The organism is Paraburkholderia unamae (assembly GCF_003268775.1).
GTDB lineage: Bacteria > Pseudomonadota > Gammaproteobacteria > Burkholderiales > Burkholderiaceae > Paraburkholderia > Paraburkholderia unamae.
On the sequence record NZ_QLSU01000020.1, the window covers coordinates 1 to 56102 of the forward strand.

Genomic DNA, 56102 nt, shown 5'->3' on the forward strand with positions numbered 1-56102 from the left:
TTGCCGAATGCGTTGATGATCTGGTTCAGGTCGCCACCAGCCTGGTTGAGCTGGTTTGCCCAGTAAATCAGGCCAGCCGGGTCAGCCGGACGGCCGTAGTAGGCGATGTAAGCCTGTTGTACCTGCGAGTAGTAATCTGCCGCTGCCATTAAGAGCTCCAATTGGTCTTCTGATTAACAACACATGTGTGCGCCCGCATATTCGCGGCATGGCCCGAAGATCGGCCACGCACAGGCCCCCGACTATCGAACGCCGTGGCATTGTCAGATGGACGCGAGGAGGTAGGGTGTGATGGTGCGCACAAAGCGTCACATTTCCAGCGCGCAGTGGACGCAACGTTGTCCGACCTGCTTAAAGCGCGGAAATTTACAGGCACGACAACCGAATTCGCGAGAATACAGATGTGTCGTGGCGACAATTCACGTGCGAATCATGTGAGACTGCAAGGGCATAGGGAGAATCACCGCCCTCTGGGAGGGGCCGGAGGCGTAATGCGCCACGCGGCAAGTTCGGACCGCTTCCTATTTGGCGTGGTGTGGGCCACCAACTCAACGACAATGAAGAATTGGTGGCTTTATTGCTCTTTTACTACATGGCTGCCCAGACCTTTGGGCAACTCATTCTATCTCCCATAAAGTCAACAACTTGTGACTTCAATCACAACTCGCAACTCATTTTCCTTCGAGCTGATCGTTTGCCTCGCGTTTTGCAGCGTACGGCCGGGAGGTTTTGGGTCAACGCTAATTGCGTTGCCTGCGCAGTCATACAGGAAGGCTCGCCACCGCCTTTACCCCCAAAGGGCTTACGACTAATTCCATGCTGTGGTCGTCCAGATCGAGGCCGCCCGGCCACGCCGCAGTGTCAAAGACGCGATAGCCCTGCTCAAGCAAATGCAGCATCTCACCGGGCCGGTGAATCCGGCGCGGATCGAGGCGCGGATACCCGAACCACGCATCCCTCCCGTTCGCAACGATCACCAGCCGCGCCAGATCGGCACAGGAGCGTTGGTAGTATGCGAGATTCGCGCCCTTGGGCGGCTCGAAGGCGTGGAGCGCGCCGACCTGCGCCGCCGACAGGAACAGCGGCGCGTACGCCGGACGCGAGCCGCCCAGCGAAAGCCCTTTGACGTTGAACACCGTGCCGCACGGCACGAGCACCGTTGCCCATGGCGCAAGCTTGATCCCGGTCGCGGTGCCCGAGTCGAGCGGGAGCAACGAAACGAGGCCGATGGCCTGCGGAATGACCGCATCGACCAGGCTCCTGGCGTTGGTGGCGTCGAGTTGCGCGACGGCCGCGCACAACTTGCCGTTGTCGCCGCAAAGGCCAACGAGGCAAAGATGTTCCGCTTCAACTGCACCTTGCACGCCCTTGCTCAAAGCCGAGGACTGCAAATTCGATGCAATTGTGACCACCGTCACAAGAAGACGCGAACCGTCCTGTAGAATCCGGCTCCTTCTGATCCCCGATAGCTCAGTCGGTAGAGCGCCGGACTGTTAATCCGTAGGTCCCTGGTTCGAGCCCAGGTCGGGGAGCCAGACATGCGGGAGTAGCTCAGTTGGTAGAGCGCAACCTTGCCAAGGTTGAGGTCGCGAGTTCGAGCCTCGTCTCCCGCTCCAGTCAGTATCCGCCCATGTGGCTCAGTGGTAGAGCACTCCCTTGGTAAGGGAGAGGTCGGCAGTTCGATCCTGCCCATGGGCACCACTCTCTTGCTGCCTCAGCATCCCGCTCAAGCCAGCCTTGACGCCCACTTGGCTTTGCCGAACTCAAAGGCAGCCGCCCCACACTTCTCTATCAACGCCCGGCATAAATATCGGCCCGCTTGCCGCAGAGGGTTTTGACCGACTGCGTGATGACGCTGTGAGCCGAGCGTATTTTGACGTGCAGAAACGCACAGCGAATTAGCGTCCCAATTTCATCGAGCCGCTCGCCAGGCGCCATCGGTCCGCTCTTATTTTGCAGCTTGCGCATGCATCCTCGGATGGCGGTCGTGTGGCGATACGCGATTCAAAGCGCGCAAGACGTGACGCCCGTCACAAATCGAAAAATAGCCGAAACGGATGCTAAAGATTAAAGGAGGCGCGCCGCTACCCTACCTGAATCGCCCGCTCGTCCCAGCTTTCTGATCACGCCGCTCCTCAACGTTGAGTAGATGCGCGAAGCTGGTTTCGCGTGCAATGGCCGGTCAAATAGCAAAATAACTCGGGGAGAAGAATGAGCGCCTATAACACACTGAATGCCGACGGAAGCGTTTCCTCGATTGAATATGCGATGGACGGCGTCTCGGTTTTCTCCAATAAGGCGCCAGCCGCCGATGTCCAGACGCTCGAATACTTCTTCGCGACCGAGGTCATCAACAACACGAATTTCCCGTACAGCTCGGCCGCGTCGGTCGCCGACCTGGTGTTCGCCGTGCGCGACGGACTGGTGACCGAAGCGCAAGTTCTGGCTTGGTCCGCCAGCAATAACATTCAGGTGAGCTATCCTGGCTCCACGGTGGTGGGTGCGACGCCGGCGAAGCTGACCGAATCGATGCTTACCGCACTGAACGATCCGCAGTTCACGTCGAACGGAGGCCTCCCGACACTGAGCCAGGCGGCCGCCGATGCCGCCGCCAATCCGGAGGCGACAGCCACTACGGCAGCGGCCATCGAGTCCGCAAACAGTGCTGGCTACGCCCTGGATTTCACAATCGGGACACTCCTCCCAGGCGGACAGGTTGTCGTGGCCGGGCCAACCGCCCAGATCAATGGCGTCGGCTCCGTCGCCCAGTTGGCGGAGTTGGGTGCGCAAGCAGAACTCAGCGCGATGACCAGCGCCCTTCCGGCGTCCGGCCCCGCGTCGATTAGCGGCGTCTCGTCGGCGACCGAAGCGATCCAGGCGGCCTACATCGCGTTCTATGGCCGCCCGGCGGACTCGGGCGGACTCGCGTACTGGGCCGGCGAACTGCAAGCCGCCGGAGGCAATCTGGATGCGGTCGTCAGTGCCTTCGGCAATTCGACGGAGTCGCAAGCGCTGTACGGCGGGCAGTCTGTCGAGCAGATGCTCACCGCCATCTATCAGCAAGAATTCAACCGTGCACCTGATGCCGCCGGAGAAGCGTACTGGGCGAGTCAAATCAGGAATGGCGCCATTTCCGCGGCCGGGGCGGCCCTGGCCATCCTGAACGGTGCGACGGGAAGTGACCAGGCGGTAATCAACGACAAGCTGGTCGTCGCCACTGCATTCACCAGTGCCCTCACGCAGGAAAGTTTCGCCGCCGGTCTGTACGGCGGCGACACCGCAGCCGCAAACGCCCGCCTGTATCTGTCGTCGGTCGATGGCAACACCGCACATGCTGTGCTGATGGCAGGCATCGCCCAGCAGGTGGCGCAAGGCATCCAGACCGAGGCAACGGTGGCAAACGCCATCACCGGCGTCGGGATTACGCTGATGGGTCAGCCCACGCAGACTGTCGTTGAGACGCATACCGTTGCCGCCTAGGCGCAGGTCGAACGACCTGCACGCCGGCAACACGTCAGCAACGCCTCGAGCGCAGCCACATTTCCTTGCGGAGTCCACCAATTTGCCGTCGCTGCCGCGGGCATAATACGCTTTTAGCGTCTGGTTGAGCGTTCAATGAAGATTTGCCTGAACATGATCGTCAAGAACGAAGCACCGGTCATCCGGCGGTGCCTCGATAGTCTCAAGCGGTGGGTCGACTATTGGGTCATCGTGGACACCGGCTCGAGCGACGGCACCCAGGCGCTTATCCGCGAATGCATGGCGGACGTTCCCGGCGAATTGCACGAGCGACCGTGGCGTGATTTCGCACACAATCGCAATGAGGCCATGGCGCTTGCAAAGCCGCATGGCGACTATCTTCTTTTCATCGACGCGGACGAAGTGCTGGAGCTGCCGCACGGTTACTCATGGCCAGCCCTGAGTGCCGATGGCTACCGATTCCGTTGCAGGCTCGGCGAGTGGAGCTACCAGCGTAACGCCCTTGTTGCTTCGAAACAGCCGTGGCATTGGGCAGGAGTCCTGCATGAATATCTGACCCAGAACCGCGACCATGCGTGGGTCGATCTGCCGGATGCCACAATCATGGTTTCCCGGGACGGCGCACGCGCGCGCGACGCGCGTACCTACGAGCGTGATATTGAGGTTCTGGAGAGAGCAATCCGCGACGAGCCGGAAAACGCACGTTATCGTTTCTATCTCGCCCAGAGCTATCGCGACGCCGGCCGAATCGCGGACAGCATTCGTACGTACCGCGAACGACACGCAATGGGGGGATGGGACGAAGAGTGCTGGTACAGCCTCTACCAGATCGGCGCGCTGACAGCAGCACTGGGCGCACCGCGAAGCGAAGTGGTCGAAGCCTATTTGAGCGCCTTCGAGGCGCGCCCGACGCGTGCCGAGCCTTTGCATGACCTTGCGCGATATCACCGCTTGCGCGGCGAATTTGCCCTGGCCCATCTGTTCGCCGCCCGAGCGGTATCGATGACGCGCCCCAATGACGCCCTCTTCGTCGACGACTCGATTTACCGTTGGCGATCTCTGGACGAATTGTCCGTGAGCGCGTGGTACGCCGGAGCCGTCGAGGAAGGCCGGGCAGCATTGAAGCGACTCCTCGCGGAGCGGCTTTACCCATCCGGGGAAGCTTCGCGCATGGAATCGAACAGAGCCTACTTTGGGTTGTAGGCCGCTGTTCCTCACAGGCACCGGGGTGTCAACTCGCGGACGGGAAGACGCCGGAAACGCAAATCATATAAGTCAGCCCGTTCGGCGTCACGCCCGAAAGATTTGGCAGAGCGAATGTCGTCACGCCATCTCCGCCATAGGTCGTGCCAAGTAGCGCAAACAACGCAGTGTAGCCGGTGATCGGAAGCAACTGCCCATTAGCCGGCAACCCGGGACTGTAATGTGCCGCCGTCAGCCATACCGTTCCGAGCGTACATTCCGTGCCCGTTGTCGACGTAGAAGCGCCGCCGGGACTTCCAAGGCCGGAGACCGTGCCGGTGGCGCCCGTTGCTCCTGCGGGCCCCGCTGCACCTTGCGGACCTGTGGCTCCAGTCGCTCCAGTCGCTCCCGTAGCTCCTATAGCCCCGGTGGCTCCTGTGGCTCCGCCGACGCCCTGAACCCCCTGAATTCCCTGCGGCCCTGTTGCTCCACTCGCTCCGGTCGCCCCGGTCGCTCCGGCTACACCGATCGGACCCGTTGCCCCCGTCGCTCCTGCTGCACCCGTCGCCCCTGTCGCCCCCGCCGCACCGGCCACACCTGCTGCGCCCGTCGCTCCAGCGGGCCCGGTGGCCCCTTGTGCGCCCGACCCACCGGCATCGCCGGACGCGCCTTGCGCGCCCGTCGCCCCCTGGGGCCCAGTGGCGCCCGTTGCGCCCGCGACTCCCGTGGCACCCGCCGTCCCTTGAGCCCCGGTCGCACCCGTCGTCCCCTGCGATCCGGTAGCGCCCGTTGCCCCTGTGGCACCAGCCGCTCCGGTCGCCCCCGTAGCCCCCGTCGAGCCGGCCGGCCCCGTTGCACCCGTCGTCCCGACGTTGCCCATGATGAGCTGTTGCGTCAGCGCACCAAGATTCGTCGAATTGTCGGAAAGTTGTGTATGCAACAATTCCAGTGCATCGTCGTACGCATTCCCCGATGTCGGCTGGAACGACTGATTCATCAGATTCAGCGAACTGGTGTCGATACCGAGACTCGCGAGCAGTTGTCGCGTATTGGACAACGCCGTCGGCAATTGCGAGCTTGCGGCACTGGCCGTGGCCGCCGAAAACGAATTGAAGAAGCTCTCCGTGTCCGTGCTGCCGGCCAGCGCCGCAGTCACGAGTTCGGTGAAAGGCGTAATGTCCGTCGTACCAGGCCCGGAGACAAAGGAATGCAAAACCTGCCCCGTGGAGGTCTGGACCCTCAAAACACACGGCAAGACAAGACCCGAGGTGCTGACCGACCACGCGCCGCTGGCCGACGTCGTCGTCGACGTGTCGCCCGACACGCATTTCAACGAGACCTCGGCATTCGCAACGGGAGCGCCGGTTGCGGCTACCCCGTTGATGGTTGCGGGCGCAATACTGCCCGACCCGCCGCCGGACCCGCCGCCACATCCGGCAAACAACGACGTCACGGCAATTGGAATCAAAACGGCTGAGATTTTCTTTTTCATTTTCTTTTCCACAGTGGCATTAACAAAGCACGTCGGTCACCGGGATCGCCTTGCACGCAGCAAGCCTCCGGACCGACATGGCGCGCATGCTGGTTCGTTCTTTTTTTTCTCTGGAAACTCAAGCCATATCGCCGTGAACTAGCGAATATTGCGAGGCAGACGCCCACCGGAAAATCGCTGAGTTTGTCTGGATGTAGGCGAATCGGGAGGCGCGGCGATCGCGATTATCAATCGATTGATACGACTAATGCTGTGACGAGCATCACAACTGCCGTTTTGCAGAGTGGTATGAAATCGACGCGCATGCACGCCATGCGTTTCAGAATGCGACGGCGCGAAAATGTGCAGACATGGACGCCTTCACAAGCATGCCGTGTCAACGATCCGCTCAACGGGCAACGCCCACCCATCACGCCCTCAATCACCCGCCTCGAAACGCAACCGATTGCAGGTAAAATCCGCCACGGAATTCAGGGGCGCGGATTGCGCTCCCTGTTTGGCCCACATTCAGCAGCCTCGCGCGCCTGACCTCGCCCGAGTGCCCACGGGCACAGAGCGACGTTCGGGACCACTCCGAACCGCGCAGCGCGCTGCTGACGGCCCTGAAAGATCACATCCAGAAACACCGGGAACGCGCTTGAGCTTCGAGGAATACTACAGTCGGCTGCAATTGCCGGTCACTGCATCGCCGGCAGAGATCAAGCGGGCCTACCGGCGTCTGCGGGCGCAGTATCACCCCGATCGCAACAAAGGCCGCGAGGCTGCGGTCGAACCGGTATTCAAGCGCATTCAGGAAGCGTTCGAGATTCTGACCGGCAGGCGCCAGGCGCCGGTGGCCAAGGCGGCGGCGCCATCGAACAGCAGCCGCACGCGCGAAGCTCCGCAGCGCGAGCGCCATGCCGGGCCGCCCATGCGCGGCGCAAACTGTCTGGTCGAGCTTTTCGTGCCGCTCGAAGTGGCGATCGAAGGCGGCGGCGTCGAAGCGCACTACCCCGTGAAAGGCCCCTGCGACGCCTGCCGGCAGACCGTCGGCAACGTCCATTGCGAGAAGTGTCTCGGCACCGGCTTGCGGAGCTGGCGCAAGTCCGAAATCGTCGCGATTCCGCGCGGTGCGTGGGACGGTCAGCGTCTCGTCGTCGAAGGCGGCGGTCACCCCGGCGTCAACGGCGGGCCGTCTGGTGACGCCATTTTCTCGGTCTCCATCGTCTGCGGCTCGGCCTTCACCCGCAACGGGCTCGATCTCGCCTGTGACATTCAGGTCGACTTCATGACGGCCATGCTGGGCGGCACCGTTGAAGCGAAGATCCTGGGCCGCACGCAGGAGGTGAAGATTCCGCCGAACGCGAATGCGGGCACGCCCATTCGTCTGCCCGGGCTAGGGTTATCGGAGCGCAACGGCGCACGGGGGAACCTCACATTGAACCTGGTGCTCACAATGCCGGGCGCCGCCTCGCATCTGACCGACACCGAACGCCAGCGGCTGCGCGACATATTCGCCGACGCGGAGCGTCGAGCAGCGCAAACGGCGCAAAAGCCACAAGCGCCGCTTGCAGGCTCGCGCGTCAAACGCTAATTCATTACGCGCCCTGCGAATCGATCCACGCGCGCGCAGCCTCGAAACCCGCTTCGGCGGCCGCGTGCTCGGTGGACCACAGGCGCGTGATATGCACGAGTTGCCAGTCCGCCACAACGGCATCGGCCTTCAACACGCGAAAGTGCGCTTTCACACCCGTGAGCACCTGGTCGACCGCGACTTCGATGTCGTAGTCCTTATAGCGCTCCTGGTAGTCGCCCATGTCGATGCCTTTCGGCTCCATGATCGCCTCCGCGTCGTGACTGTTGACGGTTCATCCTAGCACTTCCGCCATGCACGACGCGCGCGCCGCGTGCGTCAGAGACGCGCGATCGACACCTCCGTCGACTTCACCAGCGCAACCACTTCCGAGCCCACCTTGAGTTCGAGTTCGTCGATCGAGCGGGTGGTGATGACCGAGGTGACGATGCCGAACGTCGTGTCGACGTCGACCTCCGATACCACGGGCCCGCGAATGATCTCCTTGATCTTGCCGCGAAACTGGTTGCGAACGTTGATGGCGGTAATGCTCATTGCTTCGGCTCCGTGATATCGAATGAAAACGAGAGGATGACTGATGAAAGATTCAGGCCGTCACATCCAGCGGTGCTTCGTCGGCCGGATGTGCGCCGTTGCCAAGCACGCGTTGCAGCACGCGCTCCTCTAGCGCGGCAAAGCGTGCGTCGACGCGCGCACGCGGACGCTCGAGCGGCACCGTCTGATCGAGCGCGATACGCCCCGCCTCGACAAGCAGAATGCGGTCCCCGAGCGCGACGGCTTCGTGCACGTCGTGCGTGACGAGCAGCGCCGTGAAGCGATGTTCGCGCCACAGCCGCTCGATCAGCGCGTGCATCTCGATGCGCGTGAGCGCGTCGAGCGCGCCGAGCGGTTCGTCGAGCAACAGCAGGCTCGGCCGGTGCACGAGCGCACGGGCCAGCGCCACGCGCTGGCGCTGGCCGCCTGAGAGACGCGCGGGCCATTCGTCGGCGCGCGCAAGCAGGCCCACTTCGTTCAGCACCGCGCGCGCGTCCTCGCGCGCGCCGCGTCCCAGGCCGAGCATCACGTTCTGCAACACGGTTTTCCAGGGCAAGAGCCGCGCGTCCTGAAACATGATGCGCGTGTCGAGCGTGGCACCGCCCACTCCGCGCCGTTCCACGACGCCATCGTCGGCCGTTTCGAGCCCCGCGATCAAACGCAGCAGCGTGGACTTGCCGCAACCGCTACGTCCGACGATCGAAACGAAACTGCCGCGCTCGATCGCGAGATCGAAGCCGCTCAGCACTGCACGCTCGCCGTAGCGCTTGCTCACGCCGCGCAACGCCACCGAGGCGTCGCCCGCGTTCGGGTCCGTGCGCAGGGCCACGCCCTCTTGCGCGCCGCGAGCGTGGTCGTTGCGCTCGTTGCGTTCATTGCGATCGAACGGGCGCGCCCGTTCGAAGCCGCCGTATCCCGGCGCCAGTTGACTCGCGCTCATGCGTCGCCCTCCTCTTGATATGCGGGGTGCCAGCGGAGTGCCACGCGCTCCAGCCATTTCGCGAGCCAGTCGGCAAGCTTGCCGAGTGCCGCATAGAGCAGGATGCCGACCACCACCACATCGGTTTGCAGGAATTCGCGCGCGTTCATCGTCATGTAGCCGATGCCCGACTGCGCGGAGATCGTTTCGGCGACGATCAACGTCACCCACATCAGGCCGAGCGCGAAGCGCACGCCAACGAGAATCGACGGCAACGCCCCCGGCAAAATCACTTCGCGGTAGAGCGCGAAGCCCTTGAGTCCATAGCTGCGCGCCATCTCGACGAGATTGGCGTCCACCGAGCGGATGCCGTGAAAGGTGTTCACGTACACGGGGAAGAACACGCCCAGCGCCACGAGAAACACCTTCGCTTCCTCGCCGATACCGAACCAGAGGATCACGAGCGGAATCATCGCGAGCGCGGGAATGTTGCGCACCATCTGCACGGTCGAATCGAGCGCGGTTTCAATGGACTTGAAGAGTCCGGTGGCAAGTCCGAGCACGAGGCCGATGCCCCCGCCGATCGCGAAGCCCGAGAGCGCGCGCCAGGTGCTCACGCGCACGTCCTGCCACATTTCGCCCGACTCGATCAGCGACCACGCCGCACGCACCACGGCGAGCGGTTCGGGCAGCACGCGCGTGGAAAGCGCGCCGACCTTCGCCGCGACCTCCCAGACGAGAATGATGGCGAGCGGAACGAGCCAGGGCGCGAGGCGCTTCCACCCCGCGAGCGCCCATGCCCGCGCCGCACGCGGTGCATCACCGGCGCGGGCTGTGCGGCGCGCGGGCGCGGCCGTCACGGCGGATTGTGTCATCGTTGCATCCTCCACGATTCATGCGTCGTAGCCGAGCGTCGCATCAGCTCTGGCTCACCTTCGGCAGATAGTGATTGCCGACCACCTCGCCGAACGGCCCCGAAAGCGGGCCGCCCGCGCCCTTGCCCGAGCGACCCGGCAGCAGCGGAAACACGAGTTCCGCGAATCGGTAGGATTCCTCCAGATGCGGATAGCCCGACAAGATGAAGGTCTCAATGCCAAGGTCCGCATACTCCTGCATGCGCGCGGCCACCTGTTCCGGACTCCCGACCAGCGCCGTGCCCGCACCGCCGCGCACGAGGCCCACGCCCGCCCACAGGTTCGGATACACCTCGAGGTCTTGGCGCGTGCCGCGCTTGCCGCCATGCAGCGCGGCCATGCGGCGCTGTCCTTCCGAATCCATTTTGCCGAACGCCGCCTGGGCGCGCGCCACGGTCTCGTCATCGAGACGGCTGATCAACTGGTCGGCGGCGGCCCACGCTTCTTCCTCGGTCTCGCGCACGATCACATGCAGGCGGATGCCGAAGCGGATCGTGCGGCCATGCTCCGCCGCGCGCGCGCGAATGTCGGCGATCTTCTGCGCCACCGCTTCGGGCGGCTCGCCCCAGGTCAGGTAGGTGTCGATATGCTCACCGGCCATCGCATGCGCGGCGGGCGACGAGCCGCCGAACCACAGCGGCGGATGCGGTTGCTGCACCGGGGGATACAGCACCTTGCCGCCCACCGAGCGCAGGTGCCGCCCCTCGAAGTCGATCGCCTCGTTCGTATGCGTGGCGGCAAGCAGCTTGCGCCAGATGTGCAGGAATTCGTCGGTGATTTCGTAGCGCGTGTCGTGATCGACAAAGAGGCCGTCGCCTTCCAGTTCGGCCGTGTCGCCGCCCGTCACTACGTTGATGAGCAAACGCCCGTTCGAAAGCCGGTCGAAAGTGGCGGCCATGCGCGCGGACAGCGCGGGCGATGACAGGCCCGGACGGATCGCCACGAGAAACTTCAGGCGCCGCGTGGCGGCGATGAGGCTAGAGGCCACGACCCACGCGTCCTCGCACGAGCGCCCCGTGGGCAGCAGGACGCCCTCGTAGCCGAGCGTGTCGGCGGCGACGGCGATCTGCTGGAAGTACGCGAGATCCGCGGCGCGCGCGCCTTCCGCCGTGCCCAGATAGCGGCTGTCGCCGTGGGTCGGGATGAACCAGAACACATTCATGCGTTGCTCCTGCCTGCTATTCGAAATTCGAGAATCTGGAAAGGGTGAATGCCGCCATGCAACGGACGTGACGGCGCGCGAGCGCGCTACGCACGTGAGTGCGCCGCTCATGACAGAGTTGAAAGGAGTGACGGCAGACGGACTGCGCCAGCGCGTTCGCCCGGCGCTTCGCGGCGGCCGGCAACGGCGACGCCGTCTTCATGGGGAACCAGTCTAGGGACGGACCTCGCCCTTTAGAACGATTTTTTTGAGCTTAGGTTTTCCACTTTCGTGCTTTGCCCGACGCTTTAGCATACGGTGCGCCTCGCGCGCACCGCGCGCCGATATAATGGCGCTCGCACCCACAAAAACACCGGCACGGCGCGCAGGACGCGCGTTCAGGCCACGCAATCTCTCGCACCATCTCATGCAAAAACTGATTCTGCCGTTCGTATCCGGCTTTCTGGCGTCGCTGTTCTTTCGCGAAGCAACGCTCGCGCTCCTGCACGCCGCGCAGGTCGTGGACGCGGCCGGCTTCTCGACGGCCCCGTTCCAGCCGCTCGGACTGCCCGAGTTCCTCGTGAATGCGATCTGGAGCGCCATCTGGGCCGTGCTGATGACGTGGCTGCTGCGCGTCTCGCCGTCGCGGCCCGCGCCGTGGGTTCAGGCCTTCGTGTTCGGCGGCATCGTGCTCACCGCGGCCATGGTGTTCGTCGTCGACCCGCTGCGCGGCATCTGGCCGAGCGGCAACATGCTGCCGCGCCTTGCCACGGGTTTCGCATCGAATGCGATGTGGGGCTGGGGCGCGCTCGTTTTCATGCGCGCCTTCATGAGCGAAACCGAGGACGACTGATTCCTCTCAACTCTTGGCCCACGCGCCGCGCGTCATGCGCGGCGCATGCCTGACCTGCTTCTTCCCTGCTTCTTCCCGCCTTCCCCCGCCTTTCCCTCTCCTCTCCTCGCCTTGCCCCGCCGTCTCAGCCCGCCAGGTCGCGCAGCGGGTGCTCCGTCACGCTCCAGGGACTCTCAAACATCCGCTCGACATCGTCGCGGCGCACGTCCTCGATGCGGGCAAAACGCCAGCGCGGTTGATTGTCCTTGTCGATGATGCGCGCGCGGATGCCTTCCACCACGTCGCCCATGGCGAAGCTCGATCGCGTGAGATCGAGATCGCGCCGCAGGCAATCGGCCATCGTGCCTTCCGCGCGCGACACCACTTCGAGCGATACCGCCATCGAGAGCGGCGAGCGCTCGCGCAACACGCTCACGGTCCGGGCGGCCCACCCGGCCTCCGCGCCCTCTCCCGCGTCCGCGCGCTGTGCCGCTTCCAGCGACGCGAGCATGGCCGGCACGTCGGCCTGCGAAAAATGGCGGTCGATCCAGCCGCGCACGGCAGCCAGCGGCGAGCGCTCGGCAAGCTCGCGCGCGGCGTCGGCCGCCAGCGCCGCGCGGCGCACGGATGCCACCACCTCAGCGCCGCTCGCGAACCGCTCGCTTTCCAGCGCATCGAGCAACGCCGGCCATGCGGCTTCGTCGAGCAAGGTGTCGGCGAGGCCCGCATAGAGCGCGCTCGCCTGATCGAGCGTCTCGCCCGTCACCGCAAGGTAGCGGCCGATCGCGCCAGGCGTACGTGCGAGAAACCAGCCCATGCCCACGTCCGGAAAGAGGCCGATACGGGTCTCGGGCATCGCCATGCGCGTCGTCGCCCCCGCCAGCCGCAGCCCGCCCGTGCGATGCGCGCCCTGCGAAATCCCCATGCCGCCGCCCATCACCACGCCGTGCAGCAGTGCGATGTACGGCTTCGGGTAGGTAAAGATCGTGTGGTTGAGGCGGTACTCGTCGGTAAAGAACGTGTCGAGAGCGGCCTGATCGCCCGCGCGATACGACTCATAGAGAAAGCGGATGTCACCGCCCGCGCAGAACGCGCGCGCGTGGCGCGAGCGCACGATCACCGCGAGCACGCCGGAGTCGTTGCGCCATTGCTCCAGTGCGGCGAGCATGGTGCCGACCATGGCGGTGGTGAGCGCATTGAGCGCCTGCGGGCGCTCCAGTTCGATATAACCGATGCCGTTCGCCACGCGCGTGAGCACGTGCGGGTCGGCTTCGGCGGAGGGAGAGCTTGCGGTGGCTTCGTGTGACATGGCGATGGAGAAGACGCGACAGGGCTTATGAGGCTATCACGAGGCCACGCCCGGCGTTTGCGACGCCGGCAGCGCGGCTGATCCGCCTTGTGCGCCGAACCAGGCGTCGAGCGCGGCGTCGATCAACGGGCCCGGCGCCGAAGGCGCGAAGCCCGCGAGCGTGAGCATGACCACGCCATGCAGCGTCGCCCAGAGCGCCTGCGCGAGCGCCGTGCGATCGGCCGGCGCGCCGCTTGCCGGCGTCAGTTCGGCCAGTGTCGCGGCGAAGAGCGTCGCGCCGCAAACGTCTGCGACGCCCCCATCGGCTTCGCGTTCGACCTCGACTTCAGGCGCCGGCGGCACGCTTGCGGCGGCAGAGGCAGCAGCCGAGGCAGAAGCGCGAGCGCGTCGGGCGGGCGGCCCCACGTCGGGGGAGCGACGCTTGCGCGCCATGAAGATCAGCTCATACGTTTGCGCCTGATCGCAGCCAAACGCCACATACGCATGCGCGAGCGCATGAAGCCGCTCGCGCGCGTCGGCAATCTGCGCACAGGGCTCCAGATGCGTGAGCAGTTGCGCATAGCCTTCGCGGCCGAGCGCCTGCGCGATCTCATCGCGCCCTTCGAAATAGAGGTAGAGCGAAGCCGGCGAGTAACCAATCGCGTCGGCGATCTTGCGCATCGAGAGCGCGGCAAAGCCATCGCGCAGGACAATACGGCGGGCGGCGTCGAGCATGCGTTCGCGCTGGTCGTGACGCGTGCGGGCGCGTGCTTCACGTTCCTTGCCGCGTTCCTTGCGCTCACTGGTATTCATGACGTGACTGAGGGCAGCGGCAGACTAAACATCGGGCGACGCGAGTTGAACGCAATGACGGACACAACAGCGAACACCGTTAGGACCACAAACGGCCCGGCGGGAAATGGCCGCTCTTGAGCAGCACCGGCGAGCCGTTGCTCAGTTCGAGGTGCGCGCGCGCCACGGCCTCGATGCGCGGGCGTCCCGCGTCGAATGCCTCCATCCACGCGTCGCGATTCGCGGGCAGCGCGCCGAAATGATCTTCGAGCGCCTCCACGGAAATCGCGCACGGCACGGGTGTGCCGTCAACCAGCGCGGCAAAGACCACGGTCAGATTCGAGTCACGATAGAGCGGCGCATCGGCAGGAAAACGGATAATCATGACCAGCCCCAGTGGGGAAACTCAGCGGAAAGGCTCTGTCCCCTGTGCACGACGCGACGCACGGAGATAACCGCTCATATTACGCGCGATGCACAATGGCTGACACAAACGTGACCGCCCCGCCCACGCGCCGGACAATGCCGGGTGCGGCCGCACCCTTTTCCCTGGACACGAGACCGATGACTCCCAAGCTGAACGGCCGATACTTCACAGGAAACGAGGAGATTCCCGAACCGCGGGCCGCGAGCCAATGGTTCCGTTACGCGCAGGAGCACGACATCGACATCGCTCGCGCGATCAGCCTGTGGGAGGACGCGGCCACGCTCAACGGCGATAGCAGCCGCGAGGCGGTGGCGGCGGCGGGCATCCGCATCGTGCCGCCCGACTGCTGAGACGCACACCACCCGCACCGCCGGCTTTCAGTGCGCCTGCATCTTCGAAAACAGATTCAGCACGACCACGCCGGCCACGATCAAGCCGAGCCCGAGCACGGCCGGGAGGTCGGGCACCTGGCGATACAGCGCCATCGCAACGAGCGTGATGAGCACGATGCCCACGCCCGACCACACTGCATACACCACACCTACCGGCAAGCTGCGCAACGTGAGCGAAAGCCCATAGAACGCCACGCCGTAGCCCACCACGACAATCGCCGAGGGTGTGAGCCGCGTGAAGCCGTCCGAGGCGCGCAGCGCCGAGGTGGCGATCACTTCGGCCACGATCGAGATGGCGAGCCAGGTCCAGGGAGAAAGGCGCATCACGTCAGGCCTTCGCGAGCGCGAGCTGGCCATAGTCGACGTCGAGTTGCGCGCACAGCGCCTCGACGACGAGTTCGTGATCGGCGCGCTGCGGCAGGCCCGAAACCGTCACCGAACCGATGACGCCCGCGCCCGCCACGGCGAGCGGAAACGAGCCGCCATGCGGCGAGAACTCGGCGATGGACAGGCCGTGCTTCTCGGCGAGCGTCGAGCCGGTCTGCTGCATGCGCAGGCCGATCACATACGAGCTGCGGCGGAAATGCTCCACCACGCGCGACTTGCGGCGCACCCAGTCGGCGTTGTCGGGGGTGGCGCCGTCGAGCGCGCAGAAAAAAAGTGTTTGCCCGAAGGTGCGCACGTCGATGGCGACCGCGAGCGAGCGGGCGCGCGCGAGTTCGTGCAGATGCGAGCCGAGTTGCCAGGCGCGATCGGCGTCGAAACGGGGAAACACCAGCGCATGTTCCTGCGCGGCAATCGATTGCAGATCGAGGGCGATATCCATGGATGGAGCGATAGAGAAGCGCGAATGAAGCTAGCCGCGCGAATGGAAGGCAAGGCGCCGGCGCGCACGATGAACCCTGCGCCGACCGAGCCCCGATTCTATCCTGGCGGGTCGCGCAGCCGCCGCACGCGCGCTGTGCCATCAACAACGCGCCATCGCGCAATCCTTCTGCAACCGGGCGGAAAGGCAGTCGTCATTTAATTGTTGCGTTGCCGCGCGAACTGTCCTATAATCTTTTCTTCGACGGACGCGGGGTGGAGCAGTCTGGCAGCTCGTCGGGCTCATAACCCGAAGGTCGTAGGTTCAAATCCTACCCCCGCAACCAGCAGAATTCGAAAGGGTTACAGGTCAACGGCCTGTAACCCTTTTTCCGTTTACACGCGCAATTCGCTGCGCGATTCCCCCCGCCCTTGCCCTCTGCTTCGACCGCTTCCCGGCACGCGCCCGAGCGGTGATAAACTCGCATCACCCATCCCCCTATCGTGCCCATGAAATTCTGCTCGACTTGCGGTCAGGCGGTCAGCCTGCTCATTCCGCCCGGCGACAATCGCGAACGCTACGTCTGCTCGCACTGCGGCACCATCCACTACCAGAATCCGCGCAACGTGGTCGGCACGGTTCCCGTCTGGGAAGACAAGGTGCTGCTGTGCCGCCGCGCGATCGAGCCGCGCTACGGTTACTGGACACTGCCCGCCGGTTTCATGGAAATGGGCGAGACGACGGCCGAGGCCGCGGCGCGCGAAACGCTGGAAGAAGCCGGCGCGCGCGTCGAGGTACAAAACCTCTTTTCGCTCCTGAACGTGCCGCGCGTGCACCAGGTGCATCTGTTCTATCTCGCGCGTCTGCTCGACATCGACATCGAAGCCGGTGAGGAAAGCCTCGAAGTGCGGCTGTTCGAAGAGCACGAGATTCCGTGGGACGACATCGCGTTCCCCACGGTCGGGCAGACCCTGCGCTTTTTCTTCGCCGATCGCCAGTCGGGCAGCTACGGGCTGCACACCGGCGACGTCCTGCGCTCGCTGCGCGACGGCTGATTGCTCTACTGACTGCGCCCGCCACGATGGTCCCCTGGCTCTCGCCCGACGACCCTTTTCCCGCCGTCGAGCGCGCGCTCGGCGCGTCGAGCGGCGCGCCGGGTTTGCTCGCCGCGAGCGCGGATCTGCTGCCCTCGCGCCTGATCGAGGCTTACCGGCGCGGCATCTTCCCGTGGTACTCCGACGGCCAGCCGGTGCTCTGGTGGAGCCCCGACCCGCGCATGATCCTGCGCCCCGACGAGTTCAAGGTTTCGCCTTCTTTCAGAAAAACGCTCAAGCGCGTGCTGCGTGAAGACGCATGGGAAATTCGCGTCGACGACAACTTCGCCGCCGTCATGCGCGCCTGCGCGAACGCGCCCCGGCGCGGCCAGCGCGGCACCTGGATCACCGCCGACGTGATCGACGCCTACTCCGCCCTGCACCGCGTGGGCGACGCGCACAGCATCGAGGCCTGGCTCGACGGCGAGCGCGTGGGCGGGCTTTACGGCGTGTCGCTCGGCACGATGTTCTTCGGCGAATCGATGTTCGCCTCCGTCACGGACGCCTCGAAAATCGCGCTCGCGGCACTCATCGCGCATCTGCGCCGCCACGGCGTCGAGCTGATCGACTGCCAGCAGAACACCGCGCATCTCGCCTCGCTCGGCGGGCACGAAATCTCGCGCAAGGCGTTCATCGCTCACGTGCGCACGCACGTGAACGCCGCGCCCATTCCCTGGAAGTTCGACAAAGCCGTGCTCGCCGATCTGCTCGGCGGCCGGGGCGCGCCCGACGAGTTCTTGCCCGCTGCATAAACGGCGCTGCACGCCTGTTGACCGGCGGCGTGCACACGCGCGACAGGCCGTGCAATTCGATGGAAACATGTTCGGCGTCAATGTTAGACTGAAGTTAGAACCCGTCGCCGCCCCTGTTGGCATGCCGCGTGCACCGCGCCCGGCGACGATCCGAACTGCTACGAGAGCTGCCAACGTGACGCATCCAAACGAGCTGCCGCTTTCACCGCTTTCCGCGCTGCAATTCTATGCAACGGCGCCTTACCCCTGTAGCTATCTGGAGGGGCGTATCGCGCGTTCCCAGGTGGCCACGCCCAGCCATCTCATCAATTCCGACGTTTATACCGATCTCGTGAAGGCCGGCTTCCGGCGCTCGGGCGTGTTCACCTATCGGCCCTATTGCGACGGCTGCCGCGCCTGCGTGCCGGTGCGCGTACCCGTCGAGCGCTTCGTGCCCAACCGCACCCAGCGCCGCGCGTGGAAGCGCCATGGCGCACTCGTCGCGACGGTCGCGCCGCTGCACTACGACGAAGCCCACTACGCGCTCTACATGCGCTACCAGTCCGCGCGCCACGCAGGCGGCGGCATGGACCGCGACAGCCGCGACCAGTACGAGCAGTTCCTGCTGCAAAGCCGGATCAACTCGCGGCTCGTGGAATTTCGCGAGCCCGATCCGCAGCATCCCGACGAGCCCGGCCTGCTGCGCATGGTGAGCATGATCGACATCCTCGGCGACGGGCTCTCCTCGGTGTACACGTTCTTCGACCCCGACGCGACGCACACAAGCTACGGCACCTACAACATCCTCTGGCAAATCGAGCAGGCGCGCAGCCTTCAATTGCCTTACGTCTATCTTGGCTACTGGATTCGCGAGAGCCCGAAGATGGCGTACAAGGCGCGCTTCCAGCCGCTCGAAGGCCTGTTCGACGGCGCATGGGCCGCGCTCGCGCCCGAAGCCTGAGCGAAAGCCGGGCCGCAGCGGCTCACCCGGCGCATCGCCCTGGCCCGGCGTTACCGCTAAAATAGCGGGTTCCCATTTTCCGGCGCCCGCGCCTCCTTCCCGTGTTCAGCACCCTTTATCCGTTCGTCCGCGACCAGCTCTTTCGCATGGACGCCGAAGACGCCCACCATCTGTCGCTGCGCATGATCGGCGCCGCCGGCCGCACCGGCATGGCCGGCCTCATCGCGCCGCGCGTGCCCGACGCGCCGCGCACCGTCATGGGCCTCACCTTCCGCAATCCCGTGGGTCTCGCCGCGGGTCTCGACAAGGAAGGCGCCGCCATCGACGGTTTCGCCGCGCTCGGCTTCGGCTTCATCGAGGTGGGCACGGTGACGCCGCGCCCGCAGCCGGGCAATCCGCGTCCGCGCATTTTCCGGTTGCCGCAGGCGGGCGGCATCATCAACCGGATGGGGTTCAACAATCACGGCGTGGAGCAGTTCGTGAAGAACGTGCAGGCCGCGCGCTATCGCGGCATTCTAGGCCTGAACATCGGCAAGAACGCCGACACGCCGATCGAGCGCGCCGCCGACGACTACCTCTTCTGCCTCGAACGCGTCTATCCGTTCGCGAGCTACGTGACGATCAACATCTCGTCGCCGAATACGAAGAACCTGCGCCAGTTGCAAGGCGGCGGCGAACTCGACGCCCTGCTCGCGGCGCTCAAGAACAAGCAGCAGCGTCTGGCCGACATGCACGGCAAGCTCGTGCCGCTCGCGCTGAAGATCGCGCCCGACCTCGACGACGAGCAGATCAAGGAAATCGCCGACACGCTCCTGCGCCACAAGATCGAAGGCGTGATCGCGACCAACACCACGCTCTCGCGCGCCGCCGTGGAAGGCATGCCGAATGCGAACGAAACGGGCGGCCTTTCGGGGCGCCCCGTGTTCGAGGCATCGAACAACGTGATTCGCAAGCTGCGTGCCGAACTGGGCGACCAGGTGCCGATCATCGGCGTGGGCGGCATCTTCTCGGGCGACGACGCGCGCGCGAAGATCGCGGCGGGCGCCTCGCTCGTGCAGGTGTATACGGGCTTCATCTACCGCGGCCCGGCCCTCGTTGCCGAATGCGCGCGGGCGCTGGCCTCGGGACGTGCGTAAAGCTATAGTGGCAGGCTAGTCACGGCGCATCGGAGGCGCTGTGCACTAGCACAGTATTTGACACGACTGCGCGAAGCAGGAGAACAAGAGGACAACATGAAATCCGGTTTGCTGAAGAAACTCTTTGCACTCGCAATCGTCGGCGCATCGTTCGTCGCGGCGAGCGCCCACGCCGATGACCTGCTCGACCAGGCGAAAGCGCGCGGCACGCTGCGCATCGGCCTGGAAGGCACCTTCCCCCCGTTCAACTCGAAGGCGCCCAACGGCGAACTGGTCGGCTATGACGTCGACATCGCCCGTGCCGTGGCCGCGAAAATGGGCCTGAAGCCCGAGTTCGTCACGACCGAGTGGAGCGGCATCATCGCCGGCCTCCAGGCGGGCAAGTTCGACGTGATCGTCAACCAGGTGGGCGTGACCGACCAGCGCAAGGCCGTGCTCGACTTCTCGCCGGCGTACACGTATTCGGCCGCGCAGCTCATCCAGCGCAAGGACGACACGCGTGCGTTCAAGACACTCGATGACCTCAAGGGCAAGAAGCTGGGCGTCGGTCTCGGCACCAACTACATGGACATGGCGAAGTCGGTGCCGGGCATCGACGTGAAGACCTATCCGGGCGCGCCCGAGTATCTGCGCGACCTGGCCGCCGGGCGTCTGGACGCGGCGCTCAACGACCGCCTCATGCTCGCCTATCTGCTGAAGAACTCGCATTTGCCGCTGCGCACGGGCGCCATTGTCGGCAACGGCAATCCTTCGGCGATTCCGTTCAAGAAGGGCAATCCGAAGTTCGCCAAGGCGATCGACGACGCCATGACGCAGCTCGAAGCCGACGGCACGTTCACGAAGATCTCGGACAAGTGGTTCGGCATCGACGTGACCAAGCCGATCTCGCAGTGATCCCGCAATGATCCTGAGCGCCGCACAGCCCGGCTGACGCGAAGGGCGGCATCGCAGGATGCCGCCCTTCGCACATGGACGGCCCCATGCAAACCGCGCCACCTCACCTCGTTACCTACGCCCATGCCCATCTATACGCTCATCATCCAGTCGCTGCCGGTGCTCGCACAGGGCGCGGTGCTGACGGTCAAGTTCGCCGTGCTTTCGATGATCTTCGGGCTGATCGGCGGCGCCGTGCTCGCGCTCATGGGCATCAGCTCGAACCGCGCGCTCGTGTTCATCGCGCGCGTGTACGTGAGCCTGATGCGCGGCACGCCGCTGCTCGTGCAGATATTCGTCATTTACTACGGATTGCCGAGCATCGGCATCTCGCTCGATCCGACGCCGGCCGGCGTGATCGCGCTTTCGGCGAACGTGGCGGCGTATCTCTCGGAGAGCATGCGCGGCGCGATTCTCGGCATTCACAGCGGCCAGTGGCTCGCGGCGTATAGCCTCGGCCTCTCGCGACGCCAGACGCTGCGCTACGTGATCGCACCGCAGGCGCTGCGCATTGCCGTGCCGAGCCTTTCGAACAGCCTCATCAGTCTCATCAAGGACACGTCGCTCGTTTCGGTCATCACCGTGACGGAGCTCTTGCGCAGCGCGCAGGAGATCATCGCTTCGACGTATCAGCCGCTGCCGCTCTATCTCGCGGCGGCCGCCGTTTATTGGGTGCTGTGCCAGGTGCTCGAATGGGTGCAGCACTGGTACGAAAAGCGTCTCGCACTACCCTCGCGTCACTGAGCGCCTGCCGGGTCGATAACCGGCGAACGCACTCACAAGCGGCCCGCACATGCGGGCCGTTTCTTTTTCACTCGCAGGGAAAGCGCAGTCCGAGCGTTGCGCGCGCGGCGTCCGCCATCGCGAGCATGCGGCGCGACGTGTCGTGCGTCATTACCGGGCTCTCCAGCGCGCCCGCACGCAGCAACTCGCAAAAGTGCGCGGTCTCGTAGTTCAGGCCGCCGCCTTCGAACGGCTCGTCGAGTTCGACAACGCGGCCATCTGTGTAACGCACCGTCGCGCGCGCCGGATTCCACCAGTTGGCGTGAATCGTCACATTGCCTAGCGGACCCGCCAGCAATGCGTCGCCATAGCCGTGCAGATCGAGCCCGCAAAATAGCTGCGCAATACCGTGCTCGTGCTGGCAGTTCAGGCTCGCGAACGTGTCCACGCCGCTCGCGCCAAGACGCCCGACGGTCTGCACCTCGCGCGGCGCGCCGAGCCAGTCCACGGCGAGAAACATCTCATACACGCCGATGTCGAGGAGTGCCCCGCCCGCCTGCTCGAACGAAAATGAGGGATGGTCGGCCGGCACGTTCGCGACGGAACACCCGGCGCGCACGAGGCCGACCGGCCCGATCGGATCGGCGGCCAGATGGGCGCGCAATGCGCGATAGAGGGGATAGAACGGCGGCTTCATCGCCTCCATGAAGAGGCGCTGGGCGCGGCTCGCGGCATCGAGCACGCGTTCGAGCTGCGCGCCGTTGACCGTGGCCGGTTTTTCGCACAGCACGGGCAGACCGGCCTCGAGCGCGGCGATCGCGTAGTGCGCGTGACTGTCCTGCATCGTGGCGATATACACGGCGTCGATGCCGCTAGCGAAGAGCGCTTCGAGGCTCTCGCAAGCTTGCGCGCCGCAAGTGTCCGCAAGCGCCTGCGCGGTTTGCATGCGCCGCGACCAGACCGCCTCGACGCGTGCATGCGGCACGTGCGCGACGCCCTGTGCGAAGCGGTGCGCAATGCGCCCCGCGCCGACGATGCCCCAGCGTATCGTTTGTGTTTCGCTCATGTGATGCGTGCTCCGGCTGTGAGGTCCAGGGCGCGCCGCGCAGCACGCGGCAGGCCCAAAGACACGCACGATACCGGCACGCCACGCGCGCCGCAATGCGTCCGCATCAACGTCCGCATCGACATAGGCGCGGCGCCCGCCTGAAGCGGCGCGCCCCATGCACACGACGCGTCAGCGCTGCTCCAGCGCCTCGGGCGCGAGCGCCCGCATGAGTTCGTCGGCCGTGTACTCGATCATCGCCAGCGCCGCCGCTTCGGCCTCCTTGGGCGCGCGCCGCTCGATCGCGTCGACCACGCGTTCGTGCGCGGCCACGACATTCTGCCAGCCGCCGTCGCGAGCATTGAGGATCGGGTTGACGAGCGATAGCGCGCCGCGAATGATCGCCGCCATCTGCTGATAAAACTGATTGCCGCTCGCCGCGAGAATCCGCGTGTGCAGCAACGCGTCGGCGCTCTGGAAGTTCGGGTCGTCGGTGCTCGTCTGGCGCAGCGCCTCGAACGCCTCGCGTATGCCGGCAATATCCGCCGCGCTCGCGCGCGCGGCGGCGAGCGCGCATGCCGCCGGCTCGATCAGGCCGCGAAACTCGATCACGTCGCGCAAGAACGTCTTGTCGGGCTTCGCGCGAAAGCGCCAGTTCACGACGTCCTCGTCGATCATGCGCCAGTCGCGCATGGGCCGGATGCGTGTGCCGATTTTCGGCCGCACATCGAGCATGTGGCGCGCGAGCAGCATGGAGAGCGCCTCGCGCATCACCGTGCGGCTTACGTCGAACTCCTTCGAAAGGACATCCTGCGGCGGCAGCACGGCGCCGTACCGCTCCTCGACGATGCCTGAAATCAGCCCGTCCATCACCTTGCTGACGAGCGAGCGTTCCTTGTTCCCCAGTTCCATGACCCTTACCCCCCCGATGCGGCGTTATCGCCCTGTTAGCCGGTTACTGCGCGGGCCCTCGTGCGTCGTCGAACTTATGTGGTACGTTGCCATGCGAACTGCATAATTCGCCAGCCAGGATATCTCCTGACGTGAGGCTTGCTTCATAAACGTATCGTTCGTACTGACGCGTGCTGCGGCGGCCCTTGCGCGCTACGATTGCAGTGCTTTTTGCTGCTTTTGTAAGGCGACTGTATGTATCGCCCGCTTACTTCAACCGAACCCTCCGCTTCATTCGGCAGTCCCTGGCAGTGCATATGCAGCGATGGCGGCGTGGATGTTTCTTTCCCGCACGCTTTTCAGCGCGCGTTCACGCGCGCGCTTGCATCGATGCGTCCGCCTATCGTTGTATCCGGCCATACTGATCGTCGAAACGCACGATGTCGTCCTCGCCGAGATAGCCGCCCGACTGGACCTCGATGATCTCCAGCGCCGTCTTGCCCGGATTCTCCAGCCGGTGCTTCACGCCAAGCGGAATGTAAGTGGACTCGTTTTCCGAGAGCAGGAACACTTCGTCGCCGCGCGTCACGCGCGCCGTGCCGCGCACGACAGTCCAGTGCTCGGCGCGGTGATGATGCATTTGCAGCGAAAGGCAGCCGCCGGGCTTCACGACGATGCGCTTGACCTGGAAGCGCTCGCCGTGATCGAGCGAGTCGTAACAGCCCCATGGCCGCTCCACGCGGCGGTGGTGCTGCGCGATCTCGCTGCGCTGCTCCCTGAGCTTGCTCACCACCGCCTTCACGTCCTGCACGCGATCCTTGGCCGCGACGAGCACCGCGTCGGCCGTCTCGACCACCACCACGCCATGCACGCCCACGCACGCAACGAGCCGCCCGTCCGAATGCGCGAACGTGTCGGTCACGTCCTCGAAAATCACGGGCCCGCGCGCGACGTTGCCGCTCGCGTCCTTGTTCGACACTTGCCACACCGCGTCCCACGCACCGACATCGGACCAGCCCGCGACCATCGGCACGACCACGCCCGCAAGCCGCGCGTCCGACCCCACCGACTCCATCACGGCATAGTCGATCGAATCGGACGGGCACGCGGCCAGCGCCGCGGCATCGAGATGCACGGTGCCGTCGGCGTCGACGGCAGCCGACTCGAACGCCGCCGCGCACTGCGCCGCGATGGCGGGCCGGCAATACGCGATGGCGGCAAGCCACACCGATGCGCGCACCACGAAAATGCCGCTGTTCCAGAGGTAATCGCCGGAAGCGACGTAACGCGCGGCCAGCTCCGCGTCGGGCTTTTCCACGAAGCGCTCGATGCGGCGCGCACCGCTCGCGCCGAGCGCCACGCCCGCGCCGATATAGCCGTAACCGGTTTCCGCGCGCTGCGGCGGCACGCCCAGCGTGACAATCGCGCCGCGCGCCGCGTACGTGACCGCCTCTTCGAGCGCGGCGGCAAAGGCGGCGCGATCGGCGATCAGATGATCGGCGGGCATGGCGACCAGCACCGGGTCGCTGTCGCATGCGGCGCCTGCGCCTTCACGGGCGAGCGCCGACTCGCATTCGGCGCGCGCGGCAAGCGCGGCCACCGTCAACGCGGGCGCGGTATTGCGCGCGACCGGCTCCAGCACGACACGCGCCGCCATGCTGCTGCGGGCGAGCCGGTCGAGCGTCATGAGCCGCAACTCCTCGCTGCTCACCACAACGGGCGCCGCCTTGCGCACGGCCGCCCCCGCCTGCGCGTAGACGCCGTCGAGCCGCCGCACGGTCGCTTCGAGCAACGACTCGCCATCGAGCAGATCGATCAACTGTTTCGGACAATGCTCGCGAGATAACGGCCAGAGCCGCGTGCCCGAACCGCCGGCCAGCACGACAGGCTGAACGACGAGCGCGACTTCGCCTTCATTGGCTGCGGCGATCAAGCTCGCAGGCGTCACGACCTGGTTCATGCAGGGAACTCCCCGATCAATAGGAATCGTCACGGCATGGTCACGTTCAGTGGCGTCTCGCCCGAGGCTTCGCGCCTTCCGAACCACGTCTTGCGGTCCACGTTTTGCGGTCCATTTACGGACCTCATTGGAGCAAACCTGGCTGCGGCATTCTGTACGCATACCCACACTGATCGATGGCATGCCGCCCCACACTGCCGGTCACGGCGCGACGTTTCACAGCCGAACGCTTTTTCGCCGGCGCGGGACGCTCAATGACAGAAGTGAATCAAAATCGTCGCGTTTTTCCGGGCGCACTCCACGCCCTCGCAAGTCGCCGCTTATTGATGTTTCAGCGAGGAGCCATTTCTGAAACCCCGGCCCCACCGATAAATACATCAATAAAATCAATCAGTTAAATGTTGAAAAAATTCACTGCGCGCGGCGGGGGCACGCACCATGGCCGTACAAAACTGAAACAAAAATGCGGTGTTACGCCGCAGCGCGGCATGCGCGCCTCGCGCAGAGCCGCATGCACGCTTGCTCTGCCATCAACTGGCACACACCCTGCTATAGAAAGATCGCCACACAAGCGCAAACGCGGACAACCAAGATCGCGGACGCAAAGCGGGACTATGGGGCCGGCACGTCGAACACCAAAGCCGTACGGGAAACGGCAGACAACAACGAGTTCGACGAACGGAATCAAAAAACAGGAGGCGGCCAGCGCCGCCTCGCACGAGGACCAGTCATGTTAACCCTTCAATCCGATCTTCACGGCAACCATTTGCTGGGCGCCCTCCCGTCGCATGAATGGCAGGCTCTCGCCCCGCATCTCGAACTCGTTCATCTGCGCACCGAACAACTGCTGTGCGATTCCGGCCAGCGCATTCATCACGTGTACTTTCCGACGACCGCAATCATCTCCTTGCTCTCGACGATGGAAGACGGCAGCTCGGTCGAAATTGCCGCGGTGGGCCGCGAAGGCATGACGGGCGTGCCCGTGCTCACCGGCGGCGAAACGATGCCGAACCGCGTGCAGGTCCAGTGCGCGGGCTTCGCCTACCGCATGAGCGCGCCAAGCCTCAAGCAGCAGTTCGCGCGCTCGGATTTCCTGCGCCGCCTCATGCTGCTCTACATGCATGCGCTGCTCACCCAGGTCGCGCAGACGGCCGCCTGCAACCGTCACCATTCGCTTAGCAAGCAGTTGTGCCGCTGGCTGCTGATCGAAGTGGATCGCGTCGCGTCCAACGATCTCTCCGTCACGCAGCAACTGATCGCCGACATGCTCGGCGTGCGCCGCGAAGGCATTACCGAGGCGGCCGGCAAGCTGCACGACGAAGGCCTGATCCACCATAGCCGCGGCCATATTCGCGTGCTCGATCGCAAGGGGCTCGAAGCGCGCGCCTGCGAATGCTACGGGCTCGTGAGCCGCGAGTTCGAACGGCTGCTGCCGCGCTTGCGCCAGGCGGAAACGGTCGAATGACCTCACGCTCGCGGCCCGTGCCGCGAGCGCGTCTCTTGCGCAATCTCTGCAAGGCGTGCCCGTGGCGGCACGCTTTGGCGTTTGCTCCGCGCAAACAGGGCATCGGCCATTTCGCAGCGTTCGGTGACGGGATCGGACATCGCACAGGATAACGAATCAATTCTGGATCGATACGTCAGCAGGAGAAAACAGCGCGTGCGCTCCTGCATGACCGGATTCAATGGGCAGTCGACGTGCTCGCCTGGGCAAGCGGCAATGGCGGAAGCTTCTCGCGTTCGCGCACGAACGGATCGGTCGGCTCCTGAAGCCTCGGCGCCGGGCTCGTGTCCGCGTTGCGCAGTTGCACGGGCGAGCCGTCGTTCTTCGCGACCTTGCGGTTTTCGCCGCACGGGTGGTCGGTCATCGCGGCAGCCTCGCGGAAGTCGTCTTCCTGGCACATGATGTTGAAGGCAATGTCCTTGCGATCCATGCGCCATGCCACGGCGGCGTTCAGCCGCTTGTTGCAGTCCAGATCCTTGATGGTGCCCGCGGCCGTCGCGCCGACACCCACCACCGACACGGCCGCCGATATGCTGCCCCAGCAGGTTTCGGTCACCGAAGCCGTGAGGCCGGGCGCATAGACCGTGGGCGTGGTGCGCACGTCATAGGAGCCGTGATAGGTCACGTCCGAAGCGCCGCCGCTCGGGAGCACAACGGTGTTCGAGACGGTGCTCGTCTGGCTCGACGTGGAAGTGGTGCCCGACGTCATCGTCGGCGTGGTCTGAGCCCAGGCAGCACCTGCAAACAGCAACACCCCGGCAACGGCAATTTTTTGTTTAAGCTTGCTCATCGATATCTCCGTGAACGGAAAGGGGGCCGCGCCCCCCTTCCGACGCGCTAGTGAACGGCTGACGCGTTGCGCTTTACCAGCGCAGGCCGCCCGTGAGCGAACCCGCGCCGCCCGCGGCGAGGATGCCGACAGCGCCGTCGGCGTTGGCCGTGCCCGAGCCCTGTGCGCCAGCCGTCGACGAGAAGCCCGAACCGCCGTAGCTGCCGCTCGAACCGTTAAACGACGTGTTGATGACCGACGAGTTGAAGTTCTGCGAACCCGACTGCGTGGCGCTCGTGAAGCCCAGCGTGGACGAATTCTGGCTCGTGGTCGTCGTGCCGGTCTGGCCGACGGCGCCGTTGGCCACCTGGCCATACGTCTGCGTGTTGCCGGTTTGCGTGCCATAGCTCGAACCGAACGTGAGGCTGGCGTTCGAGAACGACTGGTTGCCTTGCGACACCGTCGCATCGATATGACCCGGCACCGACAGCGTCGAGTTGAAGTTGCCGTTGACCGACGACGTCGAGTTCGACGTCAGCGCCGTTGCGCCAAAGCCCACGCCACCCGCGCCCACCGCCGACGTGGTCGACGACGACGGTGCGCTCACCGAACCCGGACCGCCCGCGAAAGCGGCAGCCGAACCGAGGGAGAGCATGGCGGCGAGCGAAATGGCTTGAATCTTGTTCATGATTTTGGTCTTCCTGATAAAACAGGGGAACGTTGGATGAATACGCCCGCACACCCCCTGATAGCGCGGATGCATTTAACACGACTTCAATTGCAACGGAAAAAAGCCCGAATTAACGGCGCGCAAAAGCCCCGCGGACCGACCCGTTATTGAGTCGCCCGTCAAAATCGAATTACCCGATTTAAATTCGCGCGCCGATCGTCATTTTGCGCATTCGCGCAAAATGACCAATCAAACAGAATTGAAAGTCTGGGAACCGGAAGGGAATGCCCCGTGAAATTCTGCGTGCTTCACGGACCTCATTGAATAGCAGTCCGATACAAATCGCCTACCACCAGCTGTTGTCATTGCTTCCCCGTGTACCGCGCGGCACGCGCTATCTTTGATCAGGCGCGCCGGGAGACAGAAACACACGGGCCGACGCGCTCTCGCGCTCCGCCCTTCCCCTGTCCGGCTGCTTCCACGTCTCTTTTAGCGAACCACTTGCATAACGTCGCCGGACGGTGAATTTATATCTCAGATGGTAAGAGCATTGCTACGCCATTCACACGTTTTATGTGCGGTGCTCAACGTAAGGGAATGCCGGCGCCTTGAATTTCCGATTTCGCTTTCAGAAATTATTCAAAAGGGATTTGATGCGCAGATTGGATGCGATGGCAACCCACCACGGAAAATCGCGTTATTTTAATGATTAATGGCGGTATTCCGTTCGGCAGGCCACGCAGGCCCGCCGGAAAAAAGAGCGGCAGCGTACAGGCAAAATCGGCCAAAACCCGGCAAAGCCTGCTCGCCCGGTTTTGGCCGCGACAACTGCCGCTCGCGCGAGACCCGTCAGGCCTTGCGGTACTGAATGCGCTCTACGCCGGTTTCGCCGCCGAGCAGGCACAGGTCCGCGCCGCGTGCGGCGAACAGACCCACCGTGACCACGCCCGGCCACGCATTGACGTGCGCTTCGAGCGTGCGCGGGTCGCTGATGCGCAGGCCCTTCACGTCGAGGATCTCGTTGCCGTTGTCGGTGATAAAAGGCGAGCCGTCTTTCTGCACGCGCAGCACCGGCACGCCGCCGAGCGCGGTGACGCGGCGGCCAATGGCCGTGCGCGCCATCGGCACGACTTCGATGGGCAGCGGGAACTGGCCGAGCACCTCGACGCGCTTGCTCGCGTCGGCGATACAGACGAACACGTCCGAGACCGAAGCGACGATCTTTTCGCGCGTGAGCGCGCCGCCGCCGCCCTTGATCATCGCGCCCGCGCCGTCGATTTCATCGGCGCCGTCCACGTACACGGGCAACGAGTCGATCTCATTCAGGTCGAAAATCTTGAAGCCGTGCGCTTCGAGGCGCGCGGTGGTGGCGACCGAGCTCGACACGGCGCCGCGATAGCGGCTCTTGCTCGCGGCAAGCGCGTCGATGAAGCAGTTCGCGGTGGAGCCCGTGCCAACGCCGATCACGGCGCCTTCCGGCACGTTCGCGTTGACATAGTCGGCGGCCGCCTGGCCGACCAGTTGCTTGAGTTCGTCTTGAGTCATGGGAGTACAGCCCGAGGAGGAGAAAAACGCGGAATCCGCATAGTTTACCGGAGTTGCGGGCGCAGCCCGCCCGCAACCCGCAGGAACGCGCCCGCTCAGCGCGCGGCGGAACGCTGGCGCACGGCCTCGAACAGACACACGCCGGAAGCCACGGAAACGTTCAGGCTTTCGACCGTGCCCGCCATCGGAATGCGCATGACTTCGTCGCAGGTTTCGCGCGTGAGGCGGCGCATGCCCTCGCCTTCCGCGCCCAGCACGAGCGCGACGGGGCCGTCGAGCTTGGTCTCGTAGAGACCCACGCTCGCGTCGCCCGCCGTGCCCACCACCCACACGCCCGCCTCCTTGAGCTCGCGCAGCGCGCGCGCCAGGTTGGTCACGGTGATGTAGGGCACGGTGTCGGCCGCGCCGCTCGCCACCTTCGCGGCCGTGGCGTTCAAGCCCACGGCGCGGTCGCGCGGAGCGATCACCGCATGCGCGCCGGCCGCGTCGGCCACGCGCAGGCACGCGCCGAGATTGTGCGGATCGGTCACGCCGTCGAGCACGAGCAGGAGCGGCGAGCCCTGGATGCCGTCGAGCAGTTCGGCGAGATTCTGCGCAAGCGGCAGATCGTGCACGCGCGCGACCACACCCTGGTGGCGCTCCGTGTGCGCAAGGCCCCACAGGCGCGTTTCATCGGCTGCGATCACGCGCGCGCCCGCTTCCTTCGCGGCGTGCAGGAAGTCCTGCATGCGGCGGTCACGGCGCGTCGGATCGTAGTAGACATCCTCGACCGTGGACGCGTCGTGCCGCAAGCGTGCGGTCACCGCATGAAACCCGTAAAGAACCTTGAGACGTGACATGACTGAGACAACCCCTGATGAACGGTTTGCGGCGCAGACACTGCACCGCATACAACGATGATGCTGCCGGCCGCGCTGCGGCCCGGCGCATGCGGGTCGTGCCCGCATGTGAAAAAACCGGGCGCGCGCACGGAGGCGCGGCCCGGACAGGAAACGGCGGCGGAGCGCATCACGCGCCCCGCATGGCGCTCAGCGCTTCTTGCGCGACGGCTGCTTCTTGGCCGTCGGCTTGGGGGCCGAGCGTTTTTTCGCGGTCTTGGCCGCCCCGCGCGCGGCGCGTGCTTCCTTTACCGCGACGCTCGGCGCAGGCGCGGCTCGCTTCTGGCGCGCGGCGTCGCCGCCAGGCAGCGCGCGCAGGCGCGGACCGCCGTCGCTACCGCCCTTGTCGGCCAGCATCGGCCGGTTCCCGCCCGGTTTCACGGGCGTGTCGCGCACGAGCCGGAAGTCGATCTTGCGGGCGTCGAGATCCACGCGGCTCACCTGCACGCGCACGCGGTCCGAGAGGCGATAGCGAATGCCGGTGCGCTCGCCGCGCAGTTCGTTCTTGATCTCGTCGTACTGGAAATAGTCCGAGCCCAGTTCCGTCACATGCACGAGACCTTCGATGAAGAGCGCGTCGAGCTGCACGAAAATGCCGAACGACGTCACGCCGCTCACCATGCCGCCATATTCCTCGCCGAGCTTGTCGCGCATGAAGTAGCACTTGAGCCAGGCCTCCACGTCGCGCGAGGCTTCGTCGGCGCGGCGCTCGTTCGCCGAGCAATGCAGGCCCAGCTCTTCCCAGATCGCCGTGTTGCCGCCGCGATTGCGGCGCGGGCCGCGCTTCTCTTCGTCCTCGGCCTGCAACGCGCGGGCGCGCGGCGACAGCGCGGTGTTGAGCTCGACGCCCTCGGGCGCCTGCGGCTGGTACTTCTTGCCTTGCAGGATCGCGTAGATCGCGCGGTGCGTGAGCAGGTCGGGATAGCGGCGAATCGGGCTCGTGAAGTGCGCATAGGCCTCGTACGCGAGCCCGAAGTGGCCGATGTTGTCCGGGCTGTACACCGCTTGCTGCATCGAGCGCAGCAGCATGGTTTGCAGCATCTGCGCGTCGGGACGGTCGCGGATGTGCGCCATCAGCGCGGCGTAGTCGCTCGCGTGCGGCGTGTCGCCGCCGCCGAGCGAAAGGCCCATGCCGCGCAGGAAGGTGCGCAGATTCTCGAGCTTCTCCGCGCTCGGCCCCGCGTGCACCCGGTACAGGCCCGGATGCTTGTGGCGCTTCATGAAGTCCGCCGCGCACACGTTGGCGGCGAGCATGCACTCCTCGATCAGCTTGTGCGCGTCGTTGCGCTGGCGCGGCACGATCTGCTCGATCTTGCCCTGCGCGTTGCAGACGATATACGTTTCAGTCGTGTCGAAGTCGATCGCGCCACGCTTCTGGCGCGCGGCGAACAGCGCCTTGTACACGCCGTAGAGGTTCTGGAGCTGCGGCAGCAGCGCCGCGCGGCGCGTGGCCTCCGGACCCTTCGTGTTGGTGAGCACCGCCGCGACTTCGGTATACGTGAGTCGCGCGGCCGAGTGCATGACGCCCGGATAGAACTGGTACGCCTTGATCTCGCCGCGCGCGGTGATGACCATGTCGCACACGAGCACGCAGCGATCCACATGCGGATTGAGCGAGCAAAGCCCGTTCGAGAGCTTCTCGGGCAGCATTGGAATCACGCGGCGCGGGAAGTACACCGAGGTGCTGCGCTCGATCGCATCGATGTCGAGCCCGGTGCCGGGCAGCACATAGTGCGAGACGTCGGCGATCGCGACGATCAGGCGGAAGCCCTCGCCCTTGCCGACCTGCATCGGTTCGCAATACACGGCGTCGTCGAAGTCGCGCGCATCCTCGCCGTCGATCGTGACGAGCGGCACGTCGCGCAGATCCACGCGGTAACGAATGTCGGTGGGACGCACGGCGTCCGGCAGCTTCGCGGCTTCGTCGAGCGCGGGCTTGCTGAACTCGTGCGGCACGCCGTACTTGCGCACGGCGATCTCGATCTCCATGCCGGGATCGTCGATGTCGCCGAGCACCTCCACCACGCGCCCAAGCGGTTGCGAGTGGCGGCTCGGGAAATCGGTGAGCTCGACGACCACGACCTGCCCGACCTTCGCCTTCTTCGGATTCTGCGTGATGAGAATGTCGTGGCCGATACGCTTGTCTTCGGGCGCGGCGATCAGCGCGCCGTTCTCGTTGAGCAGGCGCCCGATCACGCTGCGGTTCGCGCGGTCCGTGACTTCGACGATATGCCCTTCCGGGCGCCCGCGCCGGTCATAGCCGACGATGCGCGCAAGCACGCGGTCGTTGTGCATGACCTTCTGCATCTCGCCTTGCGGCAGGAACAGATCGTCCTGGCCGTCGTCGCGGATGAGGAAACCGTAGCCGTCGCGATGGCCCTGCACGCGGCCGGCGACGAAATTCGAGGGATGCGCGAGCTGGTAGTGGCCACGCGAGTCGAGCCGGATCTGCCCGTCGCGCTCCATGGCGGCGAGCCGTCTGAAGAACCCTTCGCGCTCCTGGCGCTTGATGGCGAGCGCCTCGGCGATATCGTTCGCGGTGCAAGGCGAGTCGCTGGTCCGCAGCACGCCGAGGATCTCTTCGCGGCTGGGAATCGGATACGGATATTTGCTCAAGGGCTTGTCGATGGTTGTTCTCGTTGCGTGGACGTCGGATTTCGCGCGGCCCTGATGTGTGCAATACATGCGCTACATGCGGGCAGCGCCCCGGCCTTCGAGTGCTGCAACCTGCCGGCCCCGCGCGGTTTGCTCAATCGCTCAAATCGCTCACAACATATAGGGATGCCGGCGGAACTGCTGCGAGGCATTCTAACACCCGCGCCGCACCCGACGAGCCGAGGGAGAGGCGTTGCGGCGCACCCCGGCGCCCGCGTCACGCGCACGACCCTGCCGTGGATGACATGCTTCCCCGATCTCAACAAAACGCTTGACAGCCGTTTCAGGCCCGCTATAATTTCTGTCTTTGCTGCACAACACGTAGCAAAAAGTAGTAAGCGACACCTTGCCCAGGTGGCGGAATTGGTAGACGCACCAGGTTCAGGTCCTGGCGGTGGCAACACTGTGGAGGTTCGAGTCCTCTCTTGGGCACCAGAATTTGAAAGGCCGGCTTCTTGCCGGCCTTTTTCATTTCTCGCGCAGCGGTGAGGACGACTGCCCTGCTATCGGGCAATGCGAAGCGTCATCTTCCCGAGATGAAGTTTTTTTGAAAACATCTATTGACACACTCCGAGAAACGCGCCATAATCTCCTTCTAGCTTGAAGACGTGCCCAGGTGGCGGAATTGGTAGACGCACTAGGTTCAGGTCCTAGCGGTGGCAACACTGTGGAGGTTCGAGTCCTCTCCTGGGCACCACGTCTTATCAAGCAGAACTAGTAGTACACAGGATTCATCGAAAAAGCCCGCAAATTAGCGGGCTTTTTTGTTTTCCGCTCCTGCCGTCCCTGCTGCCATCCCTCCCGTTGTATTTCATGGTATACATTGCCTCGCGCCTTCGAGCACATTGATGGCGCCAAACGTTCGCGGCACGATGCATGCACGCGACGCGCACTCTATCGATTGAGGAAGACCGGATGGAACTCGTCGTTGTCGCCGCTATCGTCGCCGTGAGCTTCGGCGCCGCCGCGACCTGGCTGCTGGCAACACGCCTGCCCGAGCGCTGGCTCGAAAAGAACGCGAGCGAGGGCCGTTACGCGCATCTCGGCATGCAGGAAGCGTCCACCGACGAAGCGGATACGCGCCGCATTCAGGCGCGCAACGACACACGGCGCGTACGCCGCGAGCGCGTGCGCGCCCGACTTCAGACCGCCGCCAGAATGATGCGAGCGCTGCGCCCCGCCGCCACGCGTCAAGGCCGGGGGCCCGCCGCGCGCCCTTAAGGTTCAGCGCCGCGCGCTCATTCGTGCGAGCCCAGCGGAGAAGGCGCGAACGCCGAATCGCCGACCTTCGCCTCCCGGCCCGACTCGAAGATCCAGCGCCGCCGCATCGGCTGCAAGATCACCTTCGCACACACCCCCGCCATCATCGCCACGCAGGCGACCATGTCGAACACCATGTTCCAGCCGCCATGCACCGCGAGCAGCGTGGCGACCGGCACGAGCATGGCCGCGGTCCCCTTCGCCGTATAAAGCGTGCCCGCGTTGCCTGCCGCATAACGCGCGCCGAACGTGTCGGCGCAGGTCGCCGGAAAGTTCGAGAAGATGTCGCCGTAGAACAGGAACACGAGCCCCGAAAACAGCATGAAGAGATACGGGTCGTGGCCAAAAGCACGCAAGCCGAGCAACGCGAGCCCTTCGCCCAGAAATGTGATGAACATCGTGTTCTCACGGCCGATGCGATCCGAAATCAGCCCGCACAGCGGCCGCGTAAAGCCGTTGCAGAGGTTGTTGATCGAGAGCGTCATGGTGAGCAGCGGCAGCGTCGCGGTCATGAGCGTGACCGGCATCGAGGCAAAACCGTAGCTCTTGGCGATCGGGCCGATCTGCGCCGTCGCGATGATGCCGCCCGCCGCCACGCACACGAACATCGCATACATCACCCAGAACACGGGTGCGCGCACCATCTGCCGCGTCGTGTAGTCGGTCTTGGTCGCCACAACGCGCTTGATGCCGGCCGCATGCGCGGGCGGTTTCGGCCGCACCATCACGAGCGCGAGCGCCATGATGCAGGCGCCTTGCAGGAGTCCGAAGAATACGAACGCGTGTTCATAGCCCGACTGCTGGATCATGTTCGAGATCGGGATGACCGTGAGTGCCGCGCCCGCGCCGAAACCGGCGGCCGTCATGCCGGCCGCGAGGCCGCGCCGGTCGGGAAACCATTTGAGCGCCGTGCCCACGCACGTGCCGTATACGCACCCCGCGCCGATGCCCGCGATCACGGCCGCAATGTACAACACCGGCAACGCGGGCGCCCACGCATCGAGCACCCAGCCGAGCGCCACGCAGCACGCGCCGCCCATCACGACCGGGCGCGGGCCGAAACGGTCGACAAGCCAGCCTTCCACGGGCACGAGCCACGTTTCCGTCACGATGAAAATCGAAAAGGCGAGCTGGATCGCGGCCTGTCCCCAGTGATGCCGCGCATCCATCGGCACGACGAAAAGCGTCCACGCATATTGCAGGTTTGCGACGAGCCCCATGCAGAGAATGCCCGCCACGAGCTGCACCCAGCGGTTGTGCCGCCGCGCCGTGTAGCCGCCTTCGTTACGATCGGTATATGCCACGTTGTCTGTCTCCATCCGTTGTGATTGCCCGCGGGCCCTTGCGTGTGCCTCGCATGCGCCCGGCGTGCGCTTGCCGCGGTGCAGCCGGTGCGGCAGGCGTTGCGCCCGCCGCGCCTTCCATCAAACGTCAAGCCGCTTCGAGCTGCCGCAGCAACGCATCGACGCTGCCCTTCGCATCGCCGAACAACATTCGTGTGTTGTCCTTATAGAAAAGCGGATTGTCGACGCCCGCGTAGCCCGTCGCCATGCTGCGCTTGGAGACGACCACGGTGCGCGCCTTCCACACTTCCAGCACCGGCATGCCGGCGATCGGGCTGCCCGCGTCCTCCTGCGCACCCGGGTTGACGATATCGTTCGCGCCGATCACGAGCACCACGTCCGTACTCGTGAAGTCTTCGTTGATCTCGTCCATTTCGAGCACGATGTCGTACGGCACTTTCGCCTCCGCGAGCAGCACGTTCATGTGGCCAGGCAAGCGCCCCGCAACGGGGTGGATGCCAAAGCGCACGCGTATGCCGAGCGCGCGCAGCCGCCGCGTGATCTCGCTGATGGTGCCCTGCGCCTGCGCGACCGCCATGCCATAGCCCGGCACGATCACGACTTCTTGTGCGTCACGCAGAAGCGAGCCCACTTCGTCCACGGTGGTCGCCACGACTTCGCCCTGCGGTGTCGAACTCGTCGTGGCGCTCACCGCGCCGAAGCCGCCGAGGATCACCGAAACGAAGCTGCGATTCATCGCGCGGCACATGATGTAGCTGAGAATCGCGCCGCTCGATCCGACCAGTGCGCCCGTGGTGACGAGCAGGTCGTTGTCGAGCATGAAGCCCGTTGCCGCCGCGGCCCAGCCCGAGTAGCTGTTGAGCATCGAGACCACCACGGGCATGTCCGCGCCGCCGATCGCCATCACGAGATGCACGCCGAGCGCCGCGGCGAGCACGCACATGACGATGAGCGCATAGAGCGCGTCGCCGCCATCGGGTGCGCTGACGAAGCGATAACCCAGCGCGATGCACGCGCCCAGCACGACCGCGTTGAGCAGATGCCGCGCGGGCAGCACGAGCGGCTTGCCGCTCACCGTGCCTTGCAGCTTCAGGAACGCGACGATCGAGCCGCTGAACGTGACCGTGCCGATAAACGCGCCGACATAGATCTCCGTGTCGTGGATCGCGCGCTCCACGCCGCTCATCGCGCTCGCGGGCGAGAGAAAGTTCGCGAAGGCGATGAGCGTGGCCGCGAGACCGACGAAGCTGTGCAGCACCGCGACGAGTTGCGGCATCTGCGTCATCTCCACGCGACGCGCGAGCATTGCGCCGAGGCCGCCGCCCACGAGCGCCGCGACGAGCGCGATCTGCAAGCCCGCGCCGCCCGTGACGAGCAAGGTGGCCAGCACGGCGATCACCATGCCGCTCACGCCATAGAGATTGCCGCGCCGCGCACTGGCGGGATGACTCAGCCCTCGCAGACTGAGGATGAAGAGCGTCGCCGCGCCGAGCCACGCCATGTTGCCGATTCCGTTGAGCATGACGTCTCCTCAGGTCCGTTGGAACATCTTCAGCATGCGCTGGGTGACGAGAAAGCCGCCCGCGATGTTGATGGTCGCGACGACGAGCGCAATGCCCGCCAGCACGGTCACGACCGTGCCGGCGTTGCCCGGATGCAGCAACGCGCCGATCACGATGATCCCGCTGATCGCATTCGTCACGCTCATGAGCGGCGTATGCAACGAAGGCGTGACGTTCCAGACCACCTGATAGCCGACGAACACGGCAAGGACGAACACGGTGAAATGCGCGACGAACGCGGGCGGCGCGACCGCGCCAAGCGCAAGCAGCAGCAACGCGGCAATGACGAGCGCGGCGAGCGACCCCACGCCGTTGCGGCGCGCGGCCTGCACGCTTTCGTCCTTTGCCTGGCCGTTCGCGACGACGACGGGCTTCGTCTGCGCAGCCGCCTGCGGCGCGGCGGAGACCTGCACCGGCGGCGGCGGCCAGCAAATCTGGCCGCGCTGCATGACGGTGGTCCCGCGCTGCACGACGTCGTCCATGTCGAGCTTGAGTTCACCGTCTTTCGCGGGCGTGAGATCAGTCAGCAAGTGGCGGATGTTGGTCGCGTAAAGCTGGCTCGACTGGTTCGCCATGCGGCTTGGCAAGTCCGTATAGCCGATCACGGTCACGCCGTTCGCGTTCACGACAAGGCCCGGTTGCGTCAGTTCACAGTTGCCGCCCTGCTCGGCCGCCATGTCGACGATCACGCTGCCCGCGCGCATGCACGCCACCGTTTTCGCGTCGATGAGGCGCGGCGCCGGTTTGCCCGGAATGAGCGCGGTCGTGATGATGATGTCGACCTCGCGCGCCTGGGCTTCGAAAAGCGCCATTTCCGCTTCGATGAACTTCGCGCTCATCTGCCTGGCGTACCCGCCGGAGCCGCCACCCTCCTCCTCGATGTCGATGCTCAGGAATTCCGCGCCCATGCTCTCGACCTGCTGGCCGACCTCGGGGCGCGTATCGAACGCACGCACGATCGCGCCAAGTCCGCGTGCGGCGCCAATCGCCGCCAGCCCGGCGACGCCCGCGCCGATCACGAGCACCTTCGCGGGCGGCATCTTGCCGGCCGCCGTGATCTGCCCCGTGAAAACTCGGCCAAAATGCTGGGCCGCTTCGACGACCGCGCGATAGCCCGCCATGTTCGCCATCGAACTCAACGCGTCGAGCTTTTGCGCGCGCGAGATGCGCGGCACGCAGTCCATCGCGAGCACCGTCGCCTCGCGCGCCGCCAGTTGCTCGAGCAGCGCCGCATGCTGCGCGGGCCAGATAAACCCGATCAGCGTTGCGCCGGGTTTGAGCCGCTGCACTTCCTCACTCGAAGGCGGACGCACCTTGGCGACGATATCCGCGCCGCTCAGGAGCGCCTGCGCGTCGTCCACAATGCGCGCACCTGCCGCGCGGTAGGCATCGTCCGGATACGAAGCGTTCACACCCGCCCCCGCTTCGACCTCCACGGCATAACCGAGTTTGATTAGTTGTGCGACACTTTCCGGCGTCGCCGCTACGCGTCGCTCGCCTTCATGTGTCTCGCGGGGAGCCGCAATCGTCATCGGCATGATGCGCCTCCGTGCTTCTGGAAACGAGGCGATGCGGGCAAAGCATAAGGAATCGGCGGCGCGCCAATGCATCTGGCGCGCCGAAAGCGTGGCCACGACTTCATGAAACGTCTCCTGCTGATTGGAATTCTGTTCTTATGCCGCGGCTCGATGAGGGCTTTGCCCTATGACGCGCCCACGCCGGGCGCGTTGCCGCTCTTGAGAAAAGCAAGCGCCGCCTCGCGCGCACCGGCAATCGCGGCGGCCTCGCTTTCGAATACGGTTTCGTCGACCACCCATTGGCGGGGGAAAACGGCACAGGCCGCGTCGTCGGCTTGGGCCTCGACGGCATGAATCGCAGCGAACGCCGCCCAGCCGCCGTTATGGATCATTTGACGAGCCGAGAGTTCGACCTCGAAATGACCGAGTCTTTCGGTATGCATCGGCGTGCTCCCGACGTTTCAGGATTGCTGGGCTTGGGCTTCGAGTTCGGTCACGCGTTTCTTGAGCGCACGCTCCTCCTGGAAGCGCGCCGTTTCGTCGCGAATCACGGCGACGATGCCGTTGAGTTCGCCCTGCGGCGAATGCAGCAGCGCCACGGTGAAAGCGATGGACAGCGCCTTGCCCGCCTTGTCCACGGCCGGCACGCGCAGCACGTCGTTGCCATAGCGCGTCTGACCGGTCGCCATCGTCTTGTGATAGCCCTCCCAGTGGCGGCCGCGCAGCCGCTCGGGAATGATCAGATCGAGCGTCTTGCCGAGCGCTTCGTCCTGCGTGTAGCCGAACATGCGCGTGGCCGCCGGATTCCAGTAGGTGATGTCGCCGGCTGCGTCCGAGATGACGATGGCGTCGCCAATGGCGTTTGCGAGTTGCTCGAAATCGATAGCGGATTGCATGGCGATCTATGTGGGGGTGAATCGTTTATCGTCGCCGCGCGGCGCGCATTGCGCACGCCACGCGGCGTCTTGCCTGCCCGTCTGATATTGCGGTTTCCTGCGCGGACGCAGCGTGAGCCGCGCCCGCTTTCTGCGTACTGCGTTCAGCTTGTAGCGCTCAACCCGGCACTCAAACCGGCGCTCAAACCGCGCGCACTTCGTGCAGTGCCGCGATCTGCTGCGGCGTGTAGCCGAGGTCGGCCAGCACCTCGTCGGTGTGCTCGCCAAGCAGCGGCGAACCCGTGATCTCCGGCTTCAGTTCCGAGAACTTGATCGGGCTGCCCACCGTGAGGTACGAGCCGCGTGCCTTGTGCGGCACCTCGACGATAGTACCGCTTGCGCGCAGCGACGGGTCATTAGCAATTTCCTTCATGCTGAGCACCGGGGCGCACGGAATGTCGAACTTGCGCAGAATGTCGACGGCTTCGAACTTGGTCTTGTCGGCAAGCCACGCCTCGATCGTTGCGAAAATATCGAAGATATGCGGCTGACGCGCTTGTGCAGTAGCGTAGTTCGGGTCGTTGATCCATTCGGGTTTGCCCAGTGCGTGGCAGATCGGCTCCCACGCATGGCCCTGCACCGTGAAGTAGATATACGCGTTCGGGTCCGTTTCCCAGCCCTTGCACTTGAGCACCCAGCCCGGCTGACCGCCGCCGCCCGCATTGCCGCCGCGCGGCACCACGTCGCTGAACGTGCCGTGCGGGTACTGCGGGTATTCCTCGAGGAAGCCCTGGCGGTCCAGGCGCTGCTGGTCGCGCAGTTTCACGCGGCACAGGTTGATCACGCTGTCCTGCATCGACACGGCCACCTTCTGGCCCTTGCCGGTTTTGTCGCGGCCGATCAGCGCCGTGAGAATGCCGATGGCGAGGTGCATGCCCGTGTTGCTGTCGCCGAGCGCGGCGGCGCTGACCGTGGGCGGGCCGTCCCAGAAGCCCGTGGTCGAAGCCGCGCCGCCCGCGCACTGCGCGACGTTCTCATAGACCTTGAGGTCGTCGTAGTGGTGACCTTCGCTGAAGCCCTTCACCGAAGCGACGATCATCTTCGGATTCAGTTCCTTGATGCGCTCCCACGTGAAGCCCATGCGGTCCAGCGCGCCAGGACCGAAGTTTTCGACCATCACGTCCGATTCGCGAATCAGCTTTTCCAGCACTTCCTTGCCTTCGGACTTTTTCGTGTCGAGCGTGAGCGAGCGCTTGTTGCTGTTAAGCATGGTGAAGTACAGCGCATCGGCTTCCGGGATGTCGCGCAACTGCGAGCGCGTCACGTCGCCGGCGCCCGGGCGCTCCACCTTGATCACGTCCGCACCGAACCACGCGAGCATCTGCGTGCAGGCGGGACCGGCCTGTACGTGCGTGAAGTCGATGATCTTGATACCGTCGAGGGGTTTGCTCATTTCTCGTATCTCCTGGTCTACCTGATCGATGTGATCTACCTGATTGATGGTGCTTGTTTCGAGGGCGTATTCAAGCGGCTTATTTCTTCATGGCCGCGCTTTGCGGATTCAGATTCGTGAGACGGCCGCTTTCGGTCCCGGCCGATTCGTCGATGACGGCGTTGATGAGCGTGGGCTTGCCCGAGGCGATTGCTTCGAGCAGCGCGCTCGTGAGTTCCTCAGGCGTCGTCGCCTGATGGCCGATGCCGCCGAACGCCTCCATCATCTTGTCGTAGCGCGCATTCTTCACGAACACCGTGGGCGCGACGTCGCAGCCTCCGCTCGGATTCACGTCCGTGCCGCGATACACGCCGTTGTTGTTGAACACGATGGTGCAGACCGGCAGGTTGTAGCGGCAGATCGTTTCGAGCTCCATGCCCGAGAAACCGAACGCACTGTCACCTTCGATCGCCACGACCTGCGTGCCGCTCGTCACGGCCGCGCCGACCGCGAAGCCCATGCCGATGCCCATGATCCCCCACGTGCCCGAGTCGAAACGCTTGCGCGGCTGGTACATGTCGATGATGCTGCGCGCGTAGTCGAGCGTGTTCGCGCCTTCGTTGACCACGTTGATGTCGGGACGCGTCTTGAGCACGTCGCGAATGGCGCGCAGCGCGCTGTGGAAGTTCATCGGCGACGGGTTCTTCGCGAGCGTCGCGGCCATCTTTTCCAGGTTCGTCTTCTTGCGCTCGGCCACGGCGTCGAGCCACTCCGCGGGCGGCTTCGGGAAGTGTTCGCCAAGACCTGCGACGAGCGCTTCCACGCATGACCCGATGTCACCGATCACCGGCGCTTCGATGGCGACGTTGCTGTCGATTTCGGTCGGCGCGATGTCGATCTGCACGAACTTCTTCGGCCCGGCGGCCGCGCCCCAGGTCTTGCCCTTGCCATGCGAGAGCAGCCAGTTCAGGCGCGCACCGATCAGCACCACGGCATCCGACTCCGCCAGCACGAACGAGCGCGCGGCCGATGCCGACTGCTCGTGCGTGTCGGGCAACAGACCCTTGGCCATCGACATCGGCAAATACGGAATGCCGCTCTTTTCAACCAGCTCGCGAATCTGCGCGTCGGCTTGCGCGTAGGCCGCGCCCTTGCCGAGCAGAATGAGCGGACGCTTTGCATTCCTTATCACATCGATGGCGCGCGCCACCGCATCCGGCGCGGGAATCTGGCGCGGCGCGGCGTCGACCACCTTGATGAGCGACTGCTGGGCCTTCACGGCGTCGATGGTCTGCGCGAGCAGCTTGGCGGGCAGGTCGAGATACACACCGCCCGGGCGGCCCGATACCGCCGCGCGAATCGCACGCGCCACGCCAACGCCAATGTCCTCGGCGTGCAGCACGCGATACGCGGCCTTGGCATAAGGCTTCGCGGCGTTGAGCTGATCCATCTCCTCGTAGTCGCCCTGCTGCAAGTCGACGATCTCGCGCTCGCTCGAACCGCTGATGAGGATCATCGGGAAGCAGTTCGTGGTGGCGTTGGCCAGCGCCGTGAGGCCGTTCAGGAAGCCAGGCGCAGAAACGGTCAGGCAGATGCCCGGCTTCTTCGTCATGTAGCCCGCAACGGCCGCGGCATTGCCCGCGTTCTGCTCATGGCGAAAGCCGATGAAGCGCATGCCCTCGGCCTGCGCGAGACGCGCGAGATCGGTAATGGGAATACCGACGAGACCGAAGATCGTGTCGATATCGTTGAGTTTCAGCGCGTCGATGACGAGATGAAAACCATCGGTCGTTTGCTGCGCTTCGGGCACAGGGTTCTGCTGCGCCTCGTTGATGCCTGCTTCTGCCATGACGTCTCCTCTTTGGCGGGGCGTTGTGTGATTCGTGATATACAATATTCCACACACAATATTAGTCAAGACGTTTTTTTACCCAGGGCGCGCTTGCTGCACTGCGTTGCACCGCGCTGCACCGCTGCCGCCTGATGTGATCGGCCGCCACAGCGCAAGCGTTGTTGCGGCACACCATCGGCCGGCGCCTTCCACTGGCCAAAACGTCCCAACGAACTTGTTACGTAGTCCATACTTTTCTTTCAGCATCGGGGCACGCATTCAATCGAAAAACGCATCGATGCTTCGCGCTCATGCGTGCGCCCGATATGAACCGGCGGACGAACGCGGCGCCCTACTCCTCTTTCCTAGTCGAGAAAGTCGCAGTTGGCTTCCACGAATAGCGCGAGCTCGATCGAGTGCTGCCGCACGAGTTGCTCCACGCGTTCGGTATCGCGCGACTCCAGCGCTTCGATAATGCGCATGTGGTCCACGATCGAGCGCGACGCGCGATCGCTCTGCGCAATCGTCATGCGCCGGATCGCACGCACATGCATGAAGATGTTCTTGATGGTGTCGACGATGATGGGCGACTTCGAAAGCTCCACCAGCGACTGGTGAAACATGATGTTCGCCTCCGAGTATTCCTCGATATGTTCCGAGGGCGTCGTGTCGCCGAAAGTCGCGAACATGCGCCGCAGTCCCGCGATGTCGTCGTCCGAGGCGCGCTGCGTGGCGAGTCGCGCGGCGATGCTTTCGAGCGCGGCCCACATATAGATCATCTCGACGATCTCCTTGCGCGTCTTGCGCAAGATGTAGACGCCGCGGCGCGGCACCGTGCGCAGAAAGCCCTCCTGTTCCAGCAGCGTCATCGCCTCGCGCACCGGCGTGCGGCTCACGCCGAGCTTCTCGGTCAGGTCCTTCTCGTCGAGCCGGATCTCGTCTCGCGACCGGTAGATGTCGGTTTCGGCAATGGCCTGCTTGAGCTTCGCATAAGCCTGGTCGCGCAGCGAAGCGCTCGCGTTGATCGGCTCCAGCGTCAGGGTGACCGGGGAAGCCCCGGCTTCGAGTACTCTTTCGGCGGACATCGGTCGTTTGTCTCCAACGTTCTGTTTAGCCGGCGCTGCTCGGAAATTTCATATTTCCAATACAATATATCAGCGAATTGCCTATGGCTAAGCGGGGTTTACGCGTACCGGGTGCGCATCTCGCCGCTTTTGCGGGCTTACCCCGAGTTCATTCAGACTTCCTTATATTTTTCGAAAAAAACTTTAACTATCGTTTATTCATTGGGGCTTCTACGCTTGGTTCACGCCACTCGACATGAGGAGACAGCCATGAACCACTCGACCAGCAGCCACGATCGTCAACTGGAAGCCCAGTTGTGCGCGTTCAACACGGCGTTCGCCGAACTGGGCCTGCGCTTTCGCTGGGACGCCCGCACGCTCTACTCGCTGGCGTCGATCGCAGGCGAGAGCGCGCGCATCGCGGCCTATATCGAGGCGCATCATCCGCATCTGCTGAAGGCCTACAGCATGGCGTTTTTGTGCGAGGCGATTCTCGAGCGCAAGAACGCGCAGTCGCCAGGAGAGTGGCCGTTGGCGCAGCCCGCCGCGCGCGGTGCAGCGCAGGCATGGCCGGTCATGGAGCAGGATTGGCGCGAAGGTGGATTGCCCGCGCTCGCGGGCGCCTGAGTCGAGTGCGCTTTATTACGCTCGACCAGGCGGCTCGACGAGGCATCAGGAAGGCTTGAAGACGAAACCCGTCTGGATGCGTGCGCGCCGGCGCACCATCCAGACGGGCGGGATATCGAAGGGGTTGCTCAGGCGTTGCCGCGCGCCTCGGCCTCGTCTTCCTGGAGCTTGCGCCAGAGAATCTTGCCGCTGCCCGACTTCGGCAGCGACTCGACGAACTGCACGATGCGCGGCGCCTTGTACGCGGCCATGTTGTCGTGCGCCCAGGCCATGATGTCGTCCTCGTTCACGCTGCCCACCTGCTTCGGGTCGAGCACGACCACGGCCTTCACGGTCTCGCCGCGCCGCGCGTCCTGCGTGCCGATGATGCACACCTCATTGATCGCCGGGTGGCGGTACATGAGCGCTTCGACCTCGGCGGGCCAGACCTTGTAGCCCGATGCGTTGATCATGCGTTTGAGGCGGTCGGTCATGAAGTAGTAGCCTTCCGCGTCGCGGCGCACGAGGTCGCCCGTGCGCAAGAAGCGCTTGCCGTCACGCTCGACAAACGCCTCGCGCGTCGCCTTGGGGTTGCGCCAGTAGCCCTGCATCACCTGCGGCGCGTGCATGATCAATTCGCCCGATTCGCCTTCGGCCACCTCTTCCAGCGTGATCGGATCGACCACGCGCGAATCGACATCGAACACCGGAATGCCGAGACACTGCGCCTTCGGGCGTTGCGGCGGATTGATATGCGTGCCCGCCATGGTCTCGGACATGCCATAGCCCTCGACGAAATCGAGTCCGGTCAGGTCCTTGAGCTTTTTCACCACCGCGTCGGGCATGGTCGCGCCGCCGCCGCGCATCCATGCGAGGCTCGACAGGTCGTATTCGTGAATGCGCGGGTTCGAGATGAAGTCCACGACCATCGTCGAGATAGCCTGCCAGCCGTTGATGCGGTAATGCTCGATGGCGCGCGCCGCGGCGTCGCGGTCCCAGCGCGGCAGCAGCACCACGGTCGAGCCGTTGTAGATCGGGCTGTTCATGCCGCCCTGCATGCCGGTCACGTGAAAGAGCGGCAATACCGAAAGTTGTACGGCATCCTGATTACTGCCGAACCAGTTGCAGCCGCCCACGGCCGTGGCCATCACGCTGCGATGCGTGTGCATGCAGCCCTTGGGCTTGCCCGTCGTGCCCGAGGTGTACGGCATCACGCAGAGGTCGTCCGCGCCCGCGCTCAACGGGCCGGGTACGCGGCGCGCGTCGAGCACGTCGGCCCAATGCGCGACGCCCGGGCCGTCCACCGACCGCGGCGCGCTCACGAATTCCGGCGGCGGCGCATACGGCTCGCACTTCAGATAGTCGCTATAGGTCGCAACGAGCAAGTGCTTCAGGCCCTCACCTTCGCCTTCGTTCACGAGCGGCGCGATGCGCGGGTAAAGATCCTGCGCGACAAAGGCCGTGGTCGCGCCGCTGTCCTCCACGTAGTGCGCCAGTTCCTCGGTGAGGTTCATTGGATTGACCGGCACGACCACGGCGTTGGCGCGCAGGATGCCGTAGTACGCAATCACCCATTGCGGGCTGTTCTGCATATAGAGCAGCACGCGGTCGCCGGCCTTCACGCCGCAATCCTGTTGCAGATAGCCGGCCACGCGCTCCGCCTCGTCCTTGAACTGCGCGAACGTGACGGGCGTGTCGTAGAAGATGATGAACGGCTTGTCGGGATAGCGCGCCGCCGATACCTCGGCGTTGTAGAAGAGGTTCGTATGCGGAATGCTCAGGTGCGGCGAGAGATGCGAAGGCCAATGCGGCGAGGCCGGAATCACAGACGACGATGACGATGAGGAACGATGAGCGGAAAGCGTCGGGGCGGACGTGGGCATGGCGGGCTCCGTCGAGCGAGTCTCGTGAGGAACGCGGCGGCCAGTCCCCCTCGGGCAACCGACCGCGCGTACCGTGGAATCATTGCAGACCGAATCGATGCGCACTGCCCGCCAGCGGTTCGGGCGGGCAGTGCGCGAGGCGAAATCAGACGACGCTCGCGCCGCCGTCGACGGCCAGATACTGGCCCGTGACATGGCGCGCCGCCTGGCTCGCGAGGAACACCACGGTGCCCTTCAGGTCGTCGTCGTCGCCGAGGCGATGCAGCGGCGTGTGATCGATCACCGCCTGCCCCATCTTGTCGAGCAAACCGGCCGACATCTTGGAGGGGAAAAAGCCGGGGCAGATCGCGTTCACGTTGATGTTGTACTTGCCCCATTCGGCGGCGAGCGCCCGCGTGAAATTGATGGCCGCCGCCTTCGAGGTGTTGTACGCGATGGCCTGCATCGCACCGAGCGAGCCCTTCAGCCCCGCGATGGAGGCGACGTTGATGATCTTGCCGCGCTGGCGCGGGATCATGCTGCGCTTGCCCACCTCGCGCGCAAGAAAGAACGGTGCGTTCACGTTCAGGTTCATGACCTTGTGCCAGGCCTCGTCGGGATAGTCCTCGGCGGGCGCGCCCCACGTGGCGCCCGCGTTGTTCACGAGAATGTCGATCTGCCCGCGCGCCGCCAGCACCTCGCTCACGAGCGCGGCCGCGGCCTCGGGGCGTTGCAGATCGCTCACGATCGTCGTGACCTCGATGCCCGCCGACTGTAGATGGCTGGCCGCCTGCGCCAGTTCGTCGGCCTTGCGCGCGGTGATCACGACATGGCAGCCCATTTCGCCGAGCGCCTGCGCCATTTGCAGGCCCAGCCCGCGCGACCCGCCGGTGACGAGCGCGACCTGCCCGCCCAGTTCGAACAATTCCCTGACCCGCATGCTTTCGTCTCCTTGATGTCTTCCGGCCCGCCGAGGTTCCGCAGTGCGGAACTCGATGAATTGCGAATGATTCTAGCGAGGCTCTCCAGCGAGGTAAATAAGGAAAAGCACGATCGTTCATTAAATAATATTTTGTGCTTTCCGGCGTGGTTCCCGCTCGGGCGGCGCGTGTCGCGCACCACGTGCGGGGCCGACTGCTTGCGCGCACAACCTTTCCAGATCGTTGCAATCGCACGACAGTCAACGTTTTCACCCATGCGGCGAGGGTCTATCATCGGCCCCCCGCCCAACATCCACTGGCGCGGCGCACAACAAAATGCGGGCCCCGGCACCCCGGCGGTCCGACGGACTTACAACACGCAGCAGATGAAACAGGATTACACCGTGAGACACACCCAGATCGCTTCGGCCGTTGGCGGCCTCGCGCTGGCGCTGGCCTGCCAGCACAGCTTCGCTCAAAGTTCGGTCACGCTGTACGGCGTCGCGGACGTCGGCATTCGCTACCTGACGAACGCCAACGCGAACAACGACGGCAAGGTTTTCATGACCAACGGCGCCGTCACCAACAGCCGTATCGGCCTGCGCGGCACGGAAGACCTGGGCGGCGGCCTGAAGGCGATCTTCGATCTGGAAAGCGGCATCGACCTGCAAAGCGGCGGCTTCTCGGACAGCCACCGCATGTTCAACCGCAACGCGTACGTCGGGCTTGCCAGCCAGTACGGCACGCTCACGCTCGGCCGCCAGAAGTCGCCGCTGTTCGACCAGCTCGCCGACACCTACGATCCCCTCACGGTCGGCAACTACCTCGAAAACGCGTGGCTGCCCGTGGCGCTCGGCGCCGGCCTCTACGCCGACAACGCGGTCAAGTACAACGGCACGTTCGGCGGCCTGAACGTCGAGGCCATGTACTCGTTCGGCACGAACTACGCGTCGACCGGCGCGGGCGGCTTCTCGGGCAATATTCCGGGCCACCTCGGCGCGGGCAACATGTACGGCTTCACGGCGTCGTACAAGGCCGGCCCCGTCAGCATCATGGCGGGCGTGCAGCAGAACAGCGACAACTCGAACAACAAGCAGACCATCTATAACGCGAACGTCGTCTACGCGTTCAGCTCGGCCAAGGTCTATGTCGGCTACCTGCGCTCGCAGGACGACACCGGCTTCGTCGACACCCTGCTCGCGCAGCAAGGCTACTCGACCACCAACACGCCGAAGAACACCAACCGCATCGACGACGGCCCGTTCGCCGGCTTCACGTGGCAAGTGACGGGCCCGCTCGCGATCACGGGCGCGTTCTACTACGACCACATGCGCAACGCGACCACGGTCGACGGCTCGCTCGGCAGCGGCAATCGCTACGCGATCGTCGGCCTCGCCGAATACGCGCTCTCCAAGCGCACCGAAGTCTACGGCACGGTCGACTTCAACAAGGTCAACGGCGCGGCGACGGCGGAACTGCCGGGCCGCAGCAACCAGACCGGCATTTCGATCGGCCTGCGCAACATCTTCTGATAGCGACGGCACCGGCCTGTCTGCCGACCGCCTGAGCGGCGGCGCTGCGCAACACGCGCGGCGCCGCCGTTTTTCATTGCAGCTACTGTTCCGACATCGGACCCCGACAGCATCACCCTCGCAGACATCTCAGAATTGTCTGATTCCCCTGTGCGAACGCATCGATAGAATTTTTTGTGTCACTCCGAATCATTCTTCGCCGGTTCGCTCCATGCCCCAATCCCCCGAACAATGGCTCCTCGAAGCCTTCACGGCGCACGCGCGCGCGCCCGAATATGTCGATCCGCTCTCGCAAATCTGTCATGGGCTCGTGAATGCGCGCCGCGACGAGCAAATGCTGCCCTGGGCCGACAAAGGGCTCGCGCTCGACCCGCTCCACCGCAGTTTCGTGCATGCGCGCGCCCGCGCCTTGCGTCTCCAGGGCCGCCACGCCGAGGCCGCCGCCACCTGGATCGCACACCAGGCGTTGCCGTGGTCGCCGCTCTTTTGCGAGGCCCGTATCGGGCGCGACCTTTACCTGAGCGGCGAAACCGGGCGCGCCATCGAGTACCTCGAAGCGGCATTGCGCGACCACCCGGCCGATCGCTCGCGCGACGCGCAAAAAGCCCGCAAGTGGCTGGCCGAAGCGTTGCTCAGCCTGGGCGACCTGCGCGGCTTCATCCCCTGGCTCGCGCGCAATCACGGCGACAGCGGCAGCTACCGTCATGCCGAGGTGCCGATGTGGAGCGGCCAGCGCGATCTGCGCGGCGAGCGCGTGCTCGTCACGCACCAGATGGGCTACGGCGACCAGTTCCTGCTGTTCGCGAGCGTGCGCCAGTGGCTCGACGCGGGCGCCGAGATCATGCTCACCTGCGATCATGCGATTCACGACCTCGTTCAGGCCTCCTTGCCCGAATGCACCGTGCTGGGCGTGACACGCCCGCTCACGGTGGGCGCGCCCTTGCCGCACGACGCACTCGAAGGCGTCACGTCATTCGCGCCGACCTTGCAAGCCACGCTGCTTCATCTGCCGCTGCTCGCCGCCGACGACTCGCCGCGCCCGCAGCCCTACTTCGGCGCGTTCCTTCGTGCGCCTGAGGCGGCGCGCGAGCGCGCCCGCGCATGGTCGCAGGCGCTGCGCGCGCGCGAATCCGGCAAGCGGCTCGTCGGACTCTTCTGGGACTGCGTTCAACGCCACTCCAGGGAAATCGGCGCGAAGGAGCGTTGCTGGGCCGGCTTGCGCAGCGTGCCGCTCGCGCAGGTCGAACGTCTCACCACCGACACCGCCCTCACGCGCGAAGTCCATTTCGTGAGCCTGCACCATCCCGCCGCGGAGCTTGTGCATGGCACGCCGCGCGGCGCTCTGGGCCATTACGGCCCCGGCATCGCCAGCTTTGCCGACACGGCGGCCTGCATCGAACAGCTTGACGCCGTCGTGAGCGTGGATGCCGTTGCCGCGAACCTGAGCGCGATGCTGGGCAAACCGACCGCCGTGCTCGTCAATGCCACCGGCGAATGGCGTTGGGGCCATACCGGCGCCGGCACGCCATGGATGAGCGAGGCAACGGTTCTGCGTCAGGCACAAATGGGCGAGTGGCACGACGTCATCTCGCGCGCCATCGGTTGGCTGCTGCGACGCTAGCGCCCCGCCTTTTCCTGCACTATTCCGGAGTGCAAACAAGCGGGCTTTCTAGCCTGCTCGTTTGCATTCTTCCATTGGCGCCCATTCAATCGCTTCAATTACCTCAATCGCTTATTCACCTTCATTTTAATTACATTTAAATTACGATTAAAACAAAAAGCTTTCGCTCGTAAACCGATTCTCCAGGGATTACTAGCGGTTCCAGTCAACATGCATGCAAATGTTTAATGCCGGGCGTACACTGGCGCGAGGCCCAATGCGGGGGGGCCGATCCGCCACACAACGCAATGCCGGCATATGCATGTGATCGCAACAAGCCTTCGGCCGCGATCGACAGGAGACATGGCATTGCACCGGTTTCAAAGGAGAACAATCAACATGAGCTGGACGCGGGAACAGAAGAACGTCACGATCGCGGCGTATCTGGGTTGGACGCTCGATGCATTCGATTTCTTTCTGATGGTTTTCGTTCTGAAAGACATTGCCACCGAATTCAACACCAAAATCCCGGCAGTGGCTTTTGCCATTACGTTGACGCTCGCCATGCGTCCGCTAGGCGCGCTGATATTCGGCCGACTTGCCGACAAATATGGCCGCCGTCCCACGCTGATGGTCAACATCGCGTGCTATTCGCTGCTCGAACTGCTCACCGGCTTCTCGCCCAACCTCGCCACCTTCATCGTCCTGCGCGCGCTCTTTGGCGTCGCGATGGGCGGCGAATGGGGTGTGGGCTCCGCGCTCACGATGGAAACCATTCCGCCCAAGTCGCGCGGCATCGTTTCCGGCCTGTTGCAGGCGGGTTATCCGAGCGGCTATCTGCTCGCCTCGATCGTGTTCGGCGTGCTGTATCAGTACATCGGCTGGCGCGGCATGTTCTTCATCGGCGTGCTGCCCGCGTTGCTCGTGCTCTACGTGCGTGCGCACGTGCCCGAGTCGCCGGCTTTCAAGGAAATGGAAAAGCGCGCGCGCCCGACCCTGCTCAGCACGCTCAAGCACAACTGGAAGCTCTCGCTGTACGCGATCGTGCTGATGACGGCGTTCAACTTCTTCTCGCACGGCACGCAGGACCTGTATCCGACCTTCCTGCGCGAGCAGCACCACTTCGATCCGCATACGGTCTCGATCATCACCATCGTGCTCAATATCGGCGCGATCGTGGGCGGTCTCTTTTTTGGTCAGGTTTCCGAAAAGATCGGCCGCCGCAAGGCGATCTTCATCGCCGCGCTGATCGCGCTGCCCGTGCTGCCGCTGTGGGCGTTCTCGCAAGGCCCGGTGCTGCTCGCGCTCGGCGCGTTCCTCATGCAGATTTCCGTGCAGGGCGCGTGGGGCGTGATCCCCGTGCACCTCAACGAAATCTCGCCTGACGAAGTGCGCGCGACGTTCCCGGGCCTCGTCTATCAGCTCGGCAATCTGTTCGCTTCGGTGAACGCCACGCTCCAGGCATCGCTTGCCGAAACGCACAACCAGAACTACTCGATGGCAATGGCGATTGTCGCCGGTACGGTGGCCATCGTGATCGCCGTGCTGATCCCGTTCAGCCGCGAGCGTCGCGGTATCGACATGACGCAGACCGCCAAACAGGTGACAAACGTCTGAGGTGTCGAACGTGTGAGTCATAAGAGGCCGTGCCGGGTTCGCCCGCACGGCCTTTTTTGCGCTTGTTGCCGCGTTTGCTGTACCGGGTAAGCCACCCTGGCCGGTGCGCGCGGCGCGTCGCATGATCGAAGTGCATGATGCAGGGCGTGGGCGTGAAGCCCGGTGAGTGCGAAGTGGCGGCGATCGGCGTGCCCGATCCGGTGCAGGGCGAACGCGTGAAGGTGTTCGTCGTGCGGCGCGATCGCGCGCTCACGGAAGCGGCGCGGACCCAGTTCTGCCGCCAGCAGCTCACGGGCTACAAAGTGCCGCGCCTCGTGGCATTTCGCGAGTCGCTGCCGCAATCGAACATCGGCAAGATCCTGCGCCGCGCATTGCGCAACGAAGAATTGGCCGCGGCGGGGAAGAAAACGCAGGCGTGAAACGTTGATGCGTTGATGCGGTGCAGGCGGCGCGCCTCGCGCGCGCCAGCCGCCCGTCAACATCGACGCATCGTGGAGGGCCCGTCGATGCAGTCTCGACCGACACCTGTTGCGCTGCGCCGCTGCGGTGCGTGGCGCTTGAGTGGGCATTCGACCGGAGCTTCGATCAGGCGCTTCATCACACGCTCTCTTCTACTTTTCGTTTTACCAAGCGTTTGCCTGGCGCACGCGAATGGCGCAACGCCCGAGCCCGCGACGCCGCCAGCGCGCGTCGGCGCCCTCGCCCCCGACGCGCAGGTGCGCTGGCTTCAGCGCGCCGCGCGCGACGACACGCTCGAACGGCTCGGCGACGCGCAGCTCGTCGCGCTGTTCGCCTCGCTCGATGCGCGCACGCTCGAGCGCTATATCGCAGCGGGACCGAACGGCTACGCCGACTGCGAATTTACGATGCGCCACCGCGAGCGCATCGACGGACGCTGGCCCGCGCAAGCCGATCATCTGCTCGTGCGCCTCGCGCACGATCCGCTGCGCCTCTACGCGCGCTGGCTGCCCGACGGCGCGCACGCGGGCCAGGAGGTGCTCTACGACGCCACACACCGGGGCGACGCCATGTACGGACACATGGGCGGCCTGCTCGGCGCGGTGTCGATGTGGACCGCGCTCGACGGCGCGTTCGCGCGCACGCAATCGCACCATCGGCTCACCGAGCTCGGCACCGAGGCGATCGCGCGGCGCTTTCTCGAAGACTATCCGCGGCTCGCCGATGCGGGCGCGGCGCGGCCCACACGCATCACCATCGAAACGCGCGACGGCGTGCGCGTCGTCGCCTTCACGTGGGAGGTGCCGGCGGGCGCGCGCGACCTGCCCGCCAGCCGCGAGACGCTCGGCCTCGACTTGCGCCATGCATGGTTTCGCACCGTGCAGTCGTACGACAGCGAAGGCCGGCTCACCGAGGACGTCGTAATCGAACGCATCGAGCCCAAAGCGTTCGACGCGCTCACGTTCGACGCGCGCAATCCGGACTATCGCTTTTAGCCGCGCACAGCCGCCCGAAGCCGGCAAAGTCGATCAACGTCACACGCTGCGCGGCGGCGAGGCGCGCGAGCACGAACCGGTCCGAAGGACGCAGCGCGCCGACCACGACAGCGCCCGGCGGGAGCCGCCACGCGAGGCCCGCATGCCAGAGGCGGCCGATGTCGTCGTTGACGGCGAGATGGTTTGCACGGTCGACCGGATCGCTGACCGAGCCCGCGAGCGAAAGCGCGACGCAGCCCACGCGCGCCGCCTCGCGGACGAGCGAGCGGCCTTGCGCCAGCGTCGGATCGAACACCGCGATGTTCGCCATATTCGCCGTATTCCACATCCCATTTGCGTGCGGTGTGGCTGCGACAAACGCCTGCGGAAACGCGTGCGCCTGACACGCCGCGCCCAGCGCCATCGCGCCCGCGTCGCGGAGAAAAGCTCGCCGGTCCATCGCGTCCTCCCGCAGTCCTCGTGCAGTCGTCCCGCCCATCCGTCAGGTGTAACCGCGTTGCGCGCGCCACGCCGCGGGCCACACGCCTTGCTTGCCCGGCGAAAGCACGCCCTGCGGATCGAGCGCGTCTTTCACCGTCTGCGCGAGACGCAGCAGCGCGCCGTCGTTGAAGCCGTACTGCGCGGCGGCGTAATCCATGTAGACGAGATGCGAGCGGTACACACCGTAGCCGGCCGCGCCCACATCGCTCATCAGCGCGCGCAGCAGGTCGCCCGCACGCGCGGCATCGTCGCGGCGAGTGCGCGCGAAAATCGCCGCGAACACGTGATGCAGATGGCGCCCCGCCGCCGTGAAGCCACCGTAGTAATCGAAGCCGTATTCGGCCGCGCGCGCCTTCACGAGCGCGTACTGACGCAGCGCGTCGCGGCCGTCGGCCGGACACAGCGGCGAAAAGTCCACGTGAGCGCCCTCGCCCTCCCCGCCTTCTTCGCCGAGCCAGTCGAGCATGCGAAAGGCGCTCATGGCCGGAATACCCGCGAGATTACGGTCGCCGCCGCCTTGTGGCTCGTCGCCCTGTGCGTAACGCCGCGCCGCGAAACTGACGCCGGGCACCGCGCCGAACGCCCGCTCGACCATGACGCGCTGCACGTCGATCACCTCGGGCGCGCCATACAGCGCGTAGTGCAGGTTCCAGCGCCCCACGCCCAGATCGCGCTGCATCGCGGCAACGGCCGGCTCGGGCATCGGCCCATCGCCCCCGTACCAGCGCGCGCGCGGCGCGATGCTCGCCGCGCGCCGGATCACGCCTTCGATCACCGCGTGTTGGGCAAGCGTGCCGTCGAGCTGAAGCACACGCAGCGTATCGACGATCACGCCGAGATCGTCCTCGCGCGCGAACTGGATCTCGCCGATCACGAAGGCCTGCGGCGCGGGCATCAGCCAGAGCCCCATCTTCGTGACGACGCCGTAGTTCGATTGCATGAAAAGCGCATCGAACGAGGGACCGTAACCGGGCTTGTAAAGCTGCCAGGCGGTGCCGTTCTCGATGGCGCCCATGCCGGTGCGCACGACATCGCCGTTGGCGAGCACGACTTCCATGCCGCACTGCGCCGCCGCGTGGTCGCCATAGGACGTGGAGCCGAAGCCGCGTTCGAGCGTGTTGCCGACCACGCTGCCCCAACCGGCCGCGGGTGGATCGACCCACAGGCGCAGGTGCTGTTCGCGCAGGTGCGCGTGCAGGTCGAAGTAGCTCACGCCGGGCTCGACGCGCGCCCACGCGAGCCGCTCGTCCACTTCGAGAATGCGGTTCATGCGTTGCAGGTCGAGCACGACCGAGCCCGCGAGACGCGGCGCGGCGCCGCCATAGGCGAAGTTGCGGCCCGTGGAGACGGTCCAGAGCGGCACGCGCGTTTCATTGGCGACGCGCAGGATTGCGCGGATCTCCTCGACGCCCGCGGGGAGGATCGCGGCCGACGGCGCGAACGCATGTGCATCGGCAAGCGGCACGAACGGGTCGAAATACGGTTCGAGCGACGCGCCGCCACGGCACACGTTCGGCGCGCCGACAATGCTCTCGAACGCGGCGAGCGCACGCTCGAAGCGGGCCTCGTCGATACCGGGCGGCAAGGGGCGCGCGGCGCTCATCGGCGCGCTCCGCCAACGGAACGGATAAGCGATGCGAAGCGCGCGACGAGCATGACGTCCCCCTCGCCGCTCACCACTGCCCGGGCTTGCCGCCCAGCGCACCGCACACGTCGAACGCGATCTCGCGCAGCTTCGGCTCGGTCTGCGGGCCCGAGAGCGCGTAGCCCGTGCGATCGGTGCTCCAGTAGAACGTGCGGCGGTTGCCGTCGCGCAGGAGCCGCACGGCATCGCGGTCCGCGCGCGAGCTGCCCACGTAGAGCGTGAGGCGCTCGCCCGCGTCGTTCTCGTACATGAATTGCGCGGCAGGCCCCCGATTG

53 protein-coding genes, 6 tRNA genes and 1 pseudogene (1 of these 60 running past the window's edge) are annotated in these 56102 nt (G+C 65.0%); 26 read left to right on the forward strand and 34 right to left on the reverse strand.

The features are described from left to right. Positions 1–761 precede the first annotated feature (761 nt). Positions 762–1376: a hypothetical protein gene (locus tag C7401_RS27910; protein WP_146758013.1), complete on the reverse strand. Its 615-nt coding sequence runs from the start codon at positions 1374–1376 to the stop codon at positions 762–764. A gap of 83 nt (positions 1377–1459) precedes the next feature. On the opposite strand from C7401_RS27910, the gene C7401_RS27915 reads away from it, so the two are divergent. The 3 genes from C7401_RS27915 to C7401_RS27925 all read left to right on the forward strand — a co-directional run bounded on the left by C7401_RS27915 (position 1460) and on the right by C7401_RS27925 (position 1701). Continuing rightward, positions 1460–1535: transfer RNA gene (locus C7401_RS27915), tRNA-Asn, on the forward strand. A gap of 5 nt (positions 1536–1540) precedes the next feature. After that, positions 1541–1616 (forward strand) — tRNA-Gly (locus tag C7401_RS27920). Between the two features lie 10 nt (positions 1617–1626). Continuing rightward, a tRNA-Thr gene (locus C7401_RS27925) sits at positions 1627–1701 on the forward strand. A 90-nt stretch (positions 1702–1791) separates the two neighbouring features. On the opposite strand, the gene C7401_RS45110 is transcribed toward C7401_RS27925, so the two are convergent. Beyond that, entirely contained in the window at positions 1792–1968 is a 177-nt protein-coding gene (locus tag C7401_RS45110) for a hypothetical protein (RefSeq protein WP_181565711.1), read from the reverse strand. Between the two features lie 243 nt (positions 1969–2211). On the opposite strand from C7401_RS45110, the gene C7401_RS27930 reads away from it, so the two are divergent. Further along, complete coding sequence (locus C7401_RS27930) at positions 2212–3480, forward strand: DUF4214 domain-containing protein (protein WP_112174668.1); 1269 nt, start codon at positions 2212–2214, stop codon at positions 3478–3480. Between the two features lie 135 nt (positions 3481–3615). Next, positions 3616–4683 carry a tetratricopeptide repeat-containing glycosyltransferase gene (locus C7401_RS27935; RefSeq protein ID WP_112174669.1) on the forward strand — a complete coding sequence of 356 codons (1068 nt, stop codon included), beginning with the start codon at positions 3616–3618 and terminating at the stop codon, positions 4681–4683. A gap of 28 nt (positions 4684–4711) precedes the next feature. On the opposite strand, the gene C7401_RS45355 is transcribed toward C7401_RS27935, so the two are convergent. Then, positions 4712–5659, reverse strand: a complete 948-nt coding sequence (locus C7401_RS45355) for a tail fiber protein (protein ID WP_309252004.1) — start codon at positions 5657–5659, stop codon at positions 4712–4714. Positions 5660–5711: 52 nt separating this feature from the next. Here C7401_RS45355 and C7401_RS45360 point away from each other — a divergent pair, with 52 nt between their 5' ends. Together C7401_RS45360 and C7401_RS27945 are read left to right on the forward strand one after the other, a co-directional pair. Further along, on the forward strand, positions 5712–6296 hold the full coding sequence (locus C7401_RS45360; protein ID WP_220092866.1) for a hypothetical protein: 585 nt from the start codon (positions 5712–5714) through the stop codon (positions 6294–6296). 231 nt (positions 6297–6527) lie between these two features. Continuing rightward, complete coding sequence (locus tag C7401_RS27945; protein WP_181565712.1) at positions 6528–7727, forward strand: DnaJ C-terminal domain-containing protein; 1200 nt, start codon at positions 6528–6530, stop codon at positions 7725–7727. A 4-nt stretch (positions 7728–7731) separates the two neighbouring features. On the opposite strand, the gene C7401_RS27950 is transcribed toward C7401_RS27945, so the two are convergent. The 5 genes from C7401_RS27950 to ssuD all read right to left on the reverse strand — a co-directional run bounded on the left by C7401_RS27950 (position 7732) and on the right by ssuD (position 11256). Beyond that, complete coding sequence (locus tag C7401_RS27950; RefSeq protein WP_112174672.1) at positions 7732–7971, reverse strand: DUF6566 family protein; 240 nt, start codon at positions 7969–7971, stop codon at positions 7732–7734. A gap of 74 nt (positions 7972–8045) precedes the next feature. Further along, positions 8046–8261: a TOBE domain-containing protein gene (locus C7401_RS27955; RefSeq protein WP_091996411.1), complete on the reverse strand. Its 216-nt coding sequence runs from the start codon at positions 8259–8261 to the stop codon at positions 8046–8048. A gap of 52 nt (positions 8262–8313) precedes the next feature. Beyond that, the gene (locus C7401_RS27960; RefSeq protein WP_112174673.1) at positions 8314–9201 is read right to left on the reverse strand and encodes an ATP-binding cassette domain-containing protein; all 888 of its coding nucleotides are present in this window, start codon (positions 9199–9201) and stop codon (positions 8314–8316) included. Next, positions 9198–10055, reverse strand: coding sequence for an aliphatic sulfonate ABC transporter permease SsuC (gene ssuC, locus C7401_RS27965; protein WP_112174674.1), 858 nt, complete (start codon positions 10053–10055; stop codon positions 9198–9200). Before ssuC ends, C7401_RS27960 begins: the two co-directional genes overlap by 4 nt. Positions 10056–10098: 43 nt before the next feature. Then, positions 10099–11256 carry an FMNH2-dependent alkanesulfonate monooxygenase gene (ssuD, locus tag C7401_RS27970; protein ID WP_112174675.1) on the reverse strand — a complete coding sequence of 386 codons (1158 nt, stop codon included), beginning with the start codon at positions 11254–11256 and terminating at the stop codon, positions 10099–10101. A 406-nt stretch (positions 11257–11662) separates the two neighbouring features. Between ssuD and C7401_RS27975 the strand changes: the two genes are divergently transcribed. After that, positions 11663–12088, forward strand: coding sequence for a hypothetical protein (locus tag C7401_RS27975; RefSeq protein WP_112174676.1), 426 nt, complete (start codon positions 11663–11665; stop codon positions 12086–12088). Positions 12089–12212: 124 nt separating this feature from the next. On the opposite strand, the gene C7401_RS27980 is transcribed toward C7401_RS27975, so the two are convergent. The 3 genes from C7401_RS27980 to C7401_RS27990 all read right to left on the reverse strand — a co-directional run bounded on the left by C7401_RS27980 (position 12213) and on the right by C7401_RS27990 (position 14532). Then, a complete protein-coding gene (locus C7401_RS27980; protein ID WP_112174677.1) occupies positions 12213–13376 on the reverse strand; it encodes an enoyl-CoA hydratase/isomerase family protein in 1164 nt (387 codons plus the stop codon). A gap of 36 nt (positions 13377–13412) precedes the next feature. Further along, a complete protein-coding gene (locus C7401_RS27985; protein WP_112174678.1) occupies positions 13413–14168 on the reverse strand; it encodes a TetR/AcrR family transcriptional regulator in 756 nt (251 codons plus the stop codon). Between the two features lie 79 nt (positions 14169–14247). Continuing rightward, positions 14248–14532, reverse strand: coding sequence for a DUF1488 family protein (locus C7401_RS27990; protein WP_112174679.1), 285 nt, complete (start codon positions 14530–14532; stop codon positions 14248–14250). A gap of 179 nt (positions 14533–14711) precedes the next feature. Between C7401_RS27990 and C7401_RS27995 the strand changes: the two genes are divergently transcribed. Then, the gene (locus C7401_RS27995; protein WP_112174680.1) at positions 14712–14924 is read left to right on the forward strand and encodes a hypothetical protein; all 213 of its coding nucleotides are present in this window, start codon (positions 14712–14714) and stop codon (positions 14922–14924) included. A 27-nt stretch (positions 14925–14951) separates the two neighbouring features. Here C7401_RS27995 and C7401_RS28000 read toward each other — a convergent pair whose 3' ends face one another. Both C7401_RS28000 and C7401_RS28005 read right to left on the reverse strand, forming a co-directional pair. After that, positions 14952–15290 (reverse strand): DMT family transporter, encoded by a 339-nt coding sequence (locus C7401_RS28000; RefSeq protein ID WP_112174681.1) that lies wholly within the window; start codon positions 15288–15290, stop codon positions 14952–14954. A gap of 4 nt (positions 15291–15294) precedes the next feature. Then, positions 15295–15792, reverse strand: a complete 498-nt coding sequence (locus C7401_RS28005; RefSeq protein ID WP_112174682.1) for a heme-degrading domain-containing protein — start codon at positions 15790–15792, stop codon at positions 15295–15297. 248 nt (positions 15793–16040) lie between these two features. On the opposite strand from C7401_RS28005, the gene C7401_RS28010 reads away from it, so the two are divergent. The 7 genes from C7401_RS28010 (at position 16041) to C7401_RS28040 (ending at position 21370) form a co-directional block, all read left to right on the forward strand. Continuing rightward, a tRNA-Met gene (locus C7401_RS28010) sits at positions 16041–16117 on the forward strand. 163 nt (positions 16118–16280) lie between these two features. After that, positions 16281–16826, forward strand: coding sequence for an NUDIX hydrolase (locus C7401_RS28015; RefSeq protein ID WP_112174683.1), 546 nt, complete (start codon positions 16281–16283; stop codon positions 16824–16826). 26 nt (positions 16827–16852) lie between these two features. Continuing rightward, on the forward strand, positions 16853–17617 hold the full coding sequence (aat, locus tag C7401_RS28020) for a leucyl/phenylalanyl-tRNA--protein transferase (protein WP_181565713.1): 765 nt from the start codon (positions 16853–16855) through the stop codon (positions 17615–17617). A gap of 175 nt (positions 17618–17792) precedes the next feature. Continuing rightward, positions 17793–18557 carry an arginyltransferase gene (locus C7401_RS28025; protein ID WP_112174685.1) on the forward strand — a complete coding sequence of 255 codons (765 nt, stop codon included), beginning with the start codon at positions 17793–17795 and terminating at the stop codon, positions 18555–18557. Between the two features lie 101 nt (positions 18558–18658). Then, positions 18659–19693, forward strand: a complete 1035-nt coding sequence (locus C7401_RS28030) for a quinone-dependent dihydroorotate dehydrogenase (protein ID WP_112174686.1) — start codon at positions 18659–18661, stop codon at positions 19691–19693. 96 nt (positions 19694–19789) lie between these two features. After that, positions 19790–20587 carry a transporter substrate-binding domain-containing protein gene (locus C7401_RS28035; protein WP_112174687.1) on the forward strand — a complete coding sequence of 266 codons (798 nt, stop codon included), beginning with the start codon at positions 19790–19792 and terminating at the stop codon, positions 20585–20587. Positions 20588–20710: 123 nt separating this feature from the next. Continuing rightward, complete coding sequence (locus C7401_RS28040; RefSeq protein WP_112174688.1) at positions 20711–21370, forward strand: amino acid ABC transporter permease; 660 nt, start codon at positions 20711–20713, stop codon at positions 21368–21370. Between the two features lie 67 nt (positions 21371–21437). On the opposite strand, the gene C7401_RS28045 is transcribed toward C7401_RS28040, so the two are convergent. The 3 genes from C7401_RS28045 to C7401_RS28055 all read right to left on the reverse strand — a co-directional run bounded on the left by C7401_RS28045 (position 21438) and on the right by C7401_RS28055 (position 25245). Next, positions 21438–22415 (reverse strand): Gfo/Idh/MocA family protein, encoded by a 978-nt coding sequence (locus C7401_RS28045; protein WP_112174689.1) that lies wholly within the window; start codon positions 22413–22415, stop codon positions 21438–21440. A gap of 171 nt (positions 22416–22586) precedes the next feature. Continuing rightward, the gene (locus tag C7401_RS28050; protein WP_112174690.1) at positions 22587–23306 is read right to left on the reverse strand and encodes a FadR/GntR family transcriptional regulator; all 720 of its coding nucleotides are present in this window, start codon (positions 23304–23306) and stop codon (positions 22587–22589) included. Positions 23307–23685: 379 nt separating this feature from the next. Then, positions 23686–25245: a mannose-1-phosphate guanylyltransferase/mannose-6-phosphate isomerase gene (locus tag C7401_RS28055; protein WP_112174691.1), complete on the reverse strand. Its 1560-nt coding sequence runs from the start codon at positions 25243–25245 to the stop codon at positions 23686–23688. A gap of 730 nt (positions 25246–25975) precedes the next feature. Between C7401_RS28055 and C7401_RS28060 the strand changes: the two genes are divergently transcribed. Beyond that, positions 25976–26710, forward strand: a complete 735-nt coding sequence (locus C7401_RS28060) for a Crp/Fnr family transcriptional regulator (protein WP_112174692.1) — start codon at positions 25976–25978, stop codon at positions 26708–26710. A gap of 217 nt (positions 26711–26927) precedes the next feature. Here C7401_RS28060 and C7401_RS28065 read toward each other — a convergent pair whose 3' ends face one another. The 5 genes from C7401_RS28065 to rnr all read right to left on the reverse strand — a co-directional run bounded on the left by C7401_RS28065 (position 26928) and on the right by rnr (position 33227). Next, entirely contained in the window at positions 26928–27539 is a 612-nt protein-coding gene (locus C7401_RS28065; RefSeq protein WP_112174693.1) for a hypothetical protein, read from the reverse strand. Between the two features lie 73 nt (positions 27540–27612). After that, entirely contained in the window at positions 27613–28206 is a 594-nt protein-coding gene (locus C7401_RS28070) for a hypothetical protein (protein WP_112174694.1), read from the reverse strand. An 831-nt stretch (positions 28207–29037) separates the two neighbouring features. Beyond that, positions 29038–29733 (reverse strand): ribose-5-phosphate isomerase RpiA, encoded by a 696-nt coding sequence (rpiA, locus tag C7401_RS28075; protein WP_112174695.1) that lies wholly within the window; start codon positions 29731–29733, stop codon positions 29038–29040. Positions 29734–29828: 95 nt separating this feature from the next. Further along, positions 29829–30572: a 23S rRNA (guanosine(2251)-2'-O)-methyltransferase RlmB gene (gene rlmB / locus C7401_RS28080; RefSeq protein WP_112174696.1), complete on the reverse strand. Its 744-nt coding sequence runs from the start codon at positions 30570–30572 to the stop codon at positions 29829–29831. Between the two features lie 189 nt (positions 30573–30761). Further along, a complete protein-coding gene (rnr, locus tag C7401_RS28085; RefSeq protein ID WP_112174791.1) occupies positions 30762–33227 on the reverse strand; it encodes a ribonuclease R in 2466 nt (821 codons plus the stop codon). 387 nt (positions 33228–33614) lie between these two features. On the opposite strand from rnr, the gene C7401_RS28090 reads away from it, so the two are divergent. The 3 genes from C7401_RS28090 to C7401_RS28100 all read left to right on the forward strand — a co-directional run bounded on the left by C7401_RS28090 (position 33615) and on the right by C7401_RS28100 (position 34487). Continuing rightward, a tRNA-Leu gene (locus C7401_RS28090) sits at positions 33615–33701 on the forward strand. A gap of 175 nt (positions 33702–33876) precedes the next feature. Beyond that, positions 33877–33963: transfer RNA gene (locus tag C7401_RS28095), tRNA-Leu, on the forward strand. Positions 33964–34181: 218 nt separating this feature from the next. Then, complete coding sequence (locus tag C7401_RS28100) at positions 34182–34487, forward strand: hypothetical protein (protein WP_112174697.1); 306 nt, start codon at positions 34182–34184, stop codon at positions 34485–34487. 17 nt (positions 34488–34504) lie between these two features. Here the strand turns inward: C7401_RS28100 and oxlT are convergent, their stop codons facing one another. The 8 genes from oxlT to C7401_RS28140 all read right to left on the reverse strand — a co-directional run bounded on the left by oxlT (position 34505) and on the right by C7401_RS28140 (position 44132). Beyond that, positions 34505–35845, reverse strand: coding sequence for an oxalate/formate MFS antiporter (gene oxlT / locus C7401_RS28105; RefSeq protein WP_112174698.1), 1341 nt, complete (start codon positions 35843–35845; stop codon positions 34505–34507). A 112-nt stretch (positions 35846–35957) separates the two neighbouring features. After that, positions 35958–37352, reverse strand: a complete 1395-nt coding sequence (locus C7401_RS28110) for an NAD(P)(+) transhydrogenase (Re/Si-specific) subunit beta (RefSeq protein WP_112174699.1) — start codon at positions 37350–37352, stop codon at positions 35958–35960. Positions 37353–37361: 9 nt separating this feature from the next. Beyond that, the gene (locus tag C7401_RS28115; protein WP_112174792.1) at positions 37362–38930 is read right to left on the reverse strand and encodes a Re/Si-specific NAD(P)(+) transhydrogenase subunit alpha; all 1569 of its coding nucleotides are present in this window, start codon (positions 38928–38930) and stop codon (positions 37362–37364) included. Between the two features lie 164 nt (positions 38931–39094). After that, positions 39095–39352 carry a hypothetical protein gene (locus C7401_RS28120; protein ID WP_112174700.1) on the reverse strand — a complete coding sequence of 86 codons (258 nt, stop codon included), beginning with the start codon at positions 39350–39352 and terminating at the stop codon, positions 39095–39097. 18 nt (positions 39353–39370) lie between these two features. Next, positions 39371–39805 (reverse strand): PAS domain-containing protein, encoded by a 435-nt coding sequence (locus C7401_RS28125; RefSeq protein WP_112174701.1) that lies wholly within the window; start codon positions 39803–39805, stop codon positions 39371–39373. Between the two features lie 181 nt (positions 39806–39986). Then, positions 39987–41237: a formyl-CoA transferase gene (frc, locus tag C7401_RS28130; RefSeq protein WP_112174702.1), complete on the reverse strand. Its 1251-nt coding sequence runs from the start codon at positions 41235–41237 to the stop codon at positions 39987–39989. A gap of 79 nt (positions 41238–41316) precedes the next feature. After that, positions 41317–43065 (reverse strand): oxalyl-CoA decarboxylase, encoded by a 1749-nt coding sequence (gene oxc, locus C7401_RS28135; RefSeq protein WP_112174703.1) that lies wholly within the window; start codon positions 43063–43065, stop codon positions 41317–41319. A gap of 347 nt (positions 43066–43412) precedes the next feature. Next, positions 43413–44132 carry a GntR family transcriptional regulator gene (locus C7401_RS28140; protein ID WP_112174704.1) on the reverse strand — a complete coding sequence of 240 codons (720 nt, stop codon included), beginning with the start codon at positions 44130–44132 and terminating at the stop codon, positions 43413–43415. Between the two features lie 249 nt (positions 44133–44381). Between C7401_RS28140 and C7401_RS28145 the strand changes: the two genes are divergently transcribed. Then, a complete protein-coding gene (locus C7401_RS28145; protein WP_112174705.1) occupies positions 44382–44738 on the forward strand; it encodes an HAD family hydrolase in 357 nt (118 codons plus the stop codon). A gap of 128 nt (positions 44739–44866) precedes the next feature. Here the strand turns inward: C7401_RS28145 and C7401_RS28150 are convergent, their stop codons facing one another. Beyond that, positions 44867–46600, reverse strand: a complete 1734-nt coding sequence (locus C7401_RS28150; RefSeq protein WP_112174706.1) for a long-chain fatty acid--CoA ligase — start codon at positions 46598–46600, stop codon at positions 44867–44869. Between the two features lie 145 nt (positions 46601–46745). Further along, positions 46746–47519 (reverse strand): SDR family oxidoreductase, encoded by a 774-nt coding sequence (locus tag C7401_RS28155; protein WP_112174707.1) that lies wholly within the window; start codon positions 47517–47519, stop codon positions 46746–46748. 384 nt (positions 47520–47903) lie between these two features. On the opposite strand from C7401_RS28155, the gene C7401_RS28160 reads away from it, so the two are divergent. From C7401_RS28160 to C7401_RS28180, 5 genes and pseudogenes are all read left to right on the forward strand, one after another. Further along, positions 47904–49031: a porin gene (locus C7401_RS28160; protein WP_224040229.1), complete on the forward strand. Its 1128-nt coding sequence runs from the start codon at positions 47904–47906 to the stop codon at positions 49029–49031. A gap of 211 nt (positions 49032–49242) precedes the next feature. Beyond that, entirely contained in the window at positions 49243–50652 is a 1410-nt protein-coding gene (locus tag C7401_RS28165) for a tetratricopeptide repeat protein (RefSeq protein ID WP_112174709.1), read from the forward strand. A gap of 378 nt (positions 50653–51030) precedes the next feature. Further along, on the forward strand, positions 51031–52248 hold the full coding sequence (locus C7401_RS28170; RefSeq protein WP_112174710.1) for an MFS transporter: 1218 nt from the start codon (positions 51031–51033) through the stop codon (positions 52246–52248). Between the two features lie 158 nt (positions 52249–52406). Continuing rightward, a pseudogene (locus tag C7401_RS28175) lies at positions 52407–52667 on the forward strand (AMP-binding enzyme); the annotation flags it as partial. Positions 52668–52964: 297 nt separating this feature from the next. After that, positions 52965–53702 carry a DUF1571 domain-containing protein gene (locus C7401_RS28180; RefSeq protein ID WP_258397275.1) on the forward strand — a complete coding sequence of 246 codons (738 nt, stop codon included), beginning with the start codon at positions 52965–52967 and terminating at the stop codon, positions 53700–53702. Here the strand turns inward: C7401_RS28180 and C7401_RS28185 are convergent. The 3 genes from C7401_RS28185 to C7401_RS28195 form a co-directional block, all read right to left on the reverse strand. Beyond that, entirely contained in the window at positions 53665–54012 is a 348-nt protein-coding gene (locus C7401_RS28185) for a hypothetical protein (RefSeq protein ID WP_133254610.1), read from the reverse strand. The two genes, C7401_RS28180 and C7401_RS28185, sit on opposite strands and share 38 nt — an antisense overlap. A gap of 171 nt (positions 54013–54183) precedes the next feature. Continuing rightward, complete coding sequence (locus C7401_RS28190; protein ID WP_112174714.1) at positions 54184–55785, reverse strand: FAD-binding oxidoreductase; 1602 nt, start codon at positions 55783–55785, stop codon at positions 54184–54186. 70 nt (positions 55786–55855) lie between these two features. After that, positions 55856–56102, reverse strand: partial view of an anti-sigma factor family protein gene (locus C7401_RS28195; RefSeq protein WP_181565714.1) — the 3' end only. The gene runs 614 nt beyond the window's last position; the window shows 247 of its 861 coding nt (coding positions 615–861); the start codon falls outside the window, past its right edge; it ends in the stop codon at positions 55856–55858.

What these genes read in the sequence shown, in the direction of transcription:
- C7401_RS45110 (WP_181565711.1), bottom strand. Translation starts at nt 1,968, where the DNA reads ATGCGCAAGCTGCAAAATAAGAGCGGACCGATGGCGCCTGGCGAGCGG.
- C7401_RS27930 (WP_112174668.1), top strand. Translation starts at nt 2,212, where the DNA reads ATGAGCGCCTATAACACACTGAATGCCGACGGAAGCGTTTCCTCGATT.
- C7401_RS27935 (WP_112174669.1), top strand. Translation starts at nt 3,616, where the DNA reads ATGAAGATTTGCCTGAACATGATCGTCAAGAACGAAGCACCGGTCATC.
- C7401_RS45355 (WP_309252004.1), bottom strand. Translation starts at nt 5,659, where the DNA reads ATGAATCAGTCGTTCCAGCCGACATCGGGGAATGCGTACGACGATGCA.
- C7401_RS27950 (WP_112174672.1), bottom strand. Translation starts at nt 7,971, where the DNA reads ATGGAGCCGAAAGGCATCGACATGGGCGACTACCAGGAGCGCTATAAG.
- C7401_RS27955 (WP_091996411.1), bottom strand. Translation starts at nt 8,261, where the DNA reads ATGAGCATTACCGCCATCAACGTTCGCAACCAGTTTCGCGGCAAGATC.
- C7401_RS27960 (WP_112174673.1), bottom strand. Translation starts at nt 9,201, where the DNA reads ATGAGCGCGAGTCAACTGGCGCCGGGATACGGCGGCTTCGAACGGGCG.
- ssuC (WP_112174674.1), bottom strand. Translation starts at nt 10,055, where the DNA reads ATGACACAATCCGCCGTGACGGCCGCGCCCGCGCGCCGCACAGCCCGC.
- ssuD (WP_112174675.1), bottom strand. Translation starts at nt 11,256, where the DNA reads ATGAATGTGTTCTGGTTCATCCCGACCCACGGCGACAGCCGCTATCTG.
- C7401_RS27975 (WP_112174676.1), top strand. Translation starts at nt 11,663, where the DNA reads ATGCAAAAACTGATTCTGCCGTTCGTATCCGGCTTTCTGGCGTCGCTG.
- C7401_RS27980 (WP_112174677.1), bottom strand. Translation starts at nt 13,376, where the DNA reads ATGTCACACGAAGCCACCGCAAGCTCTCCCTCCGCCGAAGCCGACCCG.
- C7401_RS27985 (WP_112174678.1), bottom strand. Translation starts at nt 14,168, where the DNA reads ATGAATACCAGTGAGCGCAAGGAACGCGGCAAGGAACGTGAAGCACGC.
- C7401_RS27990 (WP_112174679.1), bottom strand. Translation starts at nt 14,532, where the DNA reads ATGATTATCCGTTTTCCTGCCGATGCGCCGCTCTATCGTGACTCGAAT.
- C7401_RS27995 (WP_112174680.1), top strand. Translation starts at nt 14,712, where the DNA reads ATGACTCCCAAGCTGAACGGCCGATACTTCACAGGAAACGAGGAGATT.
- C7401_RS28000 (WP_112174681.1), bottom strand. Translation starts at nt 15,290, where the DNA reads ATGCGCCTTTCTCCCTGGACCTGGCTCGCCATCTCGATCGTGGCCGAA.
- C7401_RS28005 (WP_112174682.1), bottom strand. Translation starts at nt 15,792, where the DNA reads ATGGATATCGCCCTCGATCTGCAATCGATTGCCGCGCAGGAACATGCG.
- C7401_RS28015 (WP_112174683.1), top strand. Translation starts at nt 16,281, where the DNA reads ATGAAATTCTGCTCGACTTGCGGTCAGGCGGTCAGCCTGCTCATTCCG.
- aat (WP_181565713.1), top strand. Translation starts at nt 16,853, where the DNA reads ATGGTCCCCTGGCTCTCGCCCGACGACCCTTTTCCCGCCGTCGAGCGC.
- C7401_RS28035 (WP_112174687.1), top strand. Translation starts at nt 19,790, where the DNA reads ATGAAATCCGGTTTGCTGAAGAAACTCTTTGCACTCGCAATCGTCGGC.
- C7401_RS28040 (WP_112174688.1), top strand. Translation starts at nt 20,711, where the DNA reads ATGCCCATCTATACGCTCATCATCCAGTCGCTGCCGGTGCTCGCACAG.
- C7401_RS28045 (WP_112174689.1), bottom strand. Translation starts at nt 22,415, where the DNA reads ATGAGCGAAACACAAACGATACGCTGGGGCATCGTCGGCGCGGGGCGC.
- C7401_RS28050 (WP_112174690.1), bottom strand. Translation starts at nt 23,306, where the DNA reads ATGGAACTGGGGAACAAGGAACGCTCGCTCGTCAGCAAGGTGATGGAC.
- C7401_RS28055 (WP_112174691.1), bottom strand. Translation starts at nt 25,245, where the DNA reads ATGAACCAGGTCGTGACGCCTGCGAGCTTGATCGCCGCAGCCAATGAA.
- C7401_RS28060 (WP_112174692.1), top strand. Translation starts at nt 25,976, where the DNA reads ATGTTAACCCTTCAATCCGATCTTCACGGCAACCATTTGCTGGGCGCC.
- C7401_RS28065 (WP_112174693.1), bottom strand. Translation starts at nt 27,539, where the DNA reads ATGAGCAAGCTTAAACAAAAAATTGCCGTTGCCGGGGTGTTGCTGTTT.
- C7401_RS28070 (WP_112174694.1), bottom strand. Translation starts at nt 28,206, where the DNA reads ATGAACAAGATTCAAGCCATTTCGCTCGCCGCCATGCTCTCCCTCGGT.
- rpiA (WP_112174695.1), bottom strand. Translation starts at nt 29,733, where the DNA reads ATGACTCAAGACGAACTCAAGCAACTGGTCGGCCAGGCGGCCGCCGAC.
- rlmB (WP_112174696.1), bottom strand. Translation starts at nt 30,572, where the DNA reads ATGTCACGTCTCAAGGTTCTTTACGGGTTTCATGCGGTGACCGCACGC.
- C7401_RS28100 (WP_112174697.1), top strand. Translation starts at nt 34,182, where the DNA reads ATGGAACTCGTCGTTGTCGCCGCTATCGTCGCCGTGAGCTTCGGCGCC.
- oxlT (WP_112174698.1), bottom strand. Translation starts at nt 35,845, where the DNA reads ATGGAGACAGACAACGTGGCATATACCGATCGTAACGAAGGCGGCTAC.
- C7401_RS28110 (WP_112174699.1), bottom strand. Translation starts at nt 37,352, where the DNA reads ATGCTCAACGGAATCGGCAACATGGCGTGGCTCGGCGCGGCGACGCTC.
- C7401_RS28115 (WP_112174792.1), bottom strand. Translation starts at nt 38,930, where the DNA reads ATGCCGATGACGATTGCGGCTCCCCGCGAGACACATGAAGGCGAGCGA.
- C7401_RS28120 (WP_112174700.1), bottom strand. Translation starts at nt 39,352, where the DNA reads ATGCATACCGAAAGACTCGGTCATTTCGAGGTCGAACTCTCGGCTCGT.
- C7401_RS28125 (WP_112174701.1), bottom strand. Translation starts at nt 39,805, where the DNA reads ATGCAATCCGCTATCGATTTCGAGCAACTCGCAAACGCCATTGGCGAC.
- frc (WP_112174702.1), bottom strand. Translation starts at nt 41,237, where the DNA reads ATGAGCAAACCCCTCGACGGTATCAAGATCATCGACTTCACGCACGTA.
- oxc (WP_112174703.1), bottom strand. Translation starts at nt 43,065, where the DNA reads ATGGCAGAAGCAGGCATCAACGAGGCGCAGCAGAACCCTGTGCCCGAA.
- C7401_RS28140 (WP_112174704.1), bottom strand. Translation starts at nt 44,132, where the DNA reads ATGTCCGCCGAAAGAGTACTCGAAGCCGGGGCTTCCCCGGTCACCCTG.
- C7401_RS28145 (WP_112174705.1), top strand. Translation starts at nt 44,382, where the DNA reads ATGAACCACTCGACCAGCAGCCACGATCGTCAACTGGAAGCCCAGTTG.
- C7401_RS28150 (WP_112174706.1), bottom strand. Translation starts at nt 46,600, where the DNA reads ATGCCCACGTCCGCCCCGACGCTTTCCGCTCATCGTTCCTCATCGTCA.
- C7401_RS28155 (WP_112174707.1), bottom strand. Translation starts at nt 47,519, where the DNA reads ATGCGGGTCAGGGAATTGTTCGAACTGGGCGGGCAGGTCGCGCTCGTC.
- C7401_RS28165 (WP_112174709.1), top strand. Translation starts at nt 49,243, where the DNA reads ATGCCCCAATCCCCCGAACAATGGCTCCTCGAAGCCTTCACGGCGCAC.
- C7401_RS28170 (WP_112174710.1), top strand. Translation starts at nt 51,031, where the DNA reads ATGAGCTGGACGCGGGAACAGAAGAACGTCACGATCGCGGCGTATCTG.
- C7401_RS28185 (WP_133254610.1), bottom strand. Translation starts at nt 54,012, where the DNA reads ATGGCGAACATCGCGGTGTTCGATCCGACGCTGGCGCAAGGCCGCTCG.
- C7401_RS28190 (WP_112174714.1), bottom strand. Translation starts at nt 55,785, where the DNA reads ATGAGCGCCGCGCGCCCCTTGCCGCCCGGTATCGACGAGGCCCGCTTC.